The sequence below is a fragment of the Peptostreptococcus stomatis DSM 17678 genome, assembly GCF_000147675.1.
Lineage (GTDB): Bacteria > Bacillota > Clostridia > Peptostreptococcales > Peptostreptococcaceae > Peptostreptococcus > Peptostreptococcus stomatis.
Genome location: NZ_ADGQ01000018.1, coordinates 1 through 50,243, shown reverse-complemented (window position 1 = coordinate 50,243; position 50,243 = coordinate 1). Strand labels below are relative to the sequence as shown.

The window sequence follows — 50,243 nt, the reverse complement described above, 5'->3', positions numbered from 1 at the left end:
TACAAACTGACGGTTAGTATGATATCGCCTTGCGGCTTTTGTAACTCCATATTTTTTAGCAAATTCACATAATTTTTGGCGGTAACGCATTTCTTCTGTTATAATAGACATGAGAGGACTCCTTTACTAAATGGTTTTGTTGATATTACTATTGTATCAGAGTTCCTCTCTTTTTTTATTCAATTGTGTAACATATGTTATAGCACATTACATTTACACCATTTAGTTGTATATTGCTTTTTTTATTTTTTCAAGATAAATATTTTTGCCCTTTTATATCAACCTTATATACTTTCATCATGGAGAGGTGTCATGCTCTTATATACTTATAGACTTTTTTTCCCATAAAAACAGGTGATTTTGAAAATTGGTCATCAAAAAACAGCACCGAATAAAATTCGGTGCTGTAGATATTGTAAATTAAATTTTGTTACTTTTTATTATAGTGATGATATTGCTTCGTGAAGAGCCTTACCTAATCTCTTAACACCTTCAACAATCCTGTCTTCTGGCATACAAGAGTAGTTCATTCTGAAGTGGTTAGCATTTCCACCGTTTGGATAGAATGGTTCTCCTGGAACGTAAGCAACGTTGTTTGGAAGAACTACGTCCTTCATCAACTGAGCTGCATCTATACCTTCTGGAAGTGTTACCCAAGTGAATAGACCACCGTCAGTTCTAGTGAATGTAACACCTTCTGGGAAGTATTCATCCATAGCGTCTAACATGATAGTTCTTCTCTTACCATATACTTCTTTGATCTTTTCAACGTGAGCATCTAGGTCATACATTTCTATGAACTTAGCCATTTCCATCTGAGAGATAGTAGAAGCCTGTAAGTCAGCTGCCTGCTTAGAAATGTTGAACTTTTCAAGAATTTCTGGAGCAGCAGAAACCCAACCAAGTCTGAATCCTGGAGCGAATATCTTTGAGAATGTACCAAAGAATAGAACTAGTCCCTTTGTATCATATGACTTTAATGATGGGAATATTTCGCCTTCGAATCTTAATTCACCGTATGGGTTATCTTCAGCTACTGGAATTTCATACTTGTTGATGATTTCCATGAATTCTTTTCTTCTTTCTATTGGCCAAGTTCTACCAGATGGGTTCTGGAAGTCTGGAATAACATAGATGAACTTAACGTCTGGGTTTGCAGCAAGAGCCTTTTCCAATTCAGACATTATCATACCATCTTCATCAGTTGGTATTTCAATGAATTCTGGTCCGTAAGCCTTAAATGCATTAAGAGCACCTAGGTAAGATGGACTTTCAACGATTATCTTGTCACCTTCATCAAGGAATACTCTTCCCATGAAGTCCAAGCACTGCTGAGAACCGTTAGTTACAAGTATGCTGTCAGCTGTAACGTTAGTGTAAAGCTTTCTGTTCATTCTTTCAGCTATAGCTTCTCTTAGTGGTGGGAAACCATCTGTTGCAGAGTACTGCATTGCTGCCCTACCCTGTTCTTCAAGAACTGCTAAAGCAACCTTCTTCATTTCTTCAACTGGGAATAGCTCTGGAGCTGGTAATCCACCTGCGAATGAAATAACTTCTGGATTAGAAGCTAACTTAAGGATTTCACGTATTGCTGATCCTTCTGCATTTTCTAGTCTTCTTGCAAATTTTACTGCCATTTTAAAAAGCACCTCCATTTAAATAAAAACAAAATATATTTTAATCCACAAACTGAATTTGAATTAATTTGTGAACTATAGACGATTAATTAAAGGACTCCAACATATATATTCTCTATAGGAACTTCTTTATCCTTTTTTCTGCTGTTTCCCTGTCTAACATAATAATTCTTCCACAAGAATTACACTTAAATTTGACATCTGCACCAGTTCTTATAATTGTAAATTCCTTACAACCACAAGCATGTTGTTTTTTTAATTCAACAAGACTGCCAACTTTTATATCCAGTGGCATAACCAGTCCTCCTTATTAAGATATTAATACAATCCCAAGTTTTTATTAATATTATAAAAGCGTTTGCTTAAAGCACAAAAAACAAAACTTGAACTGCATCATTCAAGTATTCCTACATACTTATATGTATATAATATCATAAGATTTGCATTATTTGAACATTAAATCTAAAATATTCTGTAGAATTTTTGTATAAATTTTATACTAGTTAAAGAATATGTTATAATATAGGTAATAACAATATTATTATATATACTGATATTTAGCATATCTAATCCAAAAATATATATTTAAAAATTTATTTATATATTTGTTGATATTTTGCCAGATCATATATAAATTTAAGAGGGGGAGATCTATTATGAAAATAAACAAAAAAATAAAAATAATACTTTTATCTACAACCTTAGTTTTAGGCTCTATGTTCTTAACTGCCTGTAAAAACGGTCAAGACCAGACTGATAATAAAGACCAGAAATCAGGAACTGAAGATACTATAGATACAGGTAGTCAGGCCACGAAGAAAGAAGATAAAAACAACCAGGCAGATAAAAATAAAACTGATAAAGGTAAGGATGAGGATAAAGGCAACAAAAATACCAAGCAGGCCAAGATAATCTACTACACATTTGATATCAACACAGAAAAGTTGACAGAAAACACAAAGGAAGTAGATGAGGTTAGTGTGGGTAATATAGTCAAGGCCATGATAGAGAATAATATGCTACAAAAAGGAGTTGAAGTAAACTCAGCCAAGGTTACAGAAATAGATGGAGTTAGAACTCTTGTAGTCGATATGAATGATAAGTTCATAAATTTTAATCAAGGATCTACAGCAGAATCCCTAACACTAAGGTGTTTCGCCAATAGCTTGGTAAAGACTTTTAAGGTTGAACAGGTAAAACTAACTGTAGACGGTCAGAATTATTCTAGTGGACACATAGCCTTAAAGGACGGGGAATACCTGAAATACCAGTAAATTTATTAAAAGGGAGTTAACTTCGCTCCCTTTTAATTTTAACCTATAAGCCCCTGTATTAAGGAATTTTTGGCTTGTAGAATTAAAAATAGAAAAAAATTGAAATATAAATACCAATAATTATAAATTCTTGTAAAGGTTAGAAAGGATAAAAAAATATGAAATACGATGAGCAAATATATAGACCACCAAAGGAGTACAAGTCGCTCTTGCTACAGGTAACTAGTGGATGTACCCACAATAAATGTAAGTTCTGTGGTATGTACAGGTATACAAACTTCAAGATGGAGAGCCTGGAACAGATAGAATCTGATGTAATAGAAGCTAGCCAACACCCATTTTATAGGTCAACTAAGAGGGTATTCCTATTAAACGGTAACCCCTTTGTCCTAAAGGCTGAAAGACTCTTAAAAATAGCTGAAATCATCCACAAATACCTTAAAAATGTGGAGGTAATTACTACCTATGCATCTATAAAGGATATAGAAAACAAGACTGATGATGAGCTTAGGCAGCTAAAAGAGGCTGGTATCAACGACCTCTACATAGGTGTAGAGAGTGGCAACCAAGAGGCCCTGGAATTTATCAACAAGGGTAATACAGTTGATGAGGCCATCAGGGAAATGAAGAGACTGGACAAGTTTAACTATAACTACTATGCAATGATCCTGACAGGTCTGATGGGACGTGGCATAGACAAGGCTATAGAAAATGGTAGAAAGACTGGTAAAATGCTCAGTCAGGTAAATGCCAGGGGGGTCTTTCCTATGTCTGTAACCCTAGTGCCTGGAACTGAATTATGGGACCTATATAAGAGTGGCCAATACCAAGAGGCCAGTGAATACGACAGGTTGGTAGAACTTAGGGAGATTATCGACAACCTATTACCAGAAAAAACTGCCCTTATATCTTCAGCCCATAACTCTAATACCATGTATATAAAGGGTATAGTACCACCAGATAGGGAAAAATTACTCAAACAAATAGACCAGATACTGGAAGAAGCATCACCAGAAGAAATGCAGGAATGGATAGATAGAAGAAGCATTCTTCTTTAATCTGAAAGTCTTGAGACTTTCATAGCAGAAAAAATTTATACTGATTGATTAAATAAGATTATAAAAAATATTATTTTTTGGAGGTAATCGTTATGATTAAGAGTTTGAAAAAATCATTAGTTTTATCATGTGTATTAGCTTTACTATGGCCATCTCTTGCTAATGCTAATATGAATGTTACTAGAATTGCTGGAACCAATAGGTATGAGACTGCTATGAAAGTACAACAGAAATATTTCACTAAGGCCAGTGGAAATCTAGCCATACTAGCATCCGGTACTGATTTTAGGACTGCCCTTTATGGATCCTACTTGGCTAATGCCTTAAAGGTTCCATACTATGTGATACCTAATGCCGGCATGTCCAAGGCAATGTTTAATGAACTGAAAAGCAAGGACATTAAAAGGGCCTATATTATGGGTGATTATAATGTACTTAATAGGAGCATAGATAACTCATTGAAGTCAATAAACATCACGCCCACTAGATTTACAAATACAACACCACATCCATTGACAGAAGACTTTGTAAACCAAATTGACTGGTCAATATTCCAAACATATTATTATGGAGAAGCGAGAGGGGATATTGGAAATGTGGTACTAATAAATGATAATATATTCCCTGATATTCTTTCAGCAGTTCCTTTTACATCAGAACTTGCGAGAAGACACGCTATGATGATGTGTGGATACGACGAGAATGAATACACTAGGCAAAATGATTATTTGAAGGGATATGGTTTTATCATAGGTGGATTTAATTCAGTACCATCAAAATTTATTACTGAAGAAGATTTTGATCACCCGGTTGGCTTGGTTCGTCATGAATGGACAGATGATGACGGTACAAAGCAAGAGTATTATACTGGTAGGATAGCTGGACAAGACAGGTACAAAACAGCAATAGAAATTGCCAAGGCATACAAAATTGTTCTTCAAAAGAATATCTCTACAGCGGTTATAGTAGATGGCACTAACTATCCTGATGCCCTTGCATCTGGTACAGCAGCAACAATGAATAATGGTACTATCCTGCTTACAAAACCAGGTCAGCTAAATAAAGATACTAAGACTTTTATACGAGAAAACAATATAAAGAACATAATTATAGTTGGTGGTGAAAGGTCTGTATCTAAGAATGTTGAAAATGAACTTAGAGGTCTATAGATTTTAAATATAAACTGTAACTCAGTGTATTAATAACTTTATTTCACAAAAAAGAGTCTGTAAAAAACATTTAATAAAATTTTACAGACTCTTTTATATGCTTAAATATTAATTTCTTTACTGGCCACAGCCCTATGACCTATATAGCCACACAGTATGCCCAATACAAGCCCTGCCAGGACATCACTAGGGTAGTGCACATACAGGTATAGCCTTGAAAAGCTTATCAGAAAGGCTAGTACCAAACTTGGTACAAATAACTTGCTCTTTCTGAAAAATAATACACTCGCAGCCGTAAATGATGCTGATGTATGGCCAGATGGAAAACTAAAATCCCTCGGCTTATTTATCAGTAATTTAATAGCTGTATTTACATCAAAGGGCCTTATTCTTGCTAGCATTGGCTTAAGAATTATATTGCATATAATTCCATTTAATATAAGGGCTATTATCATTACAAAGCCTATCTTCCTGGTTTTCTTAGGTATAATCAGGCCTATAGACAGGATAATCCATATAAGACCTGCATCACCCAACTGGGTTATAAAGGGCATAATAGCATCCATGAAACCAGTCCTTATATTGCTCTGTATCAAATCTAAAATTACCATATCAAAATTCATTAAAATTATACCCCTTTAAGTAATATGAATTATTTTTTATAAAGCATTTCTGACCTTAGGCTATGAGCATCTCCACCCAATAATTCAACAAGGGTATAGGCAAATTCAAAACTTGTAGCCGGACCCTGGGATGTAACTATATTTCCATCTACGACAACTGCTTGATCTAGGTAGTATGCCTGGTTGAGATAGGACCTGACCTCATCATCTGGATAGGAAGTTACCTTCTTACCGCCAATAATACCTGCCCTCCCCATGGCCATAGGGGCAGCACATATGGCTCCTATATACTTATTTTCTTGGTTGTAGCCTACAAGGAGGTCTATTACACGCTGGTCATCCCTGTTGAGCCAGGCCCCCTTACCACCTGGTAGGACCACCATATCATAGGCTTCCATATCAGTAAATCCCTTATCTGCAATTATTTTTACGCCCCTGGCTGATTCAACTTCTAAGTCATCATTCATAGAAACTGTATCAACTTCAAATTCTGCCCTCCTCAGTATATCTACACTGGCAAGAGCCTCTATTTCTTCAAATCCATTAGCCAATAAAACAGCGACCTTTTTCATAAAATACCCCTCCTAATGTAATCTTTATTTACCAACTATTATATCATGTTTATACTAGAAAATATCCCTGCTGCATAATCATTTTTTGTTATAAATCTAGATTAGAGAGTCATTTTCTAATACAAATGGCTTGGCTGTAGGCTGGTCATATTCTACATCGTACTTTTCCATCAGGTACTTCTTTAACTCTTCCTTATTTTTAAACTTATTCAACCTGTATGGTTCTTGAAAGGCTACCTTTTCCACAAAGTATACACCATCCTTTGCCTTGAGCATTATACCCACATGACCTATAAAGAGGCTGTCTTTCCCCTTTTCAATCTGGCTGTGGAATACTACGGACACTATGCTGGCCTTATTATTTTTGGTAAATTTTACCCCCCTGGATTCCCATTCTTTTTTAAATATCTCATAGTGTTTATTTATATCTTTTGTATCGATAGTTTTTACTTCATTAAAGATATTCTTAAATATATTCTTTTCATTATCCGTCTTTGTAGCAGAATTATCTCTTGTTAGAGACAGTAGATCTATACCAAGGTTTTCTGTATCATCACTGGTCTTGGACTGGCTTGCCTTAATATAGTCACCAAATAAACCATATGAAGTTATCCTGCAATTATAGCCTTCAAAGTCACTATTTTTTTTCTTCCACTGGTCCTGCATATCATATGGGTCATACTTGGTATCTTGGACACCTGCCTCTTCAAAAGGTCCTGTCAAAGACTTATTATCAACACTAGAGTTAAACTGGTCAAGGTGGTCAAAGAACACCTTCTGTCTATCCTTTGAAATACCGGCCTGGTCGAATAAATTAGCCAAAAGGTCCCTACTGGCCTTATCACTTACATTTGTATAAGTTACCTTCATCCCCTTAGTCTTATCTGATTTAGACTCACTTGTACTTGTCGATGGACTTTGTTTGCTTCTAGAGTCATCCTTATCATTAATACTACACCCCGTGGCTATAAATAGGCAAAGTGATAGTATGCATATCTTCTTTAAATTCTTTTTCATAAACTTATCTCCTTATATTTATTATTTAAACCTATATAATCTCAAATAGGAACTCAAAATAATATACTCTAATTTGTATCAACCTATACTACATTAGATTGCTGAATTACATCTATACTGGCATATTTATAGTAGTTTCTTAAAATATTTATGGCCTGCATTCTAGGTAGACTATAGGTATCCTTGTATCTATAATACCCCTATACTCTATCTTCCACCCATTATCCTCTATAAATTTAGCATATTCATCCTCAGTCCACCTATGCTCAAAATTTACCCCTATAAGGCTCAAGAACCTAGTCCAAAGATTGGACTTGACCCCACCAGCCCTATTAACAAAATTTGGGGCTATCAAAAGTCCACCCGGCTTCAATACCCTCCTTATTTCACTTAGGGCCTTGGTCGGGTCTGGCATTATATGGAGGGCATTAGCTATTATAACCACCTCATAGCTATCATCTGGATAGGGTAGGTTATTAGCATCTGCAAGCTCGAAAGAAAGATTATCTGGACAAGCCTCCTTACTGGCAACGGATAACATACCCTCAGAATAATCTGTTGCTACAAATCTTTTGCTAGCAGGGGCTACACTCCTGGCCAGGCGACCTGTACCACTGGCTATTTCCAAAACTGACTTTCCACCTACTGAATCAGATATTTTTGAATACATATCGTCATAGGTGTCCCTATCAGACTTCATTGCTAAGTCATATAGGGGGGCAAACCTATCCCAAACCTTTTTTTTCATAAGAACACTGACCTCCTTTATAATAAAAAATATATTGATAATCATTTTTATATTTTTATTATATCATATCTCCTTTACCCCTTAGGCATAAAATATCCTACCCCTTATGAAATCACAACTTCCCTATAAAGCAAAAGGAGTTGCTATAGTATAATAAACCTATTAACTATATACAACTCCTTTTGGGAGGCTTATTTAAATTTATTTTTCTAAGGCCTGGTCAATATCAGCTATAATATCGTTGATATCTTCTATACCTACAGAAAGTCTGATCAGGTCAGGAGATACCCCTGCTGCCAATAGTTCTGCATCATTCATCTGTCTGTGTGTAGTAGATGCTGGATGTAGTACACAAGTCCTTGTATCAGCTACGTGAGTAACGATTGAAGCTAACCTTAAAGAGTCCATGAACTTAACTGCTGCCTCTCTACCACCTTCAACACCGAATGAAATTACACCACAAGACCCCTTTGGTAGGTACTTCTGTGCTAGTTCATACTGGCTGTCGTTTTCTAAGCCTGAGAAAGATACCCAAGATACCTTTGGATGCTTTTCCAGGTGCTTAGCAAGGGCTAGGGCATTTTCAAAGTGTCTTTCCATTCTTAGGTGTAGTGTTTCTAGACCAACACCCAGGTAGAAGGCATTTTGAGGTGAAGGTATAGAACCCAGGTCACGCATTAAGTTAGTCGTCATCTTTGTAATATATGCCGCCTTACCAAAACTTTCAGTATATACTGTTCCATGGTAAGTTTGATCAGGGGTTGTTAGTCCTGGATATTTATCACTGTATTTTGTCCAATCGAAGTTACCTGAGTCTACAACTACACCACCAACTGAATTTGCTGAACCATTCATGTACTTTGTAGTTGAGTGTGTAACAATGTCTGCCCCCCATTCAAAAGGCTTACAGAAAATTGGTGTAGGGAAAGTATTGTCAACTATTAGTGGCACACCATGCTTATGGGCTACATTAGCAAATTTTTCTATATCTAAGATACTAAGTGACGGATTTGATAGGGTTTCACCAAAAACCAACTTCGTGTTAGGCTGGAACTTTGACTCTAGCTCTTCTACTGAAATATCCGGTTCAACGAAAGTAGACTCGATACCCAAATTCTTCAAAGTGTTGGCTATTAGGTTATATGTTCCACCGTAGATAGCAGAACAAGATATAACATGGTCACCTGCACTGGCAATATTTATTATGGCAAATAGGTTGGCAGCCTGGCCTGATGAAGTTAGTATAGCTGCTACACCACCTTCAAGCTGGCATATTTTTCTTGCTACAGCATCATTTGTTGGATTGGCAAGTCTAGTATAGAAGTAGCCTGAATCCTTTAGGTCGAATAGGTCACCCATTTGCTGAGATGACTCATACTTGTAAGTTGTAGATTGTACTATTGGAACCACTCTTGGTTCTCCATTTTTTGGTTCGTAACCACCTTGTACGCATATTGTGTTAGTATTGTAATTTGACATTAATATCACTCCTTTTTCTAAAATTTTCTAAAATATATTTTTTTTACTTAACATTCCTTTTATTCAAACTGAGTTAGAGGTTCTTTGCCCCTAACAGCTCCTATTATAAATCCAAGTGTTGCAGGTAGGAACCATGCAAAGCCAAGACCACTAAATGGAAGTATGTCTACAAATGCTTTGATAATAGCTACGTCAGCAACTGATAAAATTGCTTCTAAAATACTTACTGCTAGTGTAAATATAAGTGCATATCTGAAGCTCTGCTTGTTAGGTATAAACTTACGGAAGATACCTAAAATCATCAGAACTATTAAACTTGGGTAAACCCCCTTATAAATTGGTGTTGCAAAGTAGATTATTTTTTCTACACCTAGTACAGCTATTATAGCACCAAGAATTGCGAAAACTAAGGCAGCTAACTTGTGTGGTATCTTTCCATTTGAAAAATCATGGAAGAAGTTAGCTATAGATGTAATCTGGCCTATAGCAGTTGTTACGCAGGCTAGAACTACGGCTATTGAAAGGAATAACATTCCATTCTTTCCAAGAACTCTTTCAGCTATGCCTAGTAATAACTGACTTCTTTCTATATCCTTTGGATAGTAGCTGCTTACTGAAGATCCTAAATAGATTAGGCCCACATAGATAACAGCCAAAAGGATTAGGGCAATCACACCACAATATGCAGTAAGTCTATTTCTTTCTCCACTAGACTTATATCCTCTGTGGACTATATCTCCTATAAAGACAGTACCTATAAGGTAACTCACTATTAGGTCTCCAGTCTGGTAACCCTCTAAGAATGAATGTGTAAATACACCACTTTGCTGTGGGGCTATTGGATTTCCTATTGGAGTAAGTACTCCCTTTATAATTATTCCTAGTAGTACAACTACCAATACTGGTGTTAGGAACTTACCAACCTTATTGATCATCTTGTTTACATCCAGTGAGAAATAAAGGGCTATAGCAAAGTATCCTATAATAAATACTATGATTGGTACACCAGGGAAAAGAGCCTTAAAACCTAATTCATAGGCAACTGCCCCTGTACGAGGTACAGATATATTTCCTGCAAATAACATTATAAATAATAGCAAAAATTTAGCAAAATTCTTATGTATATCTTCAGTCATGGCCTCAAGAGACCCACCATTTTTCGAAATTACATATAGTCCAACAACCGGCATTAGGACTGCAGAAACACAAAATCCTATTGCAGCTAAAGACCACTGACTACCTGATAAAAAGCCCAGTAGGGGAGGAAAAATTAAGTTTCCTGCGCCAAAGTAGGAACCAAACAGGGCTAATCCTACTATAAAAATATCCTTCTTTTGTTTTTTCATATTCTTCTCCTTTTTATTTAACTAATATAGATGAAAGAGAAAGAGAAGTATAGCAATCCATTAAGGAACCAGTTGCGCACCCCGGTTATGAGTTATTGATAATAAAAAAAGCTCCCATCCCATAAAGGACGAGAGCATAACTCACGTGTTACCACCTTAATTCATCTTTTTATCACTAAAAAGACCTTATTGAGTACCATCATACTCGCAATGCTATAACGGGCACACCCGTCGCAACCTTAACCTAAATACTTAGATCTCGATGCGATGACTCCAAGGCCATGTTCAAAAGCTTCTCTCTCATTTCTCTCACCAACCGAAATGTCTCTGTACTGATTGAATGACTTTTTACTCTTCTCTTCAACGTCTTGATATACATTATAAAAAGTATGGACCTTTTTGTCAATACGAAAAATAAAAAATTTTGTAAAAATTTTCTAATTTTTCTATATTTAATTCTATAAAGGCTATAAATTAATAACCAAATTGTCAATTAACCTAGTTTTTCCAATGTAGACAGCCATAGCTATCAGGGTATTATCCTTGATTGTTTCAACCTGATCAAAGGTATCAAAATCTATTATTTCCACATAATCTATCCTGGCAAGTCTCTCTTTTTCTATTTCGCCTTTTATAATTTTCAAGACCTCCTCCTTGGATAAATTACCTGAATCAATAGCCTTTTTACCCTCTAAAATACTCCTCCTAAGGACAGTAGCCGCAGCCCTTTCTTCATCGTTAAGGTAAGTATTTCTAGAACTCTTGGCTAGACCATCATCCTCCCTGATTATAGGGCAGCCAATTATGTCTATACCAAAATTAAAGTCCTTTACCATCCTCTTAACTATGGCCAACTGCTGGATGTCCTTTTCTCCAAAATAAGCCCTATCAGGCCTTACTATAGTGAATAGCTTAGTCAAAACTGTACATACCCCCCTAAAATGACCTGGCCTGGTAACACCACATAGGATGTTTGTCATTTTTTCACTTGGGACAACAAAGGTACTATATCCATCTGGGTACATTTGGTCTGGGTCTGGATGGAAGATATAGTCAGCCCCTATTTCCTCGCACAACTTGGCATCAGCTTCTAAAGTCCTTGGATAACTCTCATAATCTTCATCCGGTCCAAACTGGGTTGGGTTTACAAATACACTTACAACCACCCTGTCATTATTTTCTACAGCCTTTTTTATCAGGCTCTTGTGACCCTCATGTAGGCAACCCATTGTTGGAACCATGCCCAGGCTATATCCATCTTCCTTTATCTTTCTCGTAATTTTAACTATTTCATCTATATTTCTAATAACTTTCATTTTTCCTAAACCTCTCACCAATTTACTAGCTATAATCCAAGGCTTATTATAGAGTCTGGACTGCTATTTTATTTATATTTTCTAATTAATATAGTTTGTCTATTATATCTTCAGATATCTTGAAACAGTGCTTTTCTTCTGGGAATGAACCGTCAGCAACAGCGTCTATATAAGCCTTTATACCTTGAGTCATAACCTCTCCAACATTGGCAAATTTCCTTACAAACTTTGGAGTAAAGTCCTTGTATACTCCTAGCATATCCTGGTAAACCAAGACCTGACCGTCACAGCCAGGACCTGCACCTATCCCTATTGTTGGTATATCAAGCATAGAGCTTATCTTTTCTGCAAGGGCAGCTGGAACACATTCTAGTACAACTGCAAAGGCTCCTGCCTCCTGAACAGCCAAAGCATCTTCTATCAAGGCCTTGGCAGATTCTAGACTCTTTCCTTGGACTTTAAATCCACCTAGGGCATTTACAGCCTGAGGTGTTAGGCCTATATGGGCACAAACTGGTATCTTGGCGTCTGTTATAGCCCTTATAACATCACAAACTTCCTTACCACCCTCTAGTTTTACACAATTTGCACGACCTTCGCTCATCAACCTACCAGCATTGATTACCGCATCCCTTATACCGGTGTTGTATGATAAAAATGGCATATCACCAACAACCAAGGCATTCTTTGTTCCCCTGGCAACTGCTGCCGTGTGGTGGATCATATCTTCCATTGTTACACTTAGGGTGTCTTCATAACCCAACATTACCATACCCAATGAGTCACCAACTAAGATTGAGTTTACACCAGCTTCATCTACCAGCTTGGCAGTTGAATAGTCATATGCAGTCAGCATAGTTAATTTTTCACCTTTTTGCTTGGCTTCCTTGAATGTTAAAACAGTATTTTTCATATTTTCTCCTAATCCTCACTTAGAGGTCCTTCCCCTTTCAGTAATAAATTTTCCAAATTACTATAGTCCCTGTCACAATTTTTTTCCCTAGCAATACCTACAAGTTCCAGACTTAAGAGCCTGTATATTTTTTCAACATTTTCGTATTTATCATCACTTAAGGCTTTTAAATGTTTTTCTACAGTACCTAGATCATTTCTCTCAACAGGTCCAGTTAAGGCATCTTGAGGACCCCTTGCAAAGAACTTGTCCATATTTCCCACAGCCAAGGACTTTAGGGCATCTAGGGCCTCTTCCTGGCTAAAATCGTAGTCACCTAATAGTTTGATGGATATATTACCCATAGCTATTATCAGGTTGCTAATAAATACAGATGAAATATGGTACTTGGTCTTTTCTGTCTTAGATAAAACCTTGTACTTATTCCTTTTTGAGTCTAGGACCCTTGAAAAAAACTCAATAGCCTTATCCTGTCCTTCTAGGGTAAAGAAGGCACTAGAAAGGTCCTTGTATGAATTTTCCTTGCTTGAAATTGCTAAAATTGGATGCATGGAGCAGCCACTGGCTCCTTTTGAAGATATATCGAAGAAAATTTCTGATGATAGTGAACCACTACAATGGCAAACTATCTTATTTTGAATACTAAATTTTGATATTGTACTCCAAATCTCGCTTATTTGATCATCTGGAGTAGTTATAAGTATGACATTACTTTTTTCTACCAACTTTTCTATGCTGGTAAACTTACCCGAATTTGTTACCTTTGCAGCATAGGCTGAACTGTAAAGACTCCTACTGTAATAACCTACTAGGTTTGTATAATCAAGGCCCAATAAGTACCTTCCTAGGGACACGCCAACCTTACCTGCGCCAATAATTCCTATGTTGTACATGAGTTATCACCTCCAAAGAGTGTAATACTATAAAGATAATTAAATTATTCAAAATGTGTAGTTTCCTCCGAATACCACCATACAAGTAAAATTTATCATAATCTCAATTAAAAATCAAGAAAAATAAGACTTTTTGTCTATAACTAAAGATATATAATTCAATTAAATTTAATTACTTTCCTAAAAAGACTTACAAGACAAGTTTATGAATCTTTACAAGTACATAAAAAATTATAATATTTTATAATTTTTTAATATAAATAATTTCACATTATCTAATTGGAAGGTGATTAAATTCATAATATATAATAATATGTAATATTATATATACCGAATATTCTTAAAAATCGTTTATTTAAAGAATTTTAGGGTAGATATATAAATATAAACAAAAAGGAGACTAATAAAAAATAAATTTAAGGAGGAATAATCATGTCAACAGAAGAAAGAATTGATGAAGTAAAAGGTGCAGTAAAAGAAGGTGTAGGCAAAGTAACAGGCGATAAAAAATTGGAAAAAGAAGGAGCTGCCGAAAAGACTACAGCGAAAGTTAAGGACCTTGCGGAAAACGTTAAAGATGCTATAGAAGGAACAATTGATGGTGTCAAAAATATCGTAAAAAAAGATAAATAATAAATTTGACATCTAGGTGTTAGCATGTTGATCAGGGAGGGCTTTTATGTTTGAACAAGTGAAATTAGAATATGATTTTTATGATTTAGAACCCTATATTGATACCCTAACTATGGAAACCCATTATGGGAAGCATCATGCATCCTATACTAAAAATTTTAATGAGGCTGTGGAAAAAGCAGGACTTTCTAACAAGTCTGTGGAGGAAATACTTTCGACACTTTCTTCAGTATCTGACCAAGCCTTACGAGATTCTTTACAGAATAATGGTGGTGGATATTATAACCATAATTTGTATTTTTCTGTAATAAGTCCTAAGAAGGGCACTAAACCTAGCCCAGCTTTGGAAGAGGCTATTAATAGAGATTTTGGTTCCATGGAAAACTTGGTAGAAATTTTGCAGAACTTAGCTTTAGGACAGTTTGGTTCAGGTTGGGCATTTCTTTCTTCTGATAAGGAAGGAAAGCTTTATGCTACAAAGTCTGCAAACCAGAATAATCCATTTATGGAAGATGGACATAATACTCCTATTTTGGCTATTGATGTATGGGAGCATGCTTACTATTTACAATATAAGAATTTAAGAGGGGATTATGTAAAAAATTTCTTTAAAGTTCTTGATTGGGAGAAAGTAAGCAAAAATTATGAACACTGCAAATAATTTTTAAATAATTAAAACTAATTGAAAATAATTGTTGTAAAAATTTAGCTTAAGGGGTTGGTTTTTTATCCCCACTGAGTCAAAATGTTATACAAGCAGGAAAAAGGAACATCCTTATTTAGGAAAGTATGCAAAAAATCCTATACTTCCTATTTAGATGTTCCTTTTTTGATATGTCTTAATATTAGCTTTTATTGTTTTTATATACTATCTCTTATATTCAATTACAACTCTCCTGTATGGGTCTGTTCCCTCACTATAAGTTATAACAAACCTATCGTTCTGAAGGGCTGAATGAATTATCCTTCTTTCATAAGGATTCATGTAGTCAAGCTTCTTTGTTCTCCTAGTCTTAGCAACCTCTCTAGCAGCCTTGTAGCAGTATCTCTTTAGGGATTCTTCCCTCTTACTCCTATAGTTTTCAATATCTACAAAGACCCTAGTATGTGAGTCCTTGTTAAACTTGTTAAGGGCTAGTCCTGTCAAGAACTGAATAGCATCTAGGGTATCACCCCTTCTACCTATCAGGCAACTTGCATCATCCCCACTTATCTTAACCTTGATTAGGTTGTCTTCTATAAGAACATCAACTTCTGCTTCTACATCAGCATTTTTAAGTAATTCTACCACGAATTCCTTGGCTATCCTCATTTCATCTTCTTCTGTTATGTTTACTTTATCTTGTCTTTCATCATTATCAACTTTATCCTGACCACTTGGTTCAGTTTTCTGGTCATCACCCTTGTCCAGGATGACTTCCTTATTTTCTTCTACTAATTCTTCCCTACTTGGTTCAGATTCCTTTATCAATTCGTATTCTAGGCTGTAGACACCACTCTTGGCACCTATACCTAAAAATCCCTTGCTTGGTTTTTCTAAAACTGTAATTTGAATACTATCCTTATCTGCATTAGTAGACTTCAGTAGTTGTTCAACAGCTTCCTCTGAACTCTTGGCATAAAATACTTTTGATTCCACTATCAACACCCCCTACTTACTTCTTTTTAAAACTAGACTTGCCAGCTTCTTTATCTGCCTTTTCCTGTTCTAATTTAGACTTCAATGGTCTAGTAATTAGATAGTACTGGAATACAGAGAATATATTACTAACACCCCAGTATAGAGTTAGGGCTGCCGGGAATATGAATCCCCAATACAGTGACATACCCGCCAATAACCAAGACATCATCTTCATCGGTCCCTCTATCTGGTCCTTAGGAGTCATTACCTTCTGCATCAAATAGGCACTGACACCTGAAAATACAGCTAGTATATAGTCTGGCTTAGATAGGGCCTTTATCCATAAAAAGTTTCCATTAGCTGCTGCCATGGCTGCCTTACTTGCAAATACGCCATGTGTTACTGGATCTTTAAATACATAAAACAGTCCCATCAGGATTGGCATCTGTATTAGTATCGGTAAACATCCTGATAATGGATTTATGCCTGATTCCTTGTATAACTTTGAAATTTCTTCATTTTGCTTTTCAGGCTTATTCTTGTACTTGGCCTGAATTTCTTTAACCTTTGGATTGATCTCTGACATAGCAAAAGTAGACTTAGTCTGCTTTACAGTCAAAGGCATCAAAATCATCTTTACTATAATAGTAAAGACTATAATAGATAAACCATAGTTACCTATTACACCATATATAGCCTTTAGGGCTATACCAAATAGACTTGCAATCTGTCCCATTCTTACCTCCTGGTAAATTATACCTCAACTTTTGAGATAGACCTCCTACTTCAAAGGGTCGTAACCGCCTGGGTGAAAAGGGTGACACTTACTTACTCTTCTAAGAGTCAACCACAGTCCCTTTAGGAAGCCATATTTTTTAAATGCCTGGATAGAGTATTGAGAACAGGTAGGATAAAACCTACAAGTAGGTCCCTTTAAAGGGGATATAACAACCTGGTAAAACCTAACCAGACCTATGCAGGCCATGGCCAAGATACTACTTACTTTCTTAAATAACCTTTTAATATTATCTATTAGAAACCTCATAGTCCAAGTCACCTCTTCTTTGATACCTGTTTCTTACCATCCTTCTTAATTATGTTGGCCTTCTTGCATATATACTTAAGAGACCTTTCAAGTTCCCTGTAGTCCTTGTCTGCAGCATTAATTCTGGCTATAAATACCAGGTCATAGCCCCCCAGGACCTTGTCGTCTATATTTAGCCTATAGGCCTCCTTGATACATCTCCTAATCCTGTTTCTTTCATGGGCCTTGCCCACCTTCTTGGATATTGATATACCAATCCTAGACTTGTCAGACTTGTTCTTCATTGTATATATGACCAAATTTCTATCGGCCAAAGATTTACCCCTCTGGTAAACCTTTCTAAAATCAGAATCTTTTTTGATTCCGTCGGTGTTATTAAAGTGCATCAATAACCTCCACCTTTACAAAAAAAACCACCGTAACAGTGGTTTTTCATATTATAAAATTAGAACTAACCTACAAATTAGTGAGTTAATCTGTTTCTACCTTTAGCTCTTCTTCTCTTTAAAACATTTCTTCCATTTGGAGACTTCATTCTCTTTCTGAATCCATGTTCTCTTTTTCTCTGTCTTTTCTTTGGCTGATAAGTTCTCTTCATCCTTAGAACACTCCTTTCCTTTAATCATCATTGTAAACATAACAATATAATTATAATGATTATATGCTTAAAAGTCAATTATTTTTCTCAAATTCATTGAATTTATCCCATTTATATGGGATTATATATCAAAAAAATCCCCTAATAAAAATTATTTTCAAAATCCAAGCTATTTTTAAATTTTTTTGTATTATTTTTATCAACAATATACGGGATAAATTTCTTTATTTTATCCACAGATATAACTAGATGTTGAAAAAGTTAAAAATAGCCCCCTTATTTATCCACATTTTGTTAATAACTTTGTGGACAACTTTTTTAATTATCGGTATATAATGTATATACACTAAAAATCGTGGTAATTTTCCACCTTGTTGATAAGTATATTTTTTATTCACTTTTTATACACAATTGTATATGTATAATTTTTATGCCTAAGTTTTTTTATTCGTAATTATACCATTACTATCAACAATATATACACACTATTAAATAGATAAAGGAGGGTAACCGGTAAATGGACGTGAAAAATTTGTGGACTTCAGCACAACAAAAGCTAAAGGGTGTTTTCCCAAAGTCAATATTCACCCTATATTTCAATGAGAATACTGTTCCAATAGCAATTAACAACAATATTTTATACCTAAGTGGAGATAATAGGTCTAAGGAGTTTTTTGAAAAGCAATATAAGGACAAGATTTTAGTGGCTTTTGATGAATTGGCAGCAAATATAAAGGACGTCATTGTTTTGACCAATGATGATACTACTGATACGGAAATAAATACAAACATTGAAAAAAATAGCAATCCTAAAGAAAACAGTGAAAAAATAATGGACCTGGCTACAAGCATAGCCAACTCAAACTTAAATCCTAAATACACATTTAATACCTTTGTTGTAGGATCTAGTAATGCTATGGCTGTTGCAGCATGTCAAAGGGTAGCTGAATACGATGAGACAGCTAATGATAACCCCCTATTTTTATATGGTGGTGTAGGTCTTGGAAAAACCCACCTTATGCATGCTATTGGCCACAGGGTCTTGGAAAGAGATCCATCAAAAAAAATACTCTATGTTTCATCTGAAACCTTTACTAATGAGATGGTTACAGCTATAAGAGAAAAGAAGAATAGCGAGTTTAGGGAGAAGTATAGGAATGTTGATATATTTATGATAGATGATGTCCAGTTTGTAGCTGGAAAAAACTCTGTCCAAGAAGAATTATTCCATACCTTCAATGATGTACATGGTGCTGGTAAGAAGATTATCCTATCAAGCGACAAGCCACCAAAGGATATACCAGAACTTGAAGAAAGGTTGAGGTCTAGGTTTGTATGGGGTTTGATAACAGATATCCAGGCTCCTGACTATGGTACTAGGATGGCAATACTACAGAATAAGGCTGAAAATGACAAGTTAGACATAGATTCAGATGTCTTTGAATATATAGCAGACAATGTAAAGTCAAATATCAGGGAGTTGGAGGGGGCCTTAAACAAGGTAATCCTATATTCCAACCTATCTGCAAAACCTATGAATTTAGCTACTGCTAAAGAAGCTCTTAAGGATGTCCTGGTATCATACACTACTAAGGAGGTAAATATACTTAGGATAAAAGAGATGGTAGCTGATGCCTACAATATAAGTGTTGAAGACTTGATATCCAAAAAGAGGACCAAGAACATAGCCTTCCCTAGGCAGGTGGCTATGTATATATCAAGAAATCTTCTAGACCTATCCCTACCAGCTATTGGTGATGAATTTGGGGGAAGAGACCATACAACAGTAATGCATGCGGTCAACAAGATTAGTGATGATATACAAAAGAGCGAAGAGGTAAAGATAAAAATAGAAAAGATAATTTCAGATTTGGATAGTTAGTTTATACACATATTTCCTGTTTAAAACTTGTGTATAAGTTAAATCCTATTTTAGGCACAATTTTATCCACATTTGATTCAGATTTTGTTAATATATTTGATAACATATTTTTACACAGGATTTAATGTGTATTTTAGTGGACTTAAACCACTTATCACACAATCCACAGGCCCTACTACTATTACTACTATAGTTATTATATATTTTTTTTATATAAGGAATTTATATTGTAAAAAAGTTATTAACAAGGTCTATTAAAAACATATAAGGAGGTCTTTAATTTGAAAATCTTATGTAATCAAAAAAAATTAGCTCATGCTATTACAAATGCGCAAAGAGCTATTAATACAAAAACAACTGTAGAAATACTAAGAGGTATCCTAATTAGTGCTGAAGACAACAAGCTAAAGGTTAGGGGTTATGATAATGAAATTAGTATAGAAACTGAAATAGAAGCCCAGGTTGAGCTTGCTGGTTCAATAGTTATAAATTCTAAACTAATAGGTGAGATAGTAAGGAAGCTACCTGATTCATATATAAGTATAGAGACAGATGACAACTTCAATGTATTTATATCTTGTATGTCTTCAAGGTTTAAGATAAAGGGTATAAGTGCTGAAGATTTCCCTAATATAGATAGTATTGAAGTTGGAGATATGCTCAAAATCAGCCAGGCAGACATGAAAAATATGATAAGAAATACTGTTTTTGCAGCTGCAACAGACAATTCAAACCAGACATTTAATGGTGAGTTGATAGAGATTGATAGTGAGAAAATAAATATGGCGGCCCTTGATGGATATAGGTTGGCTACTATGACTAATCCTTTTAAGTCAGGTGTAGATAAAAACCTAAGTGCCATAGTTCCTAGAAATACCCTAAACCATCTTAATTCACTCCTATCTGATGATGGTGACCTATATATAGCTATTAGCCCTAGGGATGTAGTCTTTAAGTTTGATAATACAAGGCTGGTTGGCAGGTTGATAGATGGAGAGTATGCCGACTACAAGAGCCTTCTACCTAAGGAATATGTAACTAAGATAAGCGTTGAAACTAAAAAGCTCCAGGAGGCTGTAGAAAGGGCATCCCTACTATTTACTTCTGACAAGAACAACACTATAAAGATGACTGTTACAGACAAGCTTCTAGTAATCACATCTAACAATGAAAATGGCAATGCCTATGAGGAAATAGGGGTTGAATTTGAAGGGGATATGTTAGATATAGCCTTCAACTCAAGGTATTTCTTAGATGGTATCAAGTACCTAAATAGTGAATATGTATCAATAGAATTTTTAGGAGCTATAAACCCTTGTGTTATTAAACCACTAGATGATATAGAATATACCTACCTGATACTTCCAGTAAGGATAAGTAATTAATTTGATATAAGGCGTCTGTGTATAAAAAAGATACACAGACGTTTTTTGCTTTATAAGCTTATCATTTAAAGAATTTTTGTGGTATAATAGAGTAGTTAAGCTATGTTAAGAATTAATGAAAGGAGCTCACATGAAAAAGGTTGATATAGGTTCAGACTATATAAAATTGGACCAGTTTTTAAAGCTTGCTGATATAGTTATGTCTGGAGGAGAGGCCAAACTACTTATCATGAGTGAGGAAATTAAGGTAAATGGAGAGGTAGCCACTCAGAGGGGAAAAAAGTTGAGGAGTGGAGATATAGTTGAGTATATGAATAAAGAGTTCCAGGTATCAAAGTAGGTGTTTATTTGTATATAAATAGTTTGAAACTAGTAAATTATAGGAATTATGATGATTTACTGGTTGAGTTTAACAAGAAGGTTAATTTAATAATAGGTATGAATGGTCAGGGCAAGACTAATCTCGTGGAAGCTATAGGTTTTATGTCTATTGGAAGATCTTTTAGGACTAACAAGGATAGGGAATTGATCAAGTTTTCTGCTGAAAACCTATATTGTGGCTGCAACTTTACCAGAAATAATATGGATAAGAAAATAGAGATAGTCGTTGCCAAGGACAAAAAGGGTGTAAAGGTAAATGGTGTATCAATTAAGTCTATGCAGGAGCTCTTGGGAAATTTAAATGTCGTTATTTTTTCACCTGAAGACCTTAGGTTGGTCAAGGATGGACCCAAGGAAAGAAGATCTTTTATAGACAAGGAAATCAGCCAGATAATGCCCAGGTATTATAGTTTATTAACTAATTATAATAAGATTCTTCACCAGAGGAATACAGTATTGAAATCCTACAGAATAGATGAAAATCTCCTGGATGTGTATGACGAAACCATGTCTACATATGCTAGTGAAATATATCTTATTAGGAATAAGTTTATTGAAAAAATATCTAAAATATCAAGTGAAATTCATAAAAACCTAACTATGGATAAGGAAAATCTGACTATAATATATAAGAACCAGGTAGACCTGGAGTCTGGCCAAGATGCCAGCCAGGTCAGGTTGAAGTTATTAGAAAAGTTAAGAGAATCCAGGGGGGGAGATATGATTACCAGGACTACCAAGGTAGGTCCCCACAAGGATGATATGAAGATTTTTATAAATGATATAGATGTAAGGATGTATGGGTCGCAAGGCCAACAGAGGACAGCATCTATTTCACTTAAATTATCAGAAATAGAATTGATAAAGCAAGAGGTAGGAGATTATCCTGTCTTAATCTTAGATGATGTCTTTAGTGAGTTAGACCAGACTAGACAAAAAATGTTGGTAGAAAAATTAGAAGATATTCAGATGTTTGTTACATCAGCTGATCCATTACACAAGAATATATTAGATATAGATGATTACAGTATATTTAATATAGAAAATGGGAGGCTTGTTGGAGTAGAGAATGGAGGAGTATAAATGACAAAACATGAGTATGGTGCAGACCAAATCCAGGTCTTAGAAGGCTTAGAAGCTGTTAGAAAGAGACCAGGTATGTATATAGGGTCTACAGGTCCAAGGGGACTACACCACCTAGTATATGAAGTTGTAGACAATAGTATAGATGAAGCTTTGGCAGGCAACTGTTCGGAGATATATATTTCTATAAATCCAGATGGAAGTGTGACAGTAAAGGATGATGGTAGGGGTATACCAGTAGAGGTACATCCAAAGACTGGCCTATCTACCCTGGAAACAGTTTTGACTGTCCTACATGCCGGTGGTAAATTTGGTGGTGGAGGCTATAAGGTTTCAGGTGGTCTTCACGGTGTTGGTGTGTCTGTTGTTAATGCCCTTAGTGACTGGCTGGTAGCAGAGGTATCAAGAGATGGTAAGGTCTATAGGCAGGAATATAAAAGAGGTGTACCTACTGGTAAGCTAGAGGTTGTTAGTGAATCCAGCAAAGATAGTGGAACATCTATTACTTTTATGCCAGATGCCAGTATTTTTGATGAAATAGAATTCAAGTATGAAACACTAGAATATAGGTTTAGGGAATTATCCTTCCTAAACAAGGTAATCAAAATAGAGTTTGAAGACAAGAGAGAGGGTCAGGAAGAGTCTAAAACATTCCACTATACAGGTGGTCTAGTAGAGTATATCAAGTACCTAAATAGGACAAAGACTCCAATTCATGACCAGATAATATATGTAGACAAGATAGCAAATGACTGTACTATTGAGTTGGCCCTTCAGTATACTGACGCCTACACAGAAAATATATATTCATTTGCTAACAATATTAATACACACGAGGGTGGTGTCCATCTTTCAGGATTTAAGGCTGCCTTGACAAAGTGTGTAAATGACTATGCAAGAAGAAATAATATATTAAAGGAAAAAGATCCAAACCTATCAGGTGAGGACATAAGGGAAGGTTTAACAGCTATAGTATCTGTTAAGTTGCCAGATCCTCAGTTTGAAGGACAGACAAAGACAAAACTAGGTAATACCTTTATGAGAGGTTTGGTAGATTCTATAGCAAATGAAGAAATAGGGGCCTTTTTAGAAGAAAATCCTTCTGTTGCCAAGTTGGTTATAGAAAAGTGCCTAAGGGCTCAGAGGGCAAGAGAAGCTGCCAAGAAGGCCAGGGACCTTACAAGGAGAAAAAATGCCCTTGAGTTCACATCACTGCCAGGTAAGTTGGCAGACTGCTCAGAGAAGTCTCCTGAAAAGAGTGAAATATTCTTAGTCGAGGGTGATTCTGCCGGAGGTTCAGCTAAGAGTGGTAGGGATAGGAATATCCAGGCCATCCTACCTCTGAGGGGAAAGATACTAAATGTTGAAAAATCAAGGTTGGATAAGATTTTATCATCAGAAGAGATAAAGAATATGATTACTGCCTTTGGTTGTGGTATAGGGGAAGATTTTGAACCTGAAAAATTGAGATACCACAAGATAGTAATAATGACCGATGCCGATGTCGATGGTGCCCATATCAGAACCCTATTATTGACATTCTTCTTCAGGTATATGAGACCACTAATAGAGGGAGGCTATGTATATGCAGCCCAGCCACCACTATTTAAGGTTAAAAAGGGTAAGAAGGAATACTATGCCTTCTCAGATAATGAATTAAGTAGTCTATTGGATGAAGTTGGTAGACAGGGGGCTGATGTATCCAGATACAAAGGTCTTGGTGAAATGAATGCCGAGCAGCTGTGGGAAACTACAATGGACCCAGAGTCTAGAACCCTACTACAGGTAACTATAGACGATGCTATAATGGCTGATGAAATATTCTCTATGCTAATGGGCGATAAGGTTGCACCAAGAAGAGACTTCATAGAAGCCAATGCTAAATATGTAACTAATTTGGATATATAGGGGGTGAAGGATTTAAATGGAGAATAAGAGCAAAATAATTCCTATAGAGATATCTCAGGAAATGAAAAAATCATATATAGATTATTCTATGAGCGTAATAGTGGGTAGGGCCCTTCCAGATGTAAGAGACGGTCTAAAGCCAGTTCATAGAAGAATACTTTACTCAATGATCGAGCAGGGAATAACACCAGACAAGCCATACAGGAAGTCAGCCCGTATAGTCGGTGACGTGCTAGGTAAGTACCATCCACACGGTGACTCATCAGTATATATGGCCATGGTAAAGATGGCCCAGGACTTTGCAACTAGAGGCCTATTGGTAGATGGTCAGGGTAACTTTGGTAATGTGGATGGAGATAGCCCCGCAGCCATGCGTTATACAGAGGCCAGGATGTCTAGACTGGCTACAGAGCTACTAAGGGATATAGACAAGGAAACAGTAGATTTTGGTCCCAACTTTGACGAATCACTTCAGGAGCCACTAGTATTACCTGCCAAGTATCCAAACCTATTGGTAAATGGTTCTAATGGTATAGCCGTTGGTATGGCCACATCTATACCACCTCATAACCTGGGTGAAGTAATAGATGCTACGGTCCACTATATAGATAATAGGGATTGTACTACGGAAGATTTGATGGAGCATATATCTGGACCAGACTTCCCAACTGGTGCCATGATAATAGGTACAGAGGGGATCAAGGAAGCCTACAGGACAGGTAGGGGTAAGGTTAGAGTAAGGGCTAGGGCAGAAATAGAAGAGCTACCAAAGGGTAAGCAGCAGATAGTAATAACAGAAATACCATTCCAGGTAAACAAGTCTAGGCTGGTAGAAAGAATAGCTGACCTGGTAAGAGACAAGAAGGTTGAAGGAATATCAGACCTTAGGGATGAGACTAATAGGCATGGTATAAGGGTTGTAATAGAGCTAAAGAGGGATGTAAATGCCAATATCATACTAAACAACCTATACAAGCACTCACAGTTAGAGGAAACTTTCTCAATAATAAACCTAGCTATAGTGGATAAAACTCCAAAGGTGCTTAACCTAAAGCAGTACCTAGAGTGCTATGTGGACCACCAGAAGGATGTAATAACAAGAAGAACTCAATTTGAACTTAAGAAGGCCCAGGCCAGAGCCCATATATTAGAAGGGTTGAAGATAGCCTTAGACAATATAGATAGGGTAATATCAATAATCAGAGGATCTGAAAATGGTCAGATAGCCAAGGAAAAGTTGATAGAGGAATTTGCCCTATCAGATATACAGGCCCAGGCCATCCTTGACATGAGACTTCAGAGGTTGACAGGCCTTGAAAGAGATAAGATAGACAATGAATACAAAGAATTAATGGAAAGAATCACATACTTAGAATCCATACTAGCTGATGAAAATAAGCTATTTGGAGTAATAAAGGATGAGATGTTAGCCATAAAGGACAAGTATGCAGATCCAAGAAGAACAGAAATTAAGCCAGCAGAGGGTGAAATAGCCCTAAAAGACCTTTATGAGGAGGAGGAAATAGCAATTACCTTAACTCATCTTGGTTATATAAAGAGGTTGCCTGCTGATACATATAAGAGCCAAAAGAGGGGTGGAAGAGGTATATCAGCTTTGACTACAAGGGAAGAAGACTTTGTAACAGACCTGATATCTACAACTACCCACTCGTTGATGCTATTCTTTACAAATAGGGGTAGGGTCTACAAGTTAAATGCCTATGAGGTTCCAGAAGGAAAGAGGACATCTAAGGGAACAGCAATAGTTAACCTCCTACAGCTAAACCCAGGTGAAAAGATAGCAAGGACTATTTCATTTAATACTGATAGTAAGGAAAATGAAGATCTTAAGTACCTGCTATTTGCTACAAAGAGTGGTATAGTAAAGAAGACTCCTATATCAGACTTCAAGAATATAAATAAGTCTGGCCTAATAGCAATAAACCTAAAAGATGGTGATGAATTAATAGGTGTAAACAGGACAAATGGTGAAGAGGATATTATCCTGGTAACAGAAAATGGTATGTCGATCAGATTTAATGAAAATGATGTAAGGTCAATGGGTAGAACTGCGACTGGAGTCAAGGGTATTACCCTATCTAAGGGAGACCATGTAGTATCTATGGACCTTATCAGTAACGGAACTGACCTATTAGTAGTAAGTGAAAAAGGCTTTGGTAAGAGGACTGAAACAGAAGAATACAGGCCACAGATTAGGGCTGGTAAGGGTATAAAGACCTACAATATAAACTCTAAGACTGGTAAATTGGTTGGAGCTACCCTGGTAGATGAAGATGATGAAATGATGATGATTAACTCTAATGGAGTTTTGATTAGGATTAGGGTAAATGAGATATCTATCTTTGGTAGGGTAACTAGTGGTGTCAAGCTGATGAAGACTGATGAAGAAGTTGAAGTAGTTTCAATAGCTAAATTAAAGGGAGAAGAAGAGTAAGAACTTTATAAAAATTTGAGTATTTTAAGGAGGATTTTATGTCGCTAAATATAAAATCAAATTATGAAAATGATTCAAATGAGTGGGTTGTTGCACTTAATGGCGAACTTGATATATCGTGTGCCAACAAGCTCAAAGAAGAGTTATACAAGGCTGTAGATGAAAAATTTGCAGATGTAGTTATTGATATGACTAATCTTGAATATATAGATTCTACAGGTATAGGTGTACTAGTAGGTTTGATGAAAAAATTGAGGACTGATGGCAAGGATATAAAGATATCCAAGGCCAAAGATAATGTAAAAAGAATTTTTAAGATAACTGGTCTAGACCAGATCATAAGTATGGAGGGATAAATTTGGCGTACGAATTAATAAGCATGAATGTGTCTGTCAATCCAGATTTTGTATCTGTAATCAGACTAACATTGTCAGGGATAGCCAGTAAGATTGGTTTTTCACTTGATGACATAGAGGATATGAAAATTTGTGTATCTGAAGCTTGTACAAATGCCATCAAACATAGCGATAAAGATGAGTTTCAAATTAAATTTTATGTTTATCCTGATAAGTTGACCATTGAGGTTTCAGATGATGGTATCGGATATGACGTTGATTCTTTAGCATCACCAGACTTAAAAAATCCAAAAACTAGTGGTCTAGGTATTTTTATAATCAAGACCCTAATGGATGAGGTTGAAATAAAGTCTTGTAATAAGTGTGGAACTATAATTAAGATGACAAAGTTGGTTGGAGTTGAGGAATAAATGAATTTGATCACAGAAAAAAAATATGAGGAAATGGACGTAAAAGAACTTTTCAAAATTTTTTCTGATGATAAGACTAATGCTGCGGTTAGAAACATACTTATTGAGAAACATCTATACTTGGCAAAGATACTGTCAAGAAAGTATATGAATAAGGGTGTAGACTATGAAGATTTATATCAAGTAGCATCTCTAGCTCTTATCTATGCAATTGATAGATATGATATTTCTAAGGGATTTGAATTTTCAAGTTTCGCAACACCAACTATAGTTGGAGAAATTAAGAAGTATTTTAGAGATAAGGTATGGACACTCCGAGTTCCAAGGAGAATACAGGAATTAAGCAAGAAAATAAGCAATGCCAAGGTATACTTGGAACAAGAACTAAGGAGGAGTCCAACACCTTCAGAAATTGCCGGTTATTTAGACATAACTGAAGAAGAAGTTTTGGAAGCAATGGAAGCATCTTATGGCTACCAGCCTGTATCACTAGATACACCTAGTAATGATGATTCAGAGGACAAGGATATGACTCTGGGGGATAGGGTCGGTACAGAGGAAAAGAATTTTAGGCATATTGAAGAAATGGACTTTATAAATCATTTTATGAAGACCTTAAACGAGTTAGAGGTTCAAATTATACGTGGAAGATTCTTTGATAACAAGACCCAGTCAGTAATAGCTGAAGAACTTGGTATATCACAGATGACTGTATCAAGGTTGGAGAAAAAGATAATAGAAAAACTAAAAAAAGAATACAATAAGGTAGTTTAGGCCAAATATTGACCTGTTTACAAATATAATTAAGTTTTTATAGGTAGGTTTAATTGGTCAAGTTTACTTGGCTTATAGCCAAAAAAATATGAAATTATAAGTCCTTCTATGGTAAAATTAAGATATCATAGGGGGATTTTTTTGTAGCAAATATGAATGGTATTAATTTAATGTTACTATAATAAATATATATAAGGAAAAATCCATAATTTAAAAAATATAAATATAAGACCTATAATAGAGGTATGGAGGTTGAGTAAATGTCGAGATTAAGAAAACTTATGGAAGAGAGGGGCTTGGATGTTGGCCTACTAGGAGCAGCCCTTAATATCAGTGATAGTGAGATGGAAGAAATAGTGGATAAGGATGATTTAAGCCCTTTGGATGAAGTAATAGGTGAGTTGGCCAGGGTCTTTGATATGGATGTAGAGGATTTAATATAATTTACTTTACTTAGGATAATTTATGATATCTATGGCATATTAAAATAAGAAGATATTTAAAAGGAGGAAACTATGATTAATTTTTCTAAAAAGAAGTTGGAAAATAAGGAAGTTTTATTGGGAAGTTTCTTTGAATTAGGTGGCCAAACAGCTGTAGAAGCAGCGGCTATAGCAGGCCTAGACTTTATTATTATAGACAATGAGCATGGTCCTTTTGACATTGAGACTACAATGTCATATATAAGGGCAGCGGAACTTAGGGGGATGACACCTATAGTCAGGGTCAAGGAAATCAGTAGGTCAGCCATATTAAAGTCACTAGATATAGGGGCCAGGGCCTTAATTATTCCATGTGTAGAAAATATTGACCAAGTCAAGGATATAATCAAGTGGGGCAAGTACCCACCTAGGGGGGAGAGGGGATTTTTCTTTTCCAGGATAGGAGGCTATGGCCATGACCCCGTAGCCAGCAAGGGAGTAGGACCATATATGGACTATATGAATAATGAAACCTGGTTAATACCCCAATGTGAGACTGTAGGAGCCCTTGAAGTTATAGAAGAAATCGCAGCCATGGATGGTGTAGATGGTATATTTATAGGTCCTTTTGACCTATCTAACTCCATGGGTATATCAGGCCAGTTTGACAAGCCTGAATTCAAGGAGGCAGTAGCCAGGATTATAAAGGCCTGCCATGATAAGGATAAATTTGTTATGTACTATGCAAATGATGTGAATATAGCCAAGGATATGATGGCCCAAGGTATAGATGGTGTAGCTGTAAGTATGGATGTAAACTTCTTGATAAGTGGTTATAAGTCTATGTTAAAAAATCTCAAATAATATGTGGATTTAAGTTATCAAAGATAGGGAAAAATCCAATATATAAAAATGAAGAGGGGGGAGATTATTGGAAGAAACAATAGAAAAACAAACCACGATTTTTAGCAAATATATAGATATTTTTACAGACAAGCTGCCAGCTATTGTATTTGCCATTATAATTATAGTAATAGGTGTAATAATAGCCAAGCTGGTAAAGAGGTTTTTGAATAAGATACTTACTAAGTACAAGTCAAGTATTGGTATGGTAACCTTTATGATTAATTTTGTCCAGGTTACAATTATAATTATAGCCTTTATGCAGGCCATGTCTATACTGGGTGTAAATACTACATCCTTTGTAGCAGTCCTGGGTGCAGCTGGTTTCAGTATTGGTCTGGCCTTCAAGGAGGTCCTATCAAATTTGGGATCCTGCTTGATAATCCTATTTTTCAAGCCATTTGATATAGGGGATTTTATAAGCTGTCAGGGCAATGAGGGAACAGTTATGGAGATCTTGATGTTCTCAACAAGCTTAAAGACAACAGATAATAAATTGATAGTAATGCCAAACTTCCAATTGACCTCTAACCCTGTAATCAACTATACAGCTCAGAATAAGAGGAGGATAGACTTTGTATTTAATGTAGAGTACGATACAAATGTAAAGGCCTTATATGAGATATCTAATAGGTTATTCGATCAAGATGAAAGGATTTTATCTTCTCCAAAACCCCTAATAGGTGTGGAATCTATGAATAATAATATAATTAAATTTATAGCCAGACCATGGGTAAAGACTGAAGATTATTGGGATGTATACTACAAATTGATGGAAGAATTTAAACATGAATTTGACCAACATGGCATTAAGTTTTCAAGGATAAACTTGATGCATCCGACAAATTAATAATATAAAAAAACAGGGAGGTCCTGGATATACATCCAGAGGACCTCCCTGTTTTTTATGAGAAATTTAGTTAACAATAGGTTAAACTTCTAATTTTTCACCCTTATCTCTTTTCTTTATATTCTTATAACCCAAGAACCATAATGGTAGTATTATAAATATCCAGTTGAAAATACCTAGATACTTATAAGCAACCTGGATAACCCACATTAGACCAAAGTTTGATACTCCGTAACAAACCAAAAGACAACAGATACTGATGATTGCCTTTCTAAGAACGGGCTTTGATTCCATATTCTTTAATACATAAGGGTCAAGTCTTTGTACCATACCAAATATAAATCCTACCGCAGTTGTTATTAGGGCTAGGAATAGTAGTATAGGGTATAGGACAGCCAAAACTGGTATATTAAGCTGGTTTACTATAAATACAGTAGGTAGTTTTCTAGTTGCCTGATCTGTGAAGATATGTGGCATCTGGGAGAATATCAATAAGCATATACCTATCAACATTAAAATATTAATGACAGCACCTATAGTCATGGCACCCTTGGCCTCTTCCTTGAACTTGCCACCCTTAAATGATGCGGCTATTCCCCCAATTGCACTAATCTGGAAGCCAGCATATGTAAGCGCCCATAGAAGTGAGTTTCCAACATTTCCAGGAACAGGAGCCCCCTTACCTGAAATACTCCACCTTGCTGACTGTGGATTTACATATCCAGCTTTAAATAATCTAGCTATATCTGGAGCAAATTTTATTAGTCCTGCAACCAAGACAATTGTTATTATTATAAGGATTGCAGATGTCATTATCATGGCATTCTTTCTAACTATATTTTCTCCAAATATAGACAGTAGTGTAACTATAACAAACATTGCTATTGAGCCGACAGCAATTGGTAGTCCAAGATACTGGTTCCCAAGTAGGCCACCTGTTGCTATTGTAGCAGCCGTAGCAGCTATAGTTGTAATTATGATTGAAAAATCCATGGCAGGAGTCAAAAATTTTGACTTTGAACCAAAGGCTTCCCTAGACCACAAGTCATAACCCCATTTGTCAGTTTGTCTAGCAGTTTCTAGACCAATGTAATAGGTGAAAGCAATAATTGCAAATGTGATAATTGGCATTAAAACTCCAAACCAACCATGATTGGCAAAGTATTGTAACTCTTGTGTTCCAGAAGCGAATCCCGCACCACAGTGGGTAGAAAACCAAACTGTAGCAACACCAATACTTATGGATGTAAAATACTTTTTCTTAACCATAGAAACACCTCCTTATTTCTTTGTTTATATTATAACACAAAAAAGCTTTAATAAAATGAGAAAATTCAAATAAATTAAAAAAATATAATAATTATCAGTGGTTGTAGAATGATATTAATATATTTATATAAAATTTATTATTTTTAATAAATAAACAATCGTTAAAAATAAGTTAAAAAACCTTTATGCAATAAAAATAAGTAGTCTATGTAAATATAATAAATTTTAAGTAGGATATTTAGGTATAGTAAGGTTTATTGTTGTATAATAAGAAGTAAACCATTTTTATATAGGGGGTAAGAAATGTCGGGAGTAATTGATCTTGTCACAGGTGTATTCGAAGCTGGCAAGACATCATTTATAAAAAAATTAATAGAAAAAGAAGCTGTAATTAGCTATAAAAATATACTTATAATAAATACTGAATTAGGAATGGAGTCATACGAGGACTTGTTTATTGAGGATGTAAATATAACATGCATAGATATCTTTAAGGAAGAAGACTTTAACCAGGACAGGATAAATAAGGAGATAGCAAGACTGAAGCCAGACTATGTATTGATAGAATACAATGGTATGTGGGACTTAGAAAGGGTTCTAGGTATGAAGTTTACAAGGGGCTACTACATTAAAAATCTTATAGATGTGGTAGATTACAAGACCTTTGATATATATATAAACAATATGGAAGCTATAATGGTGGATAAGATATCCAACTGTGATATCCTAGCTATGACTAAGAGTAATGGATATGATATAGATGATATGAACCTTAAATACAAGGCTATCAGGCATATAAATAAGGCCTGTGATATCCACTTGGACAATGAACTCTTCTTGGATGATGAATTAGATATAGTATCAGATTCTATGTCCAGGTCAGATCTTGAAATAATAAAATTTGGCCTGGCTTTTGTAGTCTTAAATATGATTATCATAGGGGCTAAGTTTTTGGCACCAGACTTTTATAACGGCAAGATGCAGAGGATATTGGGGATTTTTTTAAGTCTAGTGATACAGATACTGCCATTTTTGCTTATAGGAGCCATTTTATCTAGCCTGATACAAATATTCGTATCAAGGAATAGGTTTAATAAGATTTTTGAAAAGACCAGTATTAAGTCTTTGATAGGGGCCTTGTTTGCCGGTATATTTTTCCCGGTATGTGACTGTGCTATGGTACCAGTTGCCACTTCAATAATAAAGAAGGGCTATTCTTATCCGGTGGCCATAACATTTTTATTGGCATCACCGGCAATTAATCCGATAGTAATCCTATCTACCTTTTATGCCTTTCCCAATATGCCCAAGGTTATTTTATATAGGATAGGTTTTGGCCTTTTATTTGCCTTTATGGTAGGCCTGGTTTTGATGGTTATTGAAAAGAGGAAGAAGATTAGTATAGTAAAGGATGTAATAGACAAGTATTCCATTGGTGATAGTGCCATATACAAGTTGAGGTCCAAGGGTAAGATGAGGTATTTAGAGGCCATAGTGGTCCATACCAGAAAAGAGCTATTTAGAGTAGGCTTTTATGTAATTACCGGGGCCTTTATATCTGCAGTCTTGCAGGTGGCTATATCCAAGGACTTTTTTATAAGTATGAATAAGGTAAATGCCATAGCCGTCATAGCCATGATACTTGCAGCCTTCTTTATATCTGTATGTTCTACCTCAAATGCCTTTATAGCAAGGACCTTCTATAATGTAATGCCAGCCAATGCCATACTGGCCTTTATAGTTATGGGGCCAATGTTGGATATTACCAACCTATCAGTAATGTTTGGTACCTTTAAGAGGAAGTTTATGACCTATATGATAATGGGTCTAGTATATATTGCCTTTGTGGTATTTGCTTTGTTGGGAGGAGGTTTTAAACTTGTTTAATAAATTGAATTTCCAAGTATTAATAGAAATTTTAATAGAGTTTTTTACAGGCCTCATATTAGCCGTTAACCTATACACGGGTAGGATAAACAACTTTGTTCATCCAAAGTTCAATATAATACTATGGTTTAGTGTCCTGGTCCTAATAATTATGGTGGCTATATCTGCCATGTCCCTATTTAGACCTAGGCATATGAATGTACTGGGCAAGTATTTTGTCATATTTATACCTATAGTATTGATGTTTTATATTAATACAGATGCCTTGGGAACTTTGACTAATACTAACTCATCAAGTCAGCTATCGTCAGATATACCAGCACCTACGCAAAATATAAGTCCTATAAAGGAAACTGTCTACAAGAGGGAGGCTGGTAAGGCCTATATAGATATTAATGACGATATGTATCTTAAATGGTACTATGATTGTACCTTTAGTTGGGGCAAGTACAAGGATGATAAATTTAAGTTCCTTGCCAGGGTATTTAAGGACCCAAGTCAGAAAAACCAGTTTGTAGTCCTTGGTAGAATGGGGATGATCTGTTGTGTGGCAGATATGCAACCATGTGGTTTTATATATAATGGTAAGGGTTTTGAAAATTTAAAGGATGGCCAGTGGTATTATGTGACTGGAAATATAATAGAAAATAAAAAGTATACTTATAATTATGAGCAGTTGGCCCAGATTATAAATGTGTCCCTAAAAGAGGCTAGAAAGCCTACAGATGAATATGTTTATATACGTTAAAATGAGAAAAATACAAGACCCAAGCAGGCTTGTTTAGTTGAAGAAATTCCTATTTAGTGGTATGATGTAAATGGAGAATTTTACATATTTTTGTATATAATTTGTAAATAATAGAAACTTAATTATAGAAAAGGAGAACTGGATGACATTTAATAGAGATAGAAAAAACTTCAAGAAAATAATAATACTATCTGTATTTTCATTGATAATATCTAGTGGATCTTTATTCCAGACTAGTGCAGATGAGGTTGATTCACCAAGTGTAGAATACATTAATGGCAGTCAATACACCGGTATAGAATCGATTGATAGGACCCCAAATGAAAATAGTAGAGAAGTAGAAAATATAAGTATAAAGCCTTTTGAATTTACACCTACAAAGATAAGGTCTAATTCAAAGAGGGATGGGGCAAATGCTAGTAAGTTTGACCCAAGAGAAAAGGGTTATATGACAGGTATAAGAGACCAGGAAAATCTAGGAATATGCTGGACTTTTACAGGTAATGCAACCCTAGAAACCTTCTTAAAGTTAAAGGGCTATGGTGACTTTGACCTATCAGAAGAGCATATGAGATGGTGGGCCAAGGACAATGTATACGGTTGGAATATAGGAGATACTCAGGGATCTACGAATGAAACTTCAGTAGGTTATTTTACATCTTGGTTGGGACCTAAACTAGAAAAAGATATACCATACAATGGTAAGCTTACAAGAGAAAATGGTGCTAAGAAGCCGGCTAATTACGATTCGGCTCCCAAGTTACCATATAATGTAACTGGAGTAATAAGTGTAGCTGCAGACAAAACTTCTGTAAAAAATGCCATTATTAATTATGGGGCGGTAATGTCAGGCTACTATGATGATAAAAGATATATGAGTTCCGACTCAAACGCCTATTATTTAAATGAAAAATTAGGCCAGAACCATGCTATAACAATAGTTGGTTGGGATGACAACTATCCGGTTAATAAGTTTAATGGAGCAGCCAAGCCATCTTCTAAGGGGGCCTGGTTGGTAAAAAACAGCTGGGGTAACTACAACACAGAGCGTGGATATATGTGGATATCATATGAGGATAAGAATATCCTTTCATATACTGACAACTACTCTATCACGCAGGTTAAGCAAGATTCAGGTCAAAAGCTATACCAGCACGAGTATTCTATGACAGCTTCCCTGGCAGACAATACCATAACAACTGCCAATGTGTTTGAATTCGGTAAGCATGAAGCCCTACAGGGGGTTATGTTTGCGTCTGACAGTATTGGTGCCAAGTATGAAATATACCTAATACCAATAAATGGCAATGAAACTCTTAACTACAATAACAGGATACTACTAAAGTCTGGAACAGTTCCATATTCTGGATACATAACAGAGGATATAAGCAACTTCCCACTGGCAACAGGCAAGGGGGCTATAGCTGTTAGGATAGACAACAGGGCCAATAATAGGAAGTCTAAGATAGCTATGGAGATGAATGTAAATGGCTATGATATGTTTAAGGCTAAGGCCAATATAGGTCAGTCCTATGTATTAAGGGGTGGAACATTTATAGACCTTAACAAGATGTCAGGATATGCACCAGCCAACCTGGTAATAAAGGGGATTACAAAGTCCTACCAGGGTGGCAAGTCGCTAGCAGGCCAGGATAGGTATGATACTGCTGTAAAGGTTTCAAATGATGGCTGGACAAAGTCTGATACGGTCTTCTTAGTAAATGGTAAGGCCATAGCAGATGCCTTGACAGCTACACCATTGGCAAAATTAAAGTCTGCTCCTATCCTATTGACTGAAAAAGACAAATTAAATGACCTTACAAGTAAGGAAATGGATAGGTTAAAGGCTAAAAATATAGTAATTATAGGTGGTAAGGACTCCATATCAAAAGGCCTAGAGGATAAGTTAGTAGAATCTGGTAAACAGGTCCAGAGAATATCAGGAGATGATAGGAAGGACACAAGTAAGAAGATAGCTGAAGAAGTCCTTAAAATCAAGAAGGTAGACACTATTTCTCTAGTAAATGGATACAAGGGACTAGCAGATGCCATCAGTTTCTCGCCAGTTGCTGGAGAAAAAACTATACCTATAATATTGACAGATAATAAGGGATTGTACTCAATGCCTGAGGACCTAAAGGATACATCAAAAATCACTAAGTCATACATAATAGGTGGCCTTGAATCTGTGCCAAGAAGTGTAACAAGCAACCTATCATCACCAGAGAGGGTGAGTGGTATAAACAGGAGTGATACAAATGCTCAAATTATAGAAAAATTCTATCCATCTGACAAGTTAGACTATGTATTTGTATCAAAAAATGGCCAGAAGAATCCAGATGAACTGATAGATGGTTTGGCGGTTGGTGCCTATGCAGCCAAGGTGTCATCACCTATAGTTCTAGCCAATAGCAAGTTATCAGACAAGCAGGTTAAGGCCCTTGAAAATAAGAAGATATCTAATATTACCCAGGTTGGTTTGGGACCTAACAGTATGGCAGTTACTGAACTTTTAATCATGAAGGCCGGTATCCACACTGATATAGATACAAAAGGTACAAATAGTGATAACAGCCAGTTAGACAGTAGCAAGATAGACAGCCTAGAGGTTAATAGCAAAACAGTAAAAAACTTTGAACAAAAGGAAAATAACTAATAAAAAGAAATGTATGTGTTGGAGGAAGTCTAATGAAAATATACAATACTATGACTAGAAAAAAAGAGGAGTTTATACCCCTAGAAGAGGGCAAGGTAAAAATGTATGTCTGCGGTCCAACTGTATATAACTTTATCCACCTGGGAAATGCCAGGCCATTTACTGTATTTGATACACTTAGAAGGTATTTTGAATACAGGGGATATGAGGTTACATATATACAGAACTTTACTGATGTTGACGACAAGATAATCAAGAGGAGCCATGAGGAAGGTATATCTCCGGAAGAAGTGGCTGAAAAATATATAAAGGAATACTTTATAGACTGTGATGGCCTGGGTATAAAGAGAGCTACAGTCCATCCCCAGGTAACAGACAATATAGATAATATAATAGTATTTGTACAAGACCTAATAGACAAGGGATATGCCTATGAGGCAGGAGGAGATGTCCTATTCAGAACTAGGAAATTCAAAGAATACGGCAAGTTATCCCACCAGAATATAGAGGAGTTGGAACTAGGCGCTAGAATAGACGTTGATGACAAGAAGGAAGACCCACTAGACTTCGTTCTATGGAAGGCTAAAAAAGAAGGTGAACCAGGTTGGCAGTCACCATGGGGTGAAGGTAGACCGGGTTGGCATATAGAGTGTTCTGTAATGTCTAATAGGTATCTGGGTAACACTATAGATATCCATGCTGGTGGTCAGGACCTACAGTTTCCTCACCATGAAAATGAAATAGCCCAGAGTGAGTGTAGAAATGGCCACACATTTGCCAGATATTGGATGCACAACGGCTATATAAATGTTGATGGAGAAAAAATGTCCAAGTCTCTAGGCAATTTCTTTACAGTAAGGGATATATCAAATAAGTATGACCTGGGTTTGGTAAGATTTTTCCTACTTGCAACACAATACAGAAACCCAGTAAACTTCTCTGACACAGTACTAGAACAGGCTAAGGCAGGCCTGGAAAGACTTACAAATGCCAGGGATAATGCAGAATTTATCCTAGGAAACCTAGCTGATTCCAGCCTTAGGGATGAAGAAAAAGACATGGTAGCAGGCTTAGACAAGTATAGGGAAAGATTTATAGAAGCTATGGATGATGACCTAAATACGGCTGATGCAATCAGTGTTATCTTTGAGCTTGCCAAGTTTATGAACACAAATATATCAGACCAGTCATCAAAAGAATTTGTTCAGTTGAACCTTGACATTTTTAATGAGTTGACAGGTGTATTGAATATAGCTAACAAGTCTGTAGAGGAAGATGATAGCCTAAGCCAGAAGGTTGAAGACCTTATAGCCAAGAGGGCCCAGGCTAAGAAAGAAAAGAATTTTGCCCTAGCTGACCAGATTAGGGATGAATTAACAGCTATGGGAATAGCTATAGAGGATACAAGACAGGGTGTAAAATGGAAGAGAATATAGACCTTAGACCTAAGTTGAGCCAGGATGAGTTGGTGAGGATATCACCCCTTACCCTGGCCTACCTGGGTGATACAGTGTATGAATCCTATATAAGAGAATACCTAATCAAGAAAAATGTCTTCTTAAAGATTAATAATTTGCACAAGATGGCTATAATATATGTGAGGGCCAAATCCCAGGCCAAGGCCATCAAGGGTATAGAAGGTATCCTAAAAGAAGATGAACTAAGTGTATTTAAGAGGGCTAGAAACCACAAGAAAAACACCAGTGCAAAAAATGCTAGTATGATAGACTACAAGCATTCAACTGGTTTTGAAGCCGTGGTGGGCTACCTATACCTAAAAGGAGATAGGGACAGGTTGGACCATATAATTTCCCTTAGTATAGGAATAATAGAGTCAGACCTAGACAAGTCCCATAAAAACAATGAAAAATAGTAAGGTGGTGAACTTTTTGGCTATAATAGAGGGAAGAAACCCCATAATAGAGGCCCTAAAAAACAATAGGTCCATAGAAAAAATAATGGTAAACAAGGCTTCAAAAGAGGGGTCTATCAAGAAAATACTTGCCATGGCCAAGGAAAATAAGGTCATAATACAAGAGGTAGATAGACACAAGCTAGATGAGATGTCAGAGAGTCATGCCCACCAGGGTGTAATAGCTATAACTAGTGATTATAGGTATTACGACCTAGATGAGATATTAGAAATACCAAAAGAAAGGGGAGAGGACCCCTTCTTTATAATATTAGACGGGATCACAGACCCCCACAACCTTGGGTCTATAATCAGGACGGCTGATGCAGTAGGGGCCCATGCAGTCATAATACCTAAGAGGAGGAGTGTCCAGATAACACCTATAGTTGCCAAGGCATCTGCAGGTGCTGTAGAGTACCTACCCGTATGTAAGGTGACAAATATTGTAAATACTATCAAGACCCTAAAGGAAAACGGCCTATGGATAGCAGCTGTTGATATGGATGGACATACCTTCTACCAACAGAACCTTGGAGGTCCTCTTGGCCTTGTAGTAGGAAGTGAAGGAGAAGGGATATCCAGACTGGTAAAGCAGAATTGTGACTTTACAGTCAGCATGCCTATGTCAGGCAATGTTACATCCCTAAATGCCTCTGTAGCAGGTGGCATATTATTGTATGAAGTATATAGGCAGAGAAATGCAAGCAAGTAAATATATAAGCAAGACCTTTCTGGTAGTTGACGGATATAATATAATAAATGCCTGGCCTAGACTAAAAAGGGTATCTGATGAAGACCTGGAATTAGCCAGGGAAATGTTGGTAGCTATCATACATGAATACTCTAAAATAAAGGACTATGAGGCCCATGTGGTCTTTGATGCCTACAAGGTAAAGGGTAAGGAAGAAAAGTATGAGGACCACCATGGTGTAACTATAGTCTATACGAAGGAAAACCAGACCGCTGACACCTATATAGAAAAATTTATATCAGGTTTATCAAAATATGACCAGGTCTATGTTGCCACTAGTGACTATGCAGAGCAGCAGATAGTCCTAGGCAAGGGATGTTCCAGGGTACCAGCCAGGGAATTAATAGAAGAACTAGACCGTTACAAGGATTCCTTTAGGAAGGCCAACAAGTCCAGGTCAAACAGGTTCAACTCTATGAATAGGTTGGAAAATAAGATTGACAGCGACATATATGAGAAGCTGGAAAAGATAAGACGCAAGAAATTATAGATAAAAGGATGGTTTATAATGCTAGAGGTGAGTAAACAAGAAAAATTGAATAATAGTTTGGAAGCTAAAGACGAAATTGAAATCATCAATTTGGCGAAACTTGGTGACTCACAGGCTATAGAGTGTATAATCGACAGGTATAGTGTTCTGGTAAAGGCCAAGGCAAAGACCTACTTTTTGGTAGGGGCTGACAAGGAAGATATAATCCAGGAGGGCCTAATAGGACTATACAAGGCTATCAGAGACTATGATCAGAGTCATACCTGCTCATTTAAACACTTTGCAGATATATGTATAACCAGGCAGATAATAACAGCCATAAAGACTGCTACTAGACAAAAACATATACCCCTAAATTCATATATATCTCTAAATAAGCCGGTCTTTGAGGATGAATCAGAAAGAAGTCTCTTTGACATGATTACGAGCAATTTTGATTCAGATCCGGAGAAGATGACCATACTCAAGGAGGAGTATGAGTATATAGAGCAGAAGATGGCAGAGGTATTGAGCCCATTTGAAGAACAGGTTCTTGCCCAATACCTGGCAGGTAAGAGCTACAAGGAAATATCTGTTGACCTTAATAAGGGGGCCAAATCTATAGACAATGCTATACAGAGAATAAAAAAGAAGATAGAGAAGTTTATTGAAAGTAGTGAGCTTTCAGCCTTACCTTAGAGGCTTTTTTTATTTATATCTGTAAAAATTTTTATTAGTGGAGATTAGAAGAGGAGTTTTATATGCAGTTTGATGAAATTTTTTCTTTATTTGCAGAAAATAAGGTCAAGGGCTTTGAGGCCCAGGACCAGGCCAACGTTGACCTGGCAAAGCGCCTACATGAAGAACTTTGTGAATATGGCTTTGACTACCCACTGGCTATTTTTTCTACAATAGGCTATAGCTATGTAGAAAATGTCCAGATGAACGAGAGGATTGAAAAGTTCGGTAAGGGGACAGCCCAGTATATATGTGATGCTATACAGGAGTATGTGGGCTGGTTGTAGGTAGTTGGCAGGAACCTATTTACTAGCAGGCTAAATAAGTTATAATGATAAATATAGTTATAAAATTATAGGGAAGTATAAACCAAAACTTAATGTTTTTGAATACTGCCCTTATCTATTGATTCATATAAAGAGTTTAATGGAGAGAATGTAGAATTTCTATTTTTGTATTTTAAATGCCAGCATAATTGTATATGTATTGTTTTTTAAATTTTGTTCATCTGTACAATAACCATCCATATGCTGCATCATAAATTTTATATTATTTACACCTATTTTACTTCCCTTAATTTTAAAGACATTGTTTGATATAGTATTACTGATAAATACCTTGTATTCCATATTTTCATATATTGAATATATATAAACAGGTTTACTTTTATCTGCATATTTAATAATATTAGAAAAAATATTATTATTTATCCTAGCAAGGAAATCTGAAGATATTTTGATTTTTTCATCTATAAATATCAAATCATCAGCATTTACAATAAAATTTTCATATTCTAAAAGAGCGTATAACTCTGATAAATAATCTCCTAAAGAATGCTCTATTAATGAAATTTCAAAATTTCTAGGTATATTTTTACCACTAATAAAGAAGTATTCAAACATTTGATCTGATAGTGTGTGTAAATCATTCACTTTCTCTATAATTTTTTCAATAAATGGTGAAAGCTTAGTATCATCATTTGTCTTTCTAAGAATTTCAGCATAATTTAAAATACTTGTCATTGGTGTTCTAATATCATGTGCCATGCCTGTAATAAGTTTTTCCTGGGCTTGACGGAGTTCTTTTTCAGTCTTTTCCTTTTCAATAATATTGTTTTTCATTAAATTTAAAGTTTTAGCCAAATTAGATATCTCATTATTACCTATAACAGTAAATTCTTCATCTAAATCAGTTGATTTCATATTATCTACCTGATTACTTAACTCATTTATATAATTAATCTCTCTCTTTAACCTATTTGTAAAAATCAATAGGATTATAGAAAGCCAAATAATAAATATAAATACCAATATAATGGCTTTCAAATAGTCACTTATATCAGCTTCAATGTAAACATCAGCATATCCATCACTAAAACGCATAGTCTCTTTTTGGATATTATATTTTTTTACTAGGTCTAGTGATGTATCACTTAAGTTTTCAATAGCCTTTTTATCATACTTTTCATAGCTACTTAGGGCATAGTGAGAATAGTAGCACATTCTATCATTTTTAAAAATATATAGTAAAGAAATAGTATTTTTAGACCCCTTATTCCAATTTTGTAGTTTTTCATAGTCATTTGTACTTATACCATCTTTTTTAATAAACTTATCAAATTTATTGAATAAATGATGAGAATAATTACTTGAAATCTTATTAGATAAAAGATAATTATCATCTATATACTCATAAGAATAAAACAAAATTGTAGCAATGAAGGAGGAAATTAATATTCCCAAAACCAAAGTAGTGGTTAGCTGCTTTTTTAAAGGTTTAAATTTCATCTTGTTTTTCCTATTTTTAGGACTCCTTATCAGCATATTTTTTCCCAATTTTATATCCCTTTCCCCATACAGTGGCAATAATCTCAGGTTTTTTATTATCCAGTTCAATCTTAGCCCTTATATTTCTAATATGAACCATAACTGTGTTTGAAGATGAAGTAAAATAAGGTTCATTCCAAATGCTCTCATATATATTTTGGATAGAAAAAATCTTTTTAGGGTTAGAGGCTAGCAAAAGGAGTATTTGATATTCTAGATAAGTTAGATTAACAGCCTTATTTCTTATATAAACTTCATTATCATATTTGTTTATCTTTAAAGAAGACAGGCAGGTATACTCCTGTTTTGGTTCACCAACTTCATTTGCACCAGAATGGTTAGTTTTGTATTTTTGGTCATAATAATAATGTCTTCTGATAAGCGAATTTACCCTGGCAAAAAGCTCGGCATAAGAAAAGGGTTTTGTTAGGTAATCGTCTCCACCTGACATTAAACCAAGTAACTTATCAGACTCACTTGCTTTGGCTGTCAAGAATAATATGGGCACTATTGACTCTCTTCTTATTATTTCACACACTTCAAGGCCTGATATACCAGGCATCATAATATCCAATATTATTAGATTTATACTGTCATTAAATTTTTCAATACCAATATCACCATTACTTGCTTCTATAATCTCAAAATTTTCTGATTGAAGCAACATTTTTATGCTTGTTCTTATATCATCATCATCTTCAATGATAAGTATTTTATATTTGCTCATACAACCCCCAAATAAGTAAAGATACTATTTAAGTAGATTTTATCATATATTTTTATTGAAATGAATATTAATGGTAATATTAAGATTTATTAAGAAATGGTTGATGTAGTAGCATGATATAATAAATACAATCAAAGTTTTTTTAATATAAAAGATACTATTTGTAGCTTTAAATAAAGGAGTAACTTATGAAAATTAAAAAGAAATTAGCCGTAACATTGACACTGATGATGACATTGTCCATTATATCCACAAATAACTATGCCTTGGAAAATAACAAGGGCAATGAAACTAAAAAAGAACAAAAAGAAGAGATAGTAATAACAAAGGACAAGGATGACAAAAAACTGGAAGATACTTCTGATAAAACAAAAAAGAATCTTTCGGTTACAAGGATTTCAGGTAGCGATAGGTATGACACATCCTATAAAATCCAAGAATTTTTAACAAAGGATAAGTTTTCATACTATGCAGTTTTTGCAAGTGGTGAAGGTTTTTCAGATGCTTTATCAGCAGGTATATTAGCGGGAGAGTTTGAAGCCCCTCTTATATTGGTAAGAAAAGATAGTATTCCAAAAGTAATATCAGACAATTATAGTCGTATTCTTTTTGGAAGGAGTTATTTGGTAGGTGGTACTAATTCTGTAAGCAAAAAAGTAGAAGATGAAATTTATAAAAAAATATCTGTTACTATAAGATTAGCTGGAAAAAATAGGCTAGATACAGCCTTATCAATTTATGGACCAATCTTAGAGAAAAGAAAAGAGTTAGTATTAGGGGATGCATTTTCTTCTTACAATGGCTATGTATATGCTGACGCTCTTACAGCAATGCCATATATGTATCAATTAAACAAGCATGATAAGGGCCCTCTTCCCCTACTTCCTTATGCAGGAGAGGATGCAAGTATTGTTTTTGGTGGGTATAATTCGGTTCCTAAATTGGTTGGTGAAAGATTAAGAATATATGGAGCAGATAGGTATAAAACTGCTGTAGAAATTGCTAAGGCTTTTAAAAGTAAATTAAATAAAGATGTAGACACAATAGTGCTTGCTAGTGGTGAAGACTATCCTGATGCCCTTTGTGCAGGACCTCTAGCGTCAAGTAAAAATGCAGCCATCCTACTTACCAATTCAAAGACTTTAAACGAAGATACTAGGGAGTATATAAAGTCAAATACTAATATAAAGAACATCATCATTGTAGGTGGTGAAAGGTCTATATCAAGCTATGTAGAAAATGAGCTAAAAACACTTAGATAAATAAAAATTGAAAGGTGGTATTATTATGAAAAAAAATGACATTTTTTTATATGGAATTTATTTATTAATATGTATTTGCATAATAGTAATTCCATTTGATTTATCGGATAAAATAGATAATAATTTTATAACTATTATAATTAATGATATCATTAGTTTTGTAAAAATGTTGGTATTTTTAGTACTAATTAATATTGGTTTATTGTCTTTTATAATTTATAATAAAAAATTATAAAGTGTAAAATATAAATTTCAAACCGACATTGTTGCATAGCAAATAAGCCTAATGAATAGGCTTAAAAAAAATATTCCAACAATTATTGCCTTCAGAAACTCTGTAGGAAGGTGCATAATTTGTATCCCATATATACTATCTATAATTGTATCTCTTATAGCTGTTATGGGTATGACTGGCTGGAATGATTTGATTATGTATGTTCCACATATTATTATAATCATAGTTGCAATTGCAATAATAGTTAAGCAGATAAAACACAAACATCAAGTCAAAAGAAATTAGGGAATATACAACTTATATAAGATTAATCGTATGTATGATATTATACAACCGGTCTTTTTTGACAAGTTTAAAAATAGATGAATAATTTTATAGGATATCATATATAATATTATTGTAAATATAAAAATTGCTATTTGTAGCTTTAAATAAAGGAGTAGCTTATGAAAATTAAAAAGAAATTGGCCGTAACATTGACACTATTGTTGACACTATCAATTATATCTACAAACAACTATGCCTTGGAAAATAACAAGGGTAATGAAACTAAAAAAGAACAAAAAGAAGAGATAGTAATAAAAAAGGACAAGGATAACAAAAAACTGGAAGATACTTCTGACAAAATAAAAAACACTCTTTCAGTTACAAGGATTTCAGGGATTGATAGGTATGATACATCAGTAAAGATATCAGAATATATGAAGACTTACATGAAACCATATAAAAATATTGTTGTTGCCAGTGGAGAACTTTTTCCAGATGCTATTTCAGCAGGAATATTATCTTGTCATTTAGAATCACCTCTTTTGTTGGTAAAAAGAAATACCATTCCAGAAGTTGTTGAGAATAATATAAGGGAAATGAAAAATTTAAACTATACAGCTGTTGTAGGTGGAGAGAGTACTATAACAAGAAATGTTGAAAATAATTTATCTAAGTATTCAAAGAAGAAAATTAGAATAGCAGGGAAAGATAGGTATATAACCTCTCAATTATCTGAATCATCACTTGATACAATATTAAATGGATATCCAGGAACAGCCTCTGATGTTGTAGGTGTATATAATGGTAACAATTATTCAGATGCCCTAGCTGCAACACCATTTATGTATAATAATTATAGTAAGGGCGAAGATAAATTAGCATTGATAGCTATTAGGCCCAATGGAAATACTTCTGAAGTAGTACGAATGGTATTTGGTGGTGAAAATTCTGTAAATAAATACAAGGAAAAATACAGATTTGCAGGCCAGGATAGGTATAAGACAGCTGTAGAAATAGCTAAGGCATATAAAGACCTATTAAAGATGGATATAGACACAATAGTGCTTGCAAGTGGTGAAGACTATCCGGATGCCCTTTGTGCAGGACCTCTAGCGTCAAGTAAAAATGCTGCCATCCTACTTACCAATTCAAAGACTTTAAACGAAGATACTAGGGAGTATATAAAGGCCAATACTAATATAAAGAACATCATCATTGTAGGTGGGGAAAAGTCTATATCAAGCTCTGTAGAAGACGAGTTAAAAACACTTAAATAGGTAAACAGGAGGATATTATGAAAAAATTTGTTAAAATGAAATGTATAGCAAGCTTAGTTTTTATATTGAGTATTACTAGCCCTATATCATTTGCTGAAAATACAAAAACTTTAAATATTACAAGGATTTCAGGTAGTGATAGGTATGACACATCAATAAAGATATCTGAAGAAATTAATAATAATGGAATAATTTCAATAGCAAGTGGAGAACATTTTGCAGATGCATTATCTGCTGGTTGGTTAGCAACTCAATGTAAAGCACCACTTTTACTTGTAAAGAAAAATGAAGTTCCTAAAAATGTATACGATAGAATAGTCTTGCTAAAAGCTAATAAGACAGCCCTTGTTGGTGGAAATAATGTTATTTCGAATGATGTTGAAAAAACTATAGAAGCAATTACTAAAAAAATATACAGGATATCAGGTGAAGACAGGTATTTAACATCCCAATTAGCGGAGGCAGCAGTTTCACCAATCTTGTATGATGGATCACCAGCGATTGCATCGGATGTTGTAGCTGTATACAATGGGAATAATTTTCCCGATGCCCTAGCCGCAACACCTTTTTTAAAGAAGTTTAATACATCAAACATAGAGGGTTATGGACTTCCTCTAATATCAATTAAGCCTAATGGAAATACTGCTGAAGGAATACAAATGGTATTTGGTGGTGAAAACTCTGTAAACAAGTATAAGGAAAAATACAGGTTTGCGGGCCAGGATAGGTATAAGACAGCTGTAGAAATAGCTAAGGCATATAAAGACCTATTAAAGATGGATATAGACACAATAGTGCTTGCTAGTGGTGAAGACTATCCGGATGCCCTTTGTGCAGGACCTCTAGCATCAAGTAAAAATGCAGCCATCCTGCTTACCAATTCAAAGACTTTAAACGAAGATACTAGGGAGTATATAAAGTCAAATACTAATATAAAGAATATTATAATTGTAGGTGGGGAAAAGTCTATATCAAGCTCTGTAGAAGACGAGTTAAAAATGCTTAAATAAATAAAATAAAAATTTAAACCATAAATTGCAATAATAAGTTGAACATTGATAACTAAAAATCCATATCACGAAGCTGTCTGTCGATATATAAGGTCAAGCTCATCTTCGAAGACTTCATCCGGTGTACGATAATTTAGTATTTTACGTGGCAAGCTGTTACACCATATTTCTATGTCAGCAATATAGTCTACATCAAAGTCACTGATACGTTTACCTTTCGGTATAAATCTTCGTATAATACCATTATGACGTTCATTAGTTCCTTTTTCGCATGACGTATATGGATGTGTATAGAAAACAAGCGTCTCGGTCAATTCTTCGAGTTCAGATAACCTTGAAAACCCAGAGCTATTGTCTATCGTGATTGTCTTGAATACTTGATTGAAATGCTCGCTATATGTTTTTTGAAGAACATGAAAGGCTTCCATCACAAAGTCTGCATGACAATTCTTGATCGGAAGCATCCAGTATTCGCGGCTTTTACGTTCAACAAGGGTGAGAAGTACTTGGTCATTTCCGGATTTTTGTCCAACCACTAAATCTGCTTCCCAGTGCCCAAACTCTTGACGGTTTTCAACTTCTTTTGGACGTTCTTCAATACTGCGACCAAGCTTTTTCTTGTTTTTGCGAATGTGTTGAGCTTTGGTATTTCTTTTTAGTTTCTCTAGAAGATTATGGTTACGTGTACCCATTAGACCAAGGTCAACGTAACGATACAATGTTTTGGTGCATACAAGCTCACAACGGACAAATTCGCCACTTTGCAGAGCTCTTCCGACACAAGCATCCAGAGACCACTTATCCTCTCTGATATGTGAGTCTACATAGGCAAGGAAAGCTGCCTTTTCTAAGTTATCAAGGTGTCTGCCACAGGCAAGACGATTCTGCTGGTACTACCTTTGCCTTGTAACGCTTAACATTGCCTCTATACAAGGAGACAGTACCTCAGCGTATCTCATTACGAACAGTGTTTGGAGCACAGCCGATTTCTTTGGCGATTTTGTTAGCTGACCATCCATCTTTCAAGCGAATCTGAATCGAAACTCGTTCATCATAAGAAAGATGTTCCCTTTTTCGTGTTTAGTTGTGGTAGAATATACATGATCCATAGTGATAACTCCTTTGGTTGATTGTTGATTTGACACCTACATTCTACCACAGAAGTATCGCTATGGAGTTTTTATTTAATTGTTCAACTTGATTATACAATCAACCAATATAAAAAAATTCTAGGAGTGTGAAAAAAATGAACAAAAAAATTTCAAAAAAAATAACATGTGTTTTATTGGCATCTCTAATGTTATTTACAAGTACTTCATATGCTTTTGCATCGAACAAAAAAAATACTTTTACTAAGGTGAATTTAGAGTCTATAAAAAATATTGAATTAGATTCAAATACTATAGACTCTTTAAGTCGTAGCGAAATTTCAGACGCGGCTAAATCAATAGAAGCAAAAGAGTATAAAGAAGAGCTTATGAATGCTAAAGAGGAAAAAGTTTTTAATAGCATTGTGGAAGATGCTATTAGAAATACAAATGACGTAGAATTAACAGAAGAAGATATAGAAGCTGTAAAACTTTTGTTAAGAGATGACACAACTGTGATTAATAATGGAAATGAGTTAACATTATATTCTACCAGTGCAGCTAAAGCAAAAAAGAGACCGACAATAAGGATCAAAACAAGTTATGCTGCTGCCGTATTTAATACAATTATCTTTGCAGTTGCAGCTGCTGCAACTGGTGGAGCAGGATCTGCTGCAATGAATCTACTAATAAGAAAAATGGGAACTGCAGCAGCTAAAAATTATATAAAGAGAAGAGCTTTGGCGAAAATTAAGAACAAACTTATAGCATGGGGAATGTCACATACTGCAAAAGCGGTTGAAGGATATTTTTTTACTGCAATTTATAATTTACTTGATCCAGGAACTGGATTAGCTAATGCCTTAGATAGAAGAGATCCATGGGGCCAAAATGGTTATATCGAAATATAAAAAAATTTTGTATATTTTAGCATTATTTATATATATTATATCATTAATAACATTTTATACTAACATAAATAAGTATCTATCATTATTGTTAGTATTCATTTTATTGGCAATATCAATATATATATATAGTTGTGTTCAAATAAAGAAAATAAGCAAGAAAAAAAATATAGTTATTTTCTTTTCTTCACTTATAATTATGTTTTTAATATTAAATATATTTGATGCGAAATTCTTTTCTGGAAGAATAGATAATTTTTTATTTTTCATAGATGTTGTTATACCATTGAAATTGTATGCCATCAAATAATAGCTTAATAGTTGTAAATTTAAAAAAATACTACATCCTATTTAAAATATAATAAGTCTAACTACTGCAAGATATAGACAATATTCAATAATATTAATATTGATATAATTGAGTTGTAACTAACGATAGGTTGTTTGGTAAATAGCAAGAAC

At 35.1% G+C, this 50,243-nt stretch carries 49 protein-coding genes, 1 pseudogene and 1 other annotated feature; of the genes and pseudogenes, 30 read left to right on the top strand and 20 right to left on the bottom strand.

From position 1 onward, the window contains the following. Nucleotides 1–440 precede the first annotated feature (440 nt). Nucleotides 441–1,637, bottom strand: coding sequence for an aminotransferase-like domain-containing protein (locus HMPREF0634_RS01850; RefSeq protein ID WP_007788462.1), 1,197 nt, complete (start codon nucleotides 1,635–1,637; stop codon nucleotides 441–443). Between the two features lie 115 nt (nucleotides 1,638–1,752). Next, nucleotides 1,753–1,932, bottom strand: a complete 180-nt coding sequence (locus HMPREF0634_RS01845) for a DUF951 domain-containing protein (RefSeq protein ID WP_007788429.1) — start codon at nucleotides 1,930–1,932, stop codon at nucleotides 1,753–1,755. A 361-nt stretch (nucleotides 1,933–2,293) separates the two neighbouring features. On the opposite strand from HMPREF0634_RS01845, the gene HMPREF0634_RS01840 reads away from it, so the two are divergent. The 3 genes from HMPREF0634_RS01840 to HMPREF0634_RS01830 all read left to right on the top strand — a co-directional run bounded on the left by HMPREF0634_RS01840 (nucleotide 2,294) and on the right by HMPREF0634_RS01830 (nucleotide 5,138). Then, nucleotides 2,294–2,911, top strand: coding sequence for a GerMN domain-containing protein (locus tag HMPREF0634_RS01840; RefSeq protein ID WP_040565618.1), 618 nt, complete (start codon nucleotides 2,294–2,296; stop codon nucleotides 2,909–2,911). Nucleotides 2,912–3,069: 158 nt separating this feature from the next. Continuing rightward, the gene (locus tag HMPREF0634_RS01835) at nucleotides 3,070–3,969 is read left to right on the top strand and encodes a radical SAM protein (RefSeq protein ID WP_007788436.1); all 900 of its coding nucleotides are present in this window, start codon (nucleotides 3,070–3,072) and stop codon (nucleotides 3,967–3,969) included. A gap of 92 nt (nucleotides 3,970–4,061) precedes the next feature. After that, on the top strand, nucleotides 4,062–5,138 hold the full coding sequence (locus HMPREF0634_RS01830) for a cell wall-binding repeat-containing protein (protein ID WP_007788421.1): 1,077 nt from the start codon (nucleotides 4,062–4,064) through the stop codon (nucleotides 5,136–5,138). 101 nt (nucleotides 5,139–5,239) lie between these two features. Here HMPREF0634_RS01830 and HMPREF0634_RS01825 read toward each other — a convergent pair whose 3' ends face one another. The 9 genes from HMPREF0634_RS01825 to HMPREF0634_RS01785 form a co-directional block, all read right to left on the bottom strand. Further along, on the bottom strand, nucleotides 5,240–5,761 hold the full coding sequence (locus tag HMPREF0634_RS01825; protein WP_007788472.1) for a phosphatase PAP2 family protein: 522 nt from the start codon (nucleotides 5,759–5,761) through the stop codon (nucleotides 5,240–5,242). Nucleotides 5,762–5,790: 29 nt separating this feature from the next. Beyond that, entirely contained in the window at nucleotides 5,791–6,333 is a 543-nt protein-coding gene (locus tag HMPREF0634_RS01820) for a DJ-1 family glyoxalase III (RefSeq protein ID WP_007788388.1), read from the bottom strand. Between the two features lie 96 nt (nucleotides 6,334–6,429). Further along, a complete protein-coding gene (locus HMPREF0634_RS01815) occupies nucleotides 6,430–7,350 on the bottom strand; it encodes a DUF4300 family protein (RefSeq protein ID WP_007788464.1) in 921 nt (306 codons plus the stop codon). A gap of 148 nt (nucleotides 7,351–7,498) precedes the next feature. Continuing rightward, nucleotides 7,499–8,098, bottom strand: coding sequence for a class I SAM-dependent methyltransferase (locus tag HMPREF0634_RS01810; RefSeq protein WP_007788433.1), 600 nt, complete (start codon nucleotides 8,096–8,098; stop codon nucleotides 7,499–7,501). A gap of 201 nt (nucleotides 8,099–8,299) precedes the next feature. Then, nucleotides 8,300–9,577: an O-acetylhomoserine aminocarboxypropyltransferase/cysteine synthase family protein gene (locus tag HMPREF0634_RS01805; protein ID WP_007788475.1), complete on the bottom strand. Its 1,278-nt coding sequence runs from the start codon at nucleotides 9,575–9,577 to the stop codon at nucleotides 8,300–8,302. 59 nt (nucleotides 9,578–9,636) lie between these two features. Next, complete coding sequence (gene brnQ / locus HMPREF0634_RS01800) at nucleotides 9,637–10,923, bottom strand: branched-chain amino acid transport system II carrier protein (RefSeq protein ID WP_007788477.1); 1,287 nt, start codon at nucleotides 10,921–10,923, stop codon at nucleotides 9,637–9,639. 121 nt (nucleotides 10,924–11,044) lie between these two features. Further along, nucleotides 11,045–11,296: a binding site (T-box leader), on the bottom strand. Between the two features lie 94 nt (nucleotides 11,297–11,390). Next, entirely contained in the window at nucleotides 11,391–12,239 is an 849-nt protein-coding gene (panC, locus tag HMPREF0634_RS01795) for a pantoate--beta-alanine ligase (RefSeq protein ID WP_007788389.1), read from the bottom strand. 85 nt (nucleotides 12,240–12,324) lie between these two features. Then, nucleotides 12,325–13,152 (bottom strand): 3-methyl-2-oxobutanoate hydroxymethyltransferase, encoded by an 828-nt coding sequence (panB, locus tag HMPREF0634_RS01790; RefSeq protein ID WP_007788454.1) that lies wholly within the window; start codon nucleotides 13,150–13,152, stop codon nucleotides 12,325–12,327. Nucleotides 13,153–13,160: 8 nt separating this feature from the next. After that, nucleotides 13,161–14,045, bottom strand: coding sequence for a Rossmann-like and DUF2520 domain-containing protein (locus tag HMPREF0634_RS01785; RefSeq protein ID WP_007788442.1), 885 nt, complete (start codon nucleotides 14,043–14,045; stop codon nucleotides 13,161–13,163). A gap of 432 nt (nucleotides 14,046–14,477) precedes the next feature. On the opposite strand from HMPREF0634_RS01785, the gene HMPREF0634_RS01780 reads away from it, so the two are divergent. Both HMPREF0634_RS01780 and HMPREF0634_RS01775 read left to right on the top strand, forming a co-directional pair. Next, a complete protein-coding gene (locus HMPREF0634_RS01780; RefSeq protein WP_007788404.1) occupies nucleotides 14,478–14,678 on the top strand; it encodes a CsbD family protein in 201 nt (66 codons plus the stop codon). 46 nt (nucleotides 14,679–14,724) lie between these two features. Then, nucleotides 14,725–15,339 carry a superoxide dismutase gene (locus HMPREF0634_RS01775; RefSeq protein ID WP_007788425.1) on the top strand — a complete coding sequence of 205 codons (615 nt, stop codon included), beginning with the start codon at nucleotides 14,725–14,727 and terminating at the stop codon, nucleotides 15,337–15,339. 207 nt (nucleotides 15,340–15,546) lie between these two features. On the opposite strand, the gene jag is transcribed toward HMPREF0634_RS01775, so the two are convergent. The 5 genes from jag to rpmH all read right to left on the bottom strand — a co-directional run bounded on the left by jag (nucleotide 15,547) and on the right by rpmH (nucleotide 17,942). Continuing rightward, entirely contained in the window at nucleotides 15,547–16,317 is a 771-nt protein-coding gene (jag, locus tag HMPREF0634_RS01770; RefSeq protein WP_007788414.1) for an RNA-binding cell elongation regulator Jag/EloR, read from the bottom strand. Nucleotides 16,318–16,333: 16 nt separating this feature from the next. Next, nucleotides 16,334–17,035, bottom strand: coding sequence for a YidC/Oxa1 family membrane protein insertase (locus HMPREF0634_RS01765; RefSeq protein ID WP_007788398.1), 702 nt, complete (start codon nucleotides 17,033–17,035; stop codon nucleotides 16,334–16,336). Between the two features lie 45 nt (nucleotides 17,036–17,080). Further along, entirely contained in the window at nucleotides 17,081–17,284 is a 204-nt protein-coding gene (gene yidD, locus HMPREF0634_RS01760) for a membrane protein insertion efficiency factor YidD (protein WP_207326439.1), read from the bottom strand. Nucleotides 17,285–17,352: 68 nt separating this feature from the next. Continuing rightward, nucleotides 17,353–17,730 (bottom strand): ribonuclease P protein component, encoded by a 378-nt coding sequence (rnpA, locus tag HMPREF0634_RS01755; RefSeq protein WP_007788402.1) that lies wholly within the window; start codon nucleotides 17,728–17,730, stop codon nucleotides 17,353–17,355. Between the two features lie 77 nt (nucleotides 17,731–17,807). Continuing rightward, nucleotides 17,808–17,942 (bottom strand): 50S ribosomal protein L34, encoded by a 135-nt coding sequence (rpmH, locus tag HMPREF0634_RS01750; protein ID WP_007788395.1) that lies wholly within the window; start codon nucleotides 17,940–17,942, stop codon nucleotides 17,808–17,810. Between the two features lie 517 nt (nucleotides 17,943–18,459). Here rpmH and dnaA point away from each other — a divergent pair. The 12 genes from dnaA (at nucleotide 18,460) to HMPREF0634_RS01690 (ending at nucleotide 30,751) form a co-directional block, all read left to right on the top strand. Beyond that, nucleotides 18,460–19,824 (top strand): chromosomal replication initiator protein DnaA, encoded by a 1,365-nt coding sequence (gene dnaA, locus HMPREF0634_RS01745; protein WP_007788431.1) that lies wholly within the window; start codon nucleotides 18,460–18,462, stop codon nucleotides 19,822–19,824. 281 nt (nucleotides 19,825–20,105) lie between these two features. Continuing rightward, nucleotides 20,106–21,209, top strand: coding sequence for a DNA polymerase III subunit beta (gene dnaN, locus HMPREF0634_RS01740; protein WP_007788467.1), 1,104 nt, complete (start codon nucleotides 20,106–20,108; stop codon nucleotides 21,207–21,209). Between the two features lie 130 nt (nucleotides 21,210–21,339). Beyond that, a complete protein-coding gene (locus HMPREF0634_RS01735; protein WP_007788418.1) occupies nucleotides 21,340–21,549 on the top strand; it encodes an RNA-binding S4 domain-containing protein in 210 nt (69 codons plus the stop codon). An 8-nt stretch (nucleotides 21,550–21,557) separates the two neighbouring features. Continuing rightward, nucleotides 21,558–22,673 (top strand): DNA replication/repair protein RecF, encoded by a 1,116-nt coding sequence (recF, locus tag HMPREF0634_RS01730; RefSeq protein ID WP_007788445.1) that lies wholly within the window; start codon nucleotides 21,558–21,560, stop codon nucleotides 22,671–22,673. After that, nucleotides 22,674–24,581: a DNA topoisomerase (ATP-hydrolyzing) subunit B gene (gene gyrB, locus HMPREF0634_RS01725; protein WP_007788427.1), complete on the top strand. Its 1,908-nt coding sequence runs from the start codon at nucleotides 22,674–22,676 to the stop codon at nucleotides 24,579–24,581. A gap of 16 nt (nucleotides 24,582–24,597) precedes the next feature. Next, nucleotides 24,598–27,036 (top strand): DNA gyrase subunit A, encoded by a 2,439-nt coding sequence (gyrA, locus tag HMPREF0634_RS01720; RefSeq protein WP_007788456.1) that lies wholly within the window; start codon nucleotides 24,598–24,600, stop codon nucleotides 27,034–27,036. A gap of 38 nt (nucleotides 27,037–27,074) precedes the next feature. Beyond that, on the top strand, nucleotides 27,075–27,392 hold the full coding sequence (locus HMPREF0634_RS01715; protein ID WP_007788406.1) for an STAS domain-containing protein: 318 nt from the start codon (nucleotides 27,075–27,077) through the stop codon (nucleotides 27,390–27,392). 2 nt (nucleotides 27,393–27,394) lie between these two features. Beyond that, nucleotides 27,395–27,802, top strand: a complete 408-nt coding sequence (locus tag HMPREF0634_RS01710; protein ID WP_007788450.1) for an ATP-binding protein — start codon at nucleotides 27,395–27,397, stop codon at nucleotides 27,800–27,802. Beyond that, the gene (locus HMPREF0634_RS01705) at nucleotides 27,803–28,576 is read left to right on the top strand and encodes a SigB/SigF/SigG family RNA polymerase sigma factor (RefSeq protein WP_007788410.1); all 774 of its coding nucleotides are present in this window, start codon (nucleotides 27,803–27,805) and stop codon (nucleotides 28,574–28,576) included. 260 nt (nucleotides 28,577–28,836) lie between these two features. Beyond that, nucleotides 28,837–29,019 carry a helix-turn-helix domain-containing protein gene (locus HMPREF0634_RS01700; RefSeq protein ID WP_040565617.1) on the top strand — a complete coding sequence of 61 codons (183 nt, stop codon included), beginning with the start codon at nucleotides 28,837–28,839 and terminating at the stop codon, nucleotides 29,017–29,019. A gap of 72 nt (nucleotides 29,020–29,091) precedes the next feature. After that, nucleotides 29,092–29,862 (top strand): HpcH/HpaI aldolase family protein, encoded by a 771-nt coding sequence (locus HMPREF0634_RS01695; protein WP_007788423.1) that lies wholly within the window; start codon nucleotides 29,092–29,094, stop codon nucleotides 29,860–29,862. 67 nt (nucleotides 29,863–29,929) lie between these two features. Next, nucleotides 29,930–30,751, top strand: a complete 822-nt coding sequence (locus tag HMPREF0634_RS01690; protein WP_007788458.1) for a mechanosensitive ion channel family protein — start codon at nucleotides 29,930–29,932, stop codon at nucleotides 30,749–30,751. Between the two features lie 81 nt (nucleotides 30,752–30,832). On the opposite strand, the gene HMPREF0634_RS01685 is transcribed toward HMPREF0634_RS01690, so the two are convergent. Continuing rightward, nucleotides 30,833–32,020, bottom strand: a complete 1,188-nt coding sequence (locus HMPREF0634_RS01685; protein ID WP_040565616.1) for a hypothetical protein — start codon at nucleotides 32,018–32,020, stop codon at nucleotides 30,833–30,835. Between the two features lie 303 nt (nucleotides 32,021–32,323). Here HMPREF0634_RS01685 and HMPREF0634_RS01680 point away from each other — a divergent pair, with 303 nt between their 5' ends. The 9 genes from HMPREF0634_RS01680 to HMPREF0634_RS01640 all read left to right on the top strand — a co-directional run bounded on the left by HMPREF0634_RS01680 (nucleotide 32,324) and on the right by HMPREF0634_RS01640 (nucleotide 41,468). Then, the gene (locus HMPREF0634_RS01680) at nucleotides 32,324–33,907 is read left to right on the top strand and encodes a permease (protein ID WP_007788440.1); all 1,584 of its coding nucleotides are present in this window, start codon (nucleotides 32,324–32,326) and stop codon (nucleotides 33,905–33,907) included. Next, complete coding sequence (locus tag HMPREF0634_RS01675; protein WP_007788438.1) at nucleotides 33,900–34,655, top strand: TIGR03943 family putative permease subunit; 756 nt, start codon at nucleotides 33,900–33,902, stop codon at nucleotides 34,653–34,655. Before HMPREF0634_RS01680 ends, HMPREF0634_RS01675 begins: the two co-directional genes overlap by 8 nt. A 142-nt stretch (nucleotides 34,656–34,797) precedes the next feature. Beyond that, nucleotides 34,798–37,311 (top strand): cell wall-binding repeat-containing protein, encoded by a 2,514-nt coding sequence (locus tag HMPREF0634_RS01670; RefSeq protein WP_007788460.1) that lies wholly within the window; start codon nucleotides 34,798–34,800, stop codon nucleotides 37,309–37,311. Nucleotides 37,312–37,343: 32 nt separating this feature from the next. After that, the gene (gene cysS, locus HMPREF0634_RS01665; RefSeq protein WP_007788399.1) at nucleotides 37,344–38,747 is read left to right on the top strand and encodes a cysteine--tRNA ligase; all 1,404 of its coding nucleotides are present in this window, start codon (nucleotides 37,344–37,346) and stop codon (nucleotides 38,745–38,747) included. Continuing rightward, nucleotides 38,732–39,184 carry a Mini-ribonuclease 3 gene (locus HMPREF0634_RS01660; protein WP_007788452.1) on the top strand — a complete coding sequence of 151 codons (453 nt, stop codon included), beginning with the start codon at nucleotides 38,732–38,734 and terminating at the stop codon, nucleotides 39,182–39,184. The genes cysS and HMPREF0634_RS01660 overlap by 16 nt, the downstream gene beginning before the upstream one ends. Nucleotides 39,185–39,200: 16 nt before the next feature. Continuing rightward, nucleotides 39,201–39,935, top strand: coding sequence for a 23S rRNA (guanosine(2251)-2'-O)-methyltransferase RlmB (gene rlmB / locus HMPREF0634_RS01655; RefSeq protein WP_007788447.1), 735 nt, complete (start codon nucleotides 39,201–39,203; stop codon nucleotides 39,933–39,935). Beyond that, nucleotides 39,901–40,464: an NYN domain-containing protein gene (locus tag HMPREF0634_RS01650; RefSeq protein WP_040565615.1), complete on the top strand. Its 564-nt coding sequence runs from the start codon at nucleotides 39,901–39,903 to the stop codon at nucleotides 40,462–40,464. Before rlmB ends, HMPREF0634_RS01650 begins: the two co-directional genes overlap by 35 nt. 18 nt (nucleotides 40,465–40,482) lie before the next feature. Next, the gene (gene sigH, locus HMPREF0634_RS01645) at nucleotides 40,483–41,142 is read left to right on the top strand and encodes an RNA polymerase sporulation sigma factor SigH (RefSeq protein WP_007788408.1); all 660 of its coding nucleotides are present in this window, start codon (nucleotides 40,483–40,485) and stop codon (nucleotides 41,140–41,142) included. A 62-nt stretch (nucleotides 41,143–41,204) separates the two neighbouring features. Continuing rightward, the gene (locus HMPREF0634_RS01640) at nucleotides 41,205–41,468 is read left to right on the top strand and encodes a TipAS antibiotic-recognition domain-containing protein (protein WP_007788430.1); all 264 of its coding nucleotides are present in this window, start codon (nucleotides 41,205–41,207) and stop codon (nucleotides 41,466–41,468) included. 159 nt (nucleotides 41,469–41,627) lie between these two features. Here HMPREF0634_RS01640 and HMPREF0634_RS01635 read toward each other — a convergent pair whose 3' ends face one another. Together HMPREF0634_RS01635 and HMPREF0634_RS01630 are read right to left on the bottom strand one after the other, a co-directional pair. After that, nucleotides 41,628–42,968 carry an ATP-binding protein gene (locus HMPREF0634_RS01635; protein WP_165480181.1) on the bottom strand — a complete coding sequence of 447 codons (1,341 nt, stop codon included), beginning with the start codon at nucleotides 42,966–42,968 and terminating at the stop codon, nucleotides 41,628–41,630. A gap of 16 nt (nucleotides 42,969–42,984) precedes the next feature. Then, complete coding sequence (locus HMPREF0634_RS01630) at nucleotides 42,985–43,734, bottom strand: response regulator transcription factor (RefSeq protein WP_007788469.1); 750 nt, start codon at nucleotides 43,732–43,734, stop codon at nucleotides 42,985–42,987. Between the two features lie 188 nt (nucleotides 43,735–43,922). Between HMPREF0634_RS01630 and HMPREF0634_RS01625 the strand changes: the two genes are divergently transcribed. From HMPREF0634_RS01625 to HMPREF0634_RS01610, 3 genes are all read left to right on the top strand, one after another. Beyond that, the gene (locus tag HMPREF0634_RS01625; protein WP_007788444.1) at nucleotides 43,923–44,996 is read left to right on the top strand and encodes a cell wall-binding repeat-containing protein; all 1,074 of its coding nucleotides are present in this window, start codon (nucleotides 43,923–43,925) and stop codon (nucleotides 44,994–44,996) included. 681 nt (nucleotides 44,997–45,677) lie between these two features. After that, nucleotides 45,678–46,775: a cell wall-binding repeat-containing protein gene (locus HMPREF0634_RS01615; protein WP_007788474.1), complete on the top strand. Its 1,098-nt coding sequence runs from the start codon at nucleotides 45,678–45,680 to the stop codon at nucleotides 46,773–46,775. A 17-nt stretch (nucleotides 46,776–46,792) separates the two neighbouring features. Then, nucleotides 46,793–47,785: a cell wall-binding repeat-containing protein gene (locus tag HMPREF0634_RS01610; protein ID WP_007788396.1), complete on the top strand. Its 993-nt coding sequence runs from the start codon at nucleotides 46,793–46,795 to the stop codon at nucleotides 47,783–47,785. A 65-nt stretch (nucleotides 47,786–47,850) separates the two neighbouring features. On the opposite strand, the pseudogene HMPREF0634_RS01605 reads toward HMPREF0634_RS01610, so the two are convergent. Then, nucleotides 47,851–48,894 (bottom strand): annotated as a pseudogene (locus tag HMPREF0634_RS01605) (IS30 family transposase). A gap of 137 nt (nucleotides 48,895–49,031) precedes the next feature. Between HMPREF0634_RS01605 and HMPREF0634_RS01600 the strand changes: the two are divergent. Further along, nucleotides 49,032–49,784 carry a hypothetical protein gene (locus HMPREF0634_RS01600; protein ID WP_040565612.1) on the top strand — a complete coding sequence of 251 codons (753 nt, stop codon included), beginning with the start codon at nucleotides 49,032–49,034 and terminating at the stop codon, nucleotides 49,782–49,784. Nucleotides 49,785–50,243 lie beyond the last annotated feature (459 nt).

Coding starts and splice junctions, on each gene's coding strand:
- HMPREF0634_RS01830 (WP_007788421.1), top strand. CDS start 4,062: ATGATTAAGAGTTTGAAAAAATCATTAGTTTTATCATGTGTATTAGCT.
- HMPREF0634_RS01785 (WP_007788442.1), bottom strand. CDS start 14,045: ATGTACAACATAGGAATTATTGGCGCAGGTAAGGTTGGCGTGTCCCTA.
- rnpA (WP_007788402.1), bottom strand. CDS start 17,730: ATGCACTTTAATAACACCGACGGAATCAAAAAAGATTCTGATTTTAGA.
- sigH (WP_007788408.1), top strand. CDS start 40,483: ATGCTAGAGGTGAGTAAACAAGAAAAATTGAATAATAGTTTGGAAGCT.
- panB (WP_007788454.1), bottom strand. CDS start 13,152: ATGAAAAATACTGTTTTAACATTCAAGGAAGCCAAGCAAAAAGGTGAA.
- HMPREF0634_RS01845 (WP_007788429.1), bottom strand. CDS start 1,932: ATGCCACTGGATATAAAAGTTGGCAGTCTTGTTGAATTAAAAAAACAA.
- HMPREF0634_RS01825 (WP_007788472.1), bottom strand. CDS start 5,761: ATGAATTTTGATATGGTAATTTTAGATTTGATACAGAGCAATATAAGG.
- HMPREF0634_RS01815 (WP_007788464.1), bottom strand. CDS start 7,350: ATGAAAAAGAATTTAAAGAAGATATGCATACTATCACTTTGCCTATTT.
- HMPREF0634_RS01640 (WP_007788430.1), top strand. CDS start 41,205: ATGCAGTTTGATGAAATTTTTTCTTTATTTGCAGAAAATAAGGTCAAG.
- HMPREF0634_RS01765 (WP_007788398.1), bottom strand. CDS start 17,035: ATGGGACAGATTGCAAGTCTATTTGGTATAGCCCTAAAGGCTATATAT.
- HMPREF0634_RS01810 (WP_007788433.1), bottom strand. CDS start 8,098: ATGAAAAAAAAGGTTTGGGATAGGTTTGCCCCCCTATATGACTTAGCA.
- HMPREF0634_RS01630 (WP_007788469.1), bottom strand. CDS start 43,734: ATGAGCAAATATAAAATACTTATCATTGAAGATGATGATGATATAAGA.
- HMPREF0634_RS01650 (WP_040565615.1), top strand. CDS start 39,901: ATGAAGTATATAGGCAGAGAAATGCAAGCAAGTAAATATATAAGCAAG.
- HMPREF0634_RS01615 (WP_007788474.1), top strand. CDS start 45,678: ATGAAAATTAAAAAGAAATTGGCCGTAACATTGACACTATTGTTGACA.
- panC (WP_007788389.1), bottom strand. CDS start 12,239: ATGAAAGTTATTAGAAATATAGATGAAATAGTTAAAATTACGAGAAAG.
- HMPREF0634_RS01735 (WP_007788418.1), top strand. CDS start 21,340: ATGAAAAAGGTTGATATAGGTTCAGACTATATAAAATTGGACCAGTTT.
- gyrB (WP_007788427.1), top strand. CDS start 22,674: ATGACAAAACATGAGTATGGTGCAGACCAAATCCAGGTCTTAGAAGGC.
- HMPREF0634_RS01835 (WP_007788436.1), top strand. CDS start 3,070: ATGAAATACGATGAGCAAATATATAGACCACCAAAGGAGTACAAGTCG.
- brnQ (WP_007788477.1), bottom strand. CDS start 10,923: ATGAAAAAACAAAAGAAGGATATTTTTATAGTAGGATTAGCCCTGTTT.
- HMPREF0634_RS01635 (WP_165480181.1), bottom strand. CDS start 42,968: ATGAAATTTAAACCTTTAAAAAAGCAGCTAACCACTACTTTGGTTTTG.
- HMPREF0634_RS01820 (WP_007788388.1), bottom strand. CDS start 6,333: ATGAAAAAGGTCGCTGTTTTATTGGCTAATGGATTTGAAGAAATAGAG.
- dnaA (WP_007788431.1), top strand. CDS start 18,460: ATGGACGTGAAAAATTTGTGGACTTCAGCACAACAAAAGCTAAAGGGT.
- HMPREF0634_RS01840 (WP_040565618.1), top strand. CDS start 2,294: ATGAAAATAAACAAAAAAATAAAAATAATACTTTTATCTACAACCTTA.
- HMPREF0634_RS01625 (WP_007788444.1), top strand. CDS start 43,923: ATGAAAATTAAAAAGAAATTAGCCGTAACATTGACACTGATGATGACA.
- HMPREF0634_RS01670 (WP_007788460.1), top strand. CDS start 34,798: ATGACATTTAATAGAGATAGAAAAAACTTCAAGAAAATAATAATACTA.
- HMPREF0634_RS01715 (WP_007788406.1), top strand. CDS start 27,075: ATGTCGCTAAATATAAAATCAAATTATGAAAATGATTCAAATGAGTGG.
- HMPREF0634_RS01700 (WP_040565617.1), top strand. CDS start 28,837: ATGTCGAGATTAAGAAAACTTATGGAAGAGAGGGGCTTGGATGTTGGC.
- rpmH (WP_007788395.1), bottom strand. CDS start 17,942: ATGAAGAGAACTTATCAGCCAAAGAAAAGACAGAGAAAAAGAGAACAT.
- yidD (WP_207326439.1), bottom strand. CDS start 17,284: ATGGCCTGCATAGGTCTGGTTAGGTTTTACCAGGTTGTTATATCCCCT.
- cysS (WP_007788399.1), top strand. CDS start 37,344: ATGAAAATATACAATACTATGACTAGAAAAAAAGAGGAGTTTATACCC.
- HMPREF0634_RS01680 (WP_007788440.1), top strand. CDS start 32,324: ATGTCGGGAGTAATTGATCTTGTCACAGGTGTATTCGAAGCTGGCAAG.
- HMPREF0634_RS01850 (WP_007788462.1), bottom strand. CDS start 1,637: ATGGCAGTAAAATTTGCAAGAAGACTAGAAAATGCAGAAGGATCAGCA.
- HMPREF0634_RS01695 (WP_007788423.1), top strand. CDS start 29,092: ATGATTAATTTTTCTAAAAAGAAGTTGGAAAATAAGGAAGTTTTATTG.
- HMPREF0634_RS01660 (WP_007788452.1), top strand. CDS start 38,732: ATGGAAGAGAATATAGACCTTAGACCTAAGTTGAGCCAGGATGAGTTG.
- HMPREF0634_RS01775 (WP_007788425.1), top strand. CDS start 14,725: ATGTTTGAACAAGTGAAATTAGAATATGATTTTTATGATTTAGAACCC.
- HMPREF0634_RS01780 (WP_007788404.1), top strand. CDS start 14,478: ATGTCAACAGAAGAAAGAATTGATGAAGTAAAAGGTGCAGTAAAAGAA.
- HMPREF0634_RS01805 (WP_007788475.1), bottom strand. CDS start 9,577: ATGTCAAATTACAATACTAACACAATATGCGTACAAGGTGGTTACGAA.
- HMPREF0634_RS01600 (WP_040565612.1), top strand. CDS start 49,032: ATGAACAAAAAAATTTCAAAAAAAATAACATGTGTTTTATTGGCATCT.
- gyrA (WP_007788456.1), top strand. CDS start 24,598: ATGGAGAATAAGAGCAAAATAATTCCTATAGAGATATCTCAGGAAATG.
- HMPREF0634_RS01685 (WP_040565616.1), bottom strand. CDS start 32,020: ATGGTTAAGAAAAAGTATTTTACATCCATAAGTATTGGTGTTGCTACA.
- HMPREF0634_RS01705 (WP_007788410.1), top strand. CDS start 27,803: ATGAATTTGATCACAGAAAAAAAATATGAGGAAATGGACGTAAAAGAA.
- HMPREF0634_RS01610 (WP_007788396.1), top strand. CDS start 46,793: ATGAAAAAATTTGTTAAAATGAAATGTATAGCAAGCTTAGTTTTTATA.